The sequence below is a fragment of the Pseudomonas sp. A25(2017) genome (assembly GCF_002001065.1).
Classification (GTDB): Bacteria; Pseudomonadota; Gammaproteobacteria; order Pseudomonadales; family Pseudomonadaceae; genus Aquipseudomonas; species Aquipseudomonas kilonensis.
Genome location: NZ_MUOA01000132.1, coordinates 1 through 56,470, shown reverse-complemented (window position 1 = coordinate 56,470; position 56,470 = coordinate 1). Strand labels below are relative to the sequence as shown.

54 protein-coding genes and 2 pseudogenes (1 of these 56 cut by a window edge) are annotated in these 56,470 nt (G+C 57.3%); 33 read left to right on the top strand and 23 right to left on the bottom strand.

Features of this window, described 5'->3' with window-relative positions; all coding sequences use genetic code 11:
• Window positions 1-383 carry the end of a molybdenum ABC transporter ATP-binding protein gene (modC, locus tag B0E42_RS28980; RefSeq protein ID WP_077508763.1) on the top strand. The gene continues 697 nt to the left of window position 1, outside the view, so only the last 383 of its 1,080 coding nucleotides appear in the window; its start codon lies off the left edge, out of view; the stop codon is at window positions 381-383.
• 156 nt (window positions 384-539) lie between these two features.
• On the opposite strand, the gene B0E42_RS30990 is transcribed toward modC, so the two are convergent.
• Window positions 540-863 carry a hypothetical protein gene (locus B0E42_RS30990; protein WP_139353245.1) on the bottom strand — a complete coding sequence of 108 codons (324 nt, stop codon included), beginning with the start codon at window positions 861-863 and terminating at the stop codon, window positions 540-542.
• 11 nt (window positions 864-874) lie between these two features.
• On the opposite strand from B0E42_RS30990, the gene B0E42_RS28975 reads away from it, so the two are divergent.
• Window positions 875-1,930, top strand: coding sequence for a DNA topoisomerase IB (locus tag B0E42_RS28975; RefSeq protein WP_077508761.1), 1,056 nt, complete (start codon window positions 875-877; stop codon window positions 1,928-1,930).
• A gap of 117 nt (window positions 1,931-2,047) precedes the next feature.
• Complete coding sequence (locus B0E42_RS28970) at window positions 2,048-2,611, top strand: ATP-dependent Clp protease proteolytic subunit (RefSeq protein WP_053180358.1); 564 nt, start codon at window positions 2,048-2,050, stop codon at window positions 2,609-2,611.
• 15 nt (window positions 2,612-2,626) lie between these two features.
• On the opposite strand, the gene B0E42_RS28965 is transcribed toward B0E42_RS28970, so the two are convergent.
• Window positions 2,627-3,160 (bottom strand): DUF3087 family protein, encoded by a 534-nt coding sequence (locus B0E42_RS28965; RefSeq protein WP_018606008.1) that lies wholly within the window; start codon window positions 3,158-3,160, stop codon window positions 2,627-2,629.
• A gap of 218 nt (window positions 3,161-3,378) precedes the next feature.
• Here B0E42_RS28965 and ppnN point away from each other — a divergent pair, with 218 nt between their 5' ends.
• Complete coding sequence (ppnN, locus tag B0E42_RS28960; RefSeq protein WP_018606010.1) at window positions 3,379-4,752, top strand: nucleotide 5'-monophosphate nucleosidase PpnN; 1,374 nt, start codon at window positions 3,379-3,381, stop codon at window positions 4,750-4,752.
• A gap of 160 nt (window positions 4,753-4,912) precedes the next feature.
• Here ppnN and B0E42_RS28955 read toward each other — a convergent pair whose 3' ends face one another.
• Both B0E42_RS28955 and B0E42_RS28950 read right to left on the bottom strand, forming a co-directional pair.
• Window positions 4,913-5,572, bottom strand: coding sequence for an HAD family hydrolase (locus tag B0E42_RS28955; RefSeq protein WP_053189492.1), 660 nt, complete (start codon window positions 5,570-5,572; stop codon window positions 4,913-4,915).
• Window positions 5,573-5,739: 167 nt separating this feature from the next.
• A complete protein-coding gene (locus B0E42_RS28950) occupies window positions 5,740-7,086 on the bottom strand; it encodes an MATE family efflux transporter (RefSeq protein WP_077508759.1) in 1,347 nt (448 codons plus the stop codon).
• Between the two features lie 450 nt (window positions 7,087-7,536).
• On the opposite strand from B0E42_RS28950, the gene B0E42_RS28945 reads away from it, so the two are divergent.
• From B0E42_RS28945 to B0E42_RS28905, 9 genes are read left to right on the top strand one after another with little or no spacing between them, the layout of a single operon-like run.
• A complete protein-coding gene (locus tag B0E42_RS28945; RefSeq protein WP_077508757.1) occupies window positions 7,537-8,751 on the top strand; it encodes a methyl-accepting chemotaxis protein in 1,215 nt (404 codons plus the stop codon).
• Between the two features lie 11 nt (window positions 8,752-8,762).
• Window positions 8,763-9,131: a response regulator gene (locus tag B0E42_RS28940; protein ID WP_003203044.1), complete on the top strand. Its 369-nt coding sequence runs from the start codon at window positions 8,763-8,765 to the stop codon at window positions 9,129-9,131.
• A 15-nt stretch (window positions 9,132-9,146) separates the two neighbouring features.
• Complete coding sequence (locus B0E42_RS28935) at window positions 9,147-9,431, top strand: lipid asymmetry maintenance protein MlaB (RefSeq protein WP_018606018.1); 285 nt, start codon at window positions 9,147-9,149, stop codon at window positions 9,429-9,431.
• 39 nt (window positions 9,432-9,470) lie between these two features.
• Window positions 9,471-11,573 carry a chemotaxis protein CheA gene (locus B0E42_RS28930; protein ID WP_077508767.1) on the top strand — a complete coding sequence of 701 codons (2,103 nt, stop codon included), beginning with the start codon at window positions 9,471-9,473 and terminating at the stop codon, window positions 11,571-11,573.
• A gap of 33 nt (window positions 11,574-11,606) precedes the next feature.
• Window positions 11,607-13,265 (top strand): methyl-accepting chemotaxis protein, encoded by a 1,659-nt coding sequence (locus tag B0E42_RS28925; protein WP_077508755.1) that lies wholly within the window; start codon window positions 11,607-11,609, stop codon window positions 13,263-13,265.
• Window positions 13,266-13,304: 39 nt separating this feature from the next.
• Complete coding sequence (locus B0E42_RS28920) at window positions 13,305-13,841, top strand: chemotaxis protein CheW (RefSeq protein WP_077508753.1); 537 nt, start codon at window positions 13,305-13,307, stop codon at window positions 13,839-13,841.
• Window positions 13,838-14,674, top strand: coding sequence for a protein-glutamate O-methyltransferase CheR (locus B0E42_RS28915; protein ID WP_077508751.1), 837 nt, complete (start codon window positions 13,838-13,840; stop codon window positions 14,672-14,674). Before B0E42_RS28920 ends, B0E42_RS28915 begins: the two co-directional genes overlap by 4 nt.
• Complete coding sequence (gene cheD / locus B0E42_RS28910) at window positions 14,671-15,168, top strand: chemoreceptor glutamine deamidase CheD (protein WP_077508749.1); 498 nt, start codon at window positions 14,671-14,673, stop codon at window positions 15,166-15,168. Before B0E42_RS28915 ends, cheD begins: the two co-directional genes overlap by 4 nt.
• Window positions 15,169-15,170: 2 nt before the next feature.
• A complete protein-coding gene (locus tag B0E42_RS28905) occupies window positions 15,171-16,244 on the top strand; it encodes a chemotaxis response regulator protein-glutamate methylesterase (RefSeq protein ID WP_003203057.1) in 1,074 nt (357 codons plus the stop codon).
• Between the two features lie 1,185 nt (window positions 16,245-17,429).
• On the opposite strand, the gene B0E42_RS28890 is transcribed toward B0E42_RS28905, so the two are convergent.
• Complete coding sequence (locus B0E42_RS28890) at window positions 17,430-17,963, bottom strand: hypothetical protein (RefSeq protein WP_018601097.1); 534 nt, start codon at window positions 17,961-17,963, stop codon at window positions 17,430-17,432.
• Window positions 17,964-18,681: 718 nt separating this feature from the next.
• On the opposite strand from B0E42_RS28890, the gene B0E42_RS28885 reads away from it, so the two are divergent.
• From B0E42_RS28885 to B0E42_RS28865, 5 genes are all read left to right on the top strand, one after another.
• The gene (locus B0E42_RS28885) at window positions 18,682-20,430 is read left to right on the top strand and encodes an ABC transporter permease subunit (RefSeq protein WP_077508747.1); all 1,749 of its coding nucleotides are present in this window, start codon (window positions 18,682-18,684) and stop codon (window positions 20,428-20,430) included.
• A gap of 11 nt (window positions 20,431-20,441) precedes the next feature.
• Window positions 20,442-21,746 carry an AAA-associated domain-containing protein gene (locus B0E42_RS28880; protein ID WP_018601104.1) on the top strand — a complete coding sequence of 435 codons (1,305 nt, stop codon included), beginning with the start codon at window positions 20,442-20,444 and terminating at the stop codon, window positions 21,744-21,746.
• A 40-nt stretch (window positions 21,747-21,786) separates the two neighbouring features.
• Window positions 21,787-22,863, top strand: a complete 1,077-nt coding sequence (locus tag B0E42_RS28875) for a sensor histidine kinase (RefSeq protein WP_371915909.1) — start codon at window positions 21,787-21,789, stop codon at window positions 22,861-22,863.
• Window positions 22,850-23,488, top strand: a complete 639-nt coding sequence (locus B0E42_RS28870; protein ID WP_077508743.1) for a response regulator transcription factor — start codon at window positions 22,850-22,852, stop codon at window positions 23,486-23,488. Before B0E42_RS28875 ends, B0E42_RS28870 begins: the two co-directional genes overlap by 14 nt.
• A 77-nt stretch (window positions 23,489-23,565) precedes the next feature.
• Complete coding sequence (locus B0E42_RS28865) at window positions 23,566-24,108, top strand: hypothetical protein (protein ID WP_018601110.1); 543 nt, start codon at window positions 23,566-23,568, stop codon at window positions 24,106-24,108.
• Window positions 24,109-25,361: 1,253 nt separating this feature from the next.
• On the opposite strand, the gene B0E42_RS28855 is transcribed toward B0E42_RS28865, so the two are convergent.
• On the bottom strand, window positions 25,362-26,279 hold the full coding sequence (locus B0E42_RS28855) for a DMT family transporter (RefSeq protein ID WP_077508741.1): 918 nt from the start codon (window positions 26,277-26,279) through the stop codon (window positions 25,362-25,364).
• 102 nt (window positions 26,280-26,381) lie between these two features.
• Here B0E42_RS28855 and B0E42_RS28850 point away from each other — a divergent pair, with 102 nt between their 5' ends.
• The 3 genes from B0E42_RS28850 to B0E42_RS28840 all read left to right on the top strand — a co-directional run bounded on the left by B0E42_RS28850 (window position 26,382) and on the right by B0E42_RS28840 (window position 28,292).
• Window positions 26,382-27,248 (top strand): LysR family transcriptional regulator, encoded by an 867-nt coding sequence (locus B0E42_RS28850; protein ID WP_077508739.1) that lies wholly within the window; start codon window positions 26,382-26,384, stop codon window positions 27,246-27,248.
• A 435-nt stretch (window positions 27,249-27,683) separates the two neighbouring features.
• Window positions 27,684-27,956: a hypothetical protein gene (locus B0E42_RS28845; RefSeq protein ID WP_003203083.1), complete on the top strand. Its 273-nt coding sequence runs from the start codon at window positions 27,684-27,686 to the stop codon at window positions 27,954-27,956.
• Window positions 27,957-28,082: 126 nt separating this feature from the next.
• The gene (locus B0E42_RS28840) at window positions 28,083-28,292 is read left to right on the top strand and encodes a hypothetical protein (protein WP_367575853.1); all 210 of its coding nucleotides are present in this window, start codon (window positions 28,083-28,085) and stop codon (window positions 28,290-28,292) included.
• Window positions 28,293-28,604: 312 nt separating this feature from the next.
• On the opposite strand, the gene B0E42_RS28835 is transcribed toward B0E42_RS28840, so the two are convergent.
• Both B0E42_RS28835 and B0E42_RS28830 read right to left on the bottom strand, forming a co-directional pair.
• Window positions 28,605-29,429: a DUF2971 domain-containing protein gene (locus B0E42_RS28835; protein ID WP_139353243.1), complete on the bottom strand. Its 825-nt coding sequence runs from the start codon at window positions 29,427-29,429 to the stop codon at window positions 28,605-28,607.
• 497 nt (window positions 29,430-29,926) lie between these two features.
• Entirely contained in the window at window positions 29,927-31,333 is a 1,407-nt protein-coding gene (locus tag B0E42_RS28830; RefSeq protein ID WP_077508735.1) for a hypothetical protein, read from the bottom strand.
• A gap of 787 nt (window positions 31,334-32,120) precedes the next feature.
• On the opposite strand from B0E42_RS28830, the gene B0E42_RS30975 reads away from it, so the two are divergent.
• Entirely contained in the window at window positions 32,121-33,110 is a 990-nt protein-coding gene (locus B0E42_RS30975; RefSeq protein ID WP_139353242.1) for a HEPN domain-containing protein, read from the top strand.
• A 397-nt stretch (window positions 33,111-33,507) separates the two neighbouring features.
• Here B0E42_RS30975 and B0E42_RS30970 read toward each other — a convergent pair whose 3' ends face one another.
• The 3 genes and pseudogenes from B0E42_RS30970 to B0E42_RS28820 all read right to left on the bottom strand — a co-directional run bounded on the left by B0E42_RS30970 (window position 33,508) and on the right by B0E42_RS28820 (window position 35,076).
• Window positions 33,508-33,855, bottom strand: coding sequence for a hypothetical protein (locus tag B0E42_RS30970; protein WP_139353241.1), 348 nt, complete (start codon window positions 33,853-33,855; stop codon window positions 33,508-33,510).
• Between the two features lie 234 nt (window positions 33,856-34,089).
• Window positions 34,090-34,215, bottom strand: a pseudogene (locus B0E42_RS31910) (hypothetical protein); the annotation flags it as partial.
• Window positions 34,216-34,605: 390 nt separating this feature from the next.
• Window positions 34,606-35,076 (bottom strand): hypothetical protein, encoded by a 471-nt coding sequence (locus tag B0E42_RS28820; protein ID WP_077508731.1) that lies wholly within the window; start codon window positions 35,074-35,076, stop codon window positions 34,606-34,608.
• Between the two features lie 131 nt (window positions 35,077-35,207).
• On the opposite strand from B0E42_RS28820, the gene B0E42_RS28815 reads away from it, so the two are divergent.
• Complete coding sequence (locus B0E42_RS28815; protein ID WP_168188550.1) at window positions 35,208-35,594, top strand: Imm41 family immunity protein; 387 nt, start codon at window positions 35,208-35,210, stop codon at window positions 35,592-35,594.
• A 931-nt stretch (window positions 35,595-36,525) separates the two neighbouring features.
• On the opposite strand, the gene B0E42_RS28805 is transcribed toward B0E42_RS28815, so the two are convergent.
• The 5 genes and pseudogenes from B0E42_RS28805 to B0E42_RS28780 form a co-directional block, all read right to left on the bottom strand.
• Complete coding sequence (locus B0E42_RS28805; RefSeq protein ID WP_139353240.1) at window positions 36,526-37,968, bottom strand: hypothetical protein; 1,443 nt, start codon at window positions 37,966-37,968, stop codon at window positions 36,526-36,528.
• Window positions 37,956-39,572 carry a VPA1262 family N-terminal domain-containing protein gene (locus tag B0E42_RS28800; protein ID WP_139353239.1) on the bottom strand — a complete coding sequence of 539 codons (1,617 nt, stop codon included), beginning with the start codon at window positions 39,570-39,572 and terminating at the stop codon, window positions 37,956-37,958. The genes B0E42_RS28805 and B0E42_RS28800 overlap by 13 nt, the downstream gene beginning before the upstream one ends.
• 593 nt (window positions 39,573-40,165) lie before the next feature.
• Window positions 40,166-42,661, bottom strand: a complete 2,496-nt coding sequence (locus B0E42_RS28790) for a DEAD/DEAH box helicase (RefSeq protein ID WP_077508721.1) — start codon at window positions 42,659-42,661, stop codon at window positions 40,166-40,168.
• A gap of 495 nt (window positions 42,662-43,156) precedes the next feature.
• Window positions 43,157-43,588 (bottom strand): annotated as a pseudogene (locus tag B0E42_RS28785) (helix-turn-helix domain-containing protein); the annotation flags it as partial.
• Window positions 43,589-43,719: 131 nt separating this feature from the next.
• On the bottom strand, window positions 43,720-44,511 hold the full coding sequence (locus tag B0E42_RS28780; RefSeq protein WP_077508719.1) for an NAD(P)H-dependent oxidoreductase: 792 nt from the start codon (window positions 44,509-44,511) through the stop codon (window positions 43,720-43,722).
• Between the two features lie 84 nt (window positions 44,512-44,595).
• On the opposite strand from B0E42_RS28780, the gene B0E42_RS28775 reads away from it, so the two are divergent.
• The 3 genes from B0E42_RS28775 to B0E42_RS28765 all read left to right on the top strand — a co-directional run bounded on the left by B0E42_RS28775 (window position 44,596) and on the right by B0E42_RS28765 (window position 46,284).
• Entirely contained in the window at window positions 44,596-45,513 is a 918-nt protein-coding gene (locus tag B0E42_RS28775) for a LysR family transcriptional regulator (RefSeq protein WP_077508717.1), read from the top strand.
• Window positions 45,514-45,598: 85 nt separating this feature from the next.
• Entirely contained in the window at window positions 45,599-45,853 is a 255-nt protein-coding gene (locus tag B0E42_RS28770) for a hypothetical protein (protein WP_077508715.1), read from the top strand.
• 44 nt (window positions 45,854-45,897) lie between these two features.
• Window positions 45,898-46,284, top strand: coding sequence for a hypothetical protein (locus B0E42_RS28765; RefSeq protein ID WP_077508713.1), 387 nt, complete (start codon window positions 45,898-45,900; stop codon window positions 46,282-46,284).
• 71 nt (window positions 46,285-46,355) lie between these two features.
• Here B0E42_RS28765 and B0E42_RS31350 read toward each other — a convergent pair whose 3' ends face one another.
• The 4 genes from B0E42_RS31350 to B0E42_RS28745 are packed head-to-tail and all read right to left on the bottom strand — an operon-like array spanning window position 46,356 to window position 47,949.
• On the bottom strand, window positions 46,356-46,598 hold the full coding sequence (locus B0E42_RS31350) for a hypothetical protein (protein ID WP_077508711.1): 243 nt from the start codon (window positions 46,596-46,598) through the stop codon (window positions 46,356-46,358).
• Between the two features lie 24 nt (window positions 46,599-46,622).
• Entirely contained in the window at window positions 46,623-47,087 is a 465-nt protein-coding gene (locus B0E42_RS28755; protein WP_053180418.1) for a MarR family winged helix-turn-helix transcriptional regulator, read from the bottom strand.
• A complete protein-coding gene (locus B0E42_RS28750) occupies window positions 47,084-47,521 on the bottom strand; it encodes an EVE domain-containing protein (protein WP_053180420.1) in 438 nt (145 codons plus the stop codon). Before B0E42_RS28750 ends, B0E42_RS28755 begins: the two co-directional genes overlap by 4 nt.
• A complete protein-coding gene (locus tag B0E42_RS28745; protein ID WP_077508709.1) occupies window positions 47,518-47,949 on the bottom strand; it encodes an SRPBCC family protein in 432 nt (143 codons plus the stop codon). The genes B0E42_RS28750 and B0E42_RS28745 overlap by 4 nt, the downstream gene beginning before the upstream one ends.
• Window positions 47,950-48,154: 205 nt before the next feature.
• Here B0E42_RS28745 and B0E42_RS28740 point away from each other — a divergent pair, with 205 nt between their 5' ends.
• Both B0E42_RS28740 and B0E42_RS28735 read left to right on the top strand, forming a co-directional pair.
• Complete coding sequence (locus B0E42_RS28740; protein ID WP_077508707.1) at window positions 48,155-48,550, top strand: GFA family protein; 396 nt, start codon at window positions 48,155-48,157, stop codon at window positions 48,548-48,550.
• Window positions 48,551-48,782: 232 nt separating this feature from the next.
• Window positions 48,783-49,268 (top strand): GNAT family N-acetyltransferase, encoded by a 486-nt coding sequence (locus B0E42_RS28735; RefSeq protein WP_077508705.1) that lies wholly within the window; start codon window positions 48,783-48,785, stop codon window positions 49,266-49,268.
• A 259-nt stretch (window positions 49,269-49,527) separates the two neighbouring features.
• Here B0E42_RS28735 and B0E42_RS28730 read toward each other — a convergent pair whose 3' ends face one another.
• Complete coding sequence (locus B0E42_RS28730; RefSeq protein ID WP_077508702.1) at window positions 49,528-50,112, bottom strand: DUF805 domain-containing protein; 585 nt, start codon at window positions 50,110-50,112, stop codon at window positions 49,528-49,530.
• A 294-nt stretch (window positions 50,113-50,406) separates the two neighbouring features.
• On the opposite strand from B0E42_RS28730, the gene B0E42_RS28725 reads away from it, so the two are divergent.
• Together B0E42_RS28725 and B0E42_RS28720 are read left to right on the top strand one after the other, a co-directional pair.
• Window positions 50,407-51,168, top strand: coding sequence for an SDR family NAD(P)-dependent oxidoreductase (locus tag B0E42_RS28725; RefSeq protein WP_077508700.1), 762 nt, complete (start codon window positions 50,407-50,409; stop codon window positions 51,166-51,168).
• An 85-nt stretch (window positions 51,169-51,253) separates the two neighbouring features.
• A complete protein-coding gene (locus tag B0E42_RS28720; protein WP_077508698.1) occupies window positions 51,254-51,949 on the top strand; it encodes an HAD family hydrolase in 696 nt (231 codons plus the stop codon).
• A gap of 14 nt (window positions 51,950-51,963) precedes the next feature.
• Here the strand turns inward: B0E42_RS28720 and B0E42_RS28715 are convergent, their stop codons facing one another.
• Window positions 51,964-52,857 carry a LysR family transcriptional regulator gene (locus B0E42_RS28715; protein ID WP_018601169.1) on the bottom strand — a complete coding sequence of 298 codons (894 nt, stop codon included), beginning with the start codon at window positions 52,855-52,857 and terminating at the stop codon, window positions 51,964-51,966.
• A 94-nt stretch (window positions 52,858-52,951) separates the two neighbouring features.
• On the opposite strand from B0E42_RS28715, the gene B0E42_RS28710 reads away from it, so the two are divergent.
• Together B0E42_RS28710 and B0E42_RS28705 are read left to right on the top strand one after the other, a co-directional pair.
• Window positions 52,952-54,118, top strand: coding sequence for an MFS transporter (locus tag B0E42_RS28710; protein WP_077508696.1), 1,167 nt, complete (start codon window positions 52,952-52,954; stop codon window positions 54,116-54,118).
• Between the two features lie 150 nt (window positions 54,119-54,268).
• Entirely contained in the window at window positions 54,269-54,718 is a 450-nt protein-coding gene (locus B0E42_RS28705) for a GNAT family acetyltransferase (protein ID WP_077508694.1), read from the top strand.
• 103 nt (window positions 54,719-54,821) lie between these two features.
• Here B0E42_RS28705 and B0E42_RS28700 read toward each other — a convergent pair whose 3' ends face one another.
• On the bottom strand, window positions 54,822-55,709 hold the full coding sequence (locus B0E42_RS28700) for a LysR substrate-binding domain-containing protein (protein WP_077508692.1): 888 nt from the start codon (window positions 55,707-55,709) through the stop codon (window positions 54,822-54,824).
• Window positions 55,710-55,816: 107 nt separating this feature from the next.
• On the opposite strand from B0E42_RS28700, the gene B0E42_RS28695 reads away from it, so the two are divergent.
• Entirely contained in the window at window positions 55,817-56,191 is a 375-nt protein-coding gene (locus tag B0E42_RS28695; RefSeq protein WP_053189250.1) for a tautomerase family protein, read from the top strand.
• Window positions 56,192-56,470: the final 279 nt, after the last annotated feature.

Genomic DNA, 56,470 nt, shown 5'->3' with positions numbered 1-56,470 from the left:
ACGCTGGAGTGGTGATCGAGGGCAAGGTCAGTGGTTATGACCCGGCTTATCAATTGCTGACCCTGAATCTGCCCGACAGTCAACTGAACGTACGCGTGGCCCACACCTCCCTGGCCCTCGGCCAGCCGCTGCGTTTCAAGGTCCAGGCCCGGGACGTCAGCCTCAGCCTGGCGAACGATGCCCAGACCAGCATCCTCAATCGCCTGCCGGTCACCGTGGTCAGCGAACAGGCCGCCGACAACGCCGCCCATGTGCTGATCCGCCTGGAAGCCGCCGGCACCCCGCTGCTGGCGCGCATCACCCGCTATTCGCGCGATCAGCTCAAGCTGCATCCGGGGCAGGTGTTGTGGGCGCAGATCAAGGCGGTGGCGGTGTTGGCGTAGGGTCCATACCAGCGGATCACACTGTGGGAGCTTGGGAGCTTGGGAGCTGTGGGAGCTGTGGGAGCAAGGCTTGCCCGCGATGCAAGCACCTCGGTGTAGCTGATAGACTGAGGTGATGCTATCGCGGGCAAGCCTTGCTCCCACAGGTTTGTTCCCTCAGGTTTGTTCCCTCAGGTTTGCTCCTGCTGGTTTGCTCCTGCTGGTTTGCTCCTGCTGGTTTGCTCCTGCTGGTTTGCTCCTGCTGGTTTGCTCCTGCTGGTTTGCTCCTGCTGGTTTGCTCCCACAGGTTTGCTCCTGCTGGTTTGCTCTTGCTGGTTTGCTCCTGCTGGTTTGCTCCCACAGGTTTGCTCCTGCTGGTTTGCTCTTGCTGGTTTGCTCCTGCTGGTTTGCTCCCACGGGTTCGGCGGCAACATCAGAATCTTGGCACGACCCGAACAGCCTGCGGTCAATGAATTCACAGGCCACCGGATTCGTTGCCAAGGACTCTTTTCATGCCCGACACCCTGCCGCCGGATGCACTGCCGGCCGACCTGCATTATGTCGATGACACGGCTCCGGGCATCACCCGCAAAAAGCAGCGGGGCCAATTCTGTTATTTCGACCCGCAGGGCCAGCGCATCACCGACGCGGCCGAGATCCAGCGCATCAATGCCCTGGCGGTGCCACCGGCCTACACCGATGTCTGGATCTGCACCGACCCGCGCGGCCATCTCCAGGCCACCGGGCGCGATGCCCGTGGGCGCAAGCAGTACCGCTACCATACGCGCTGGCGTGAGGTGCGCGATGCGGACAAGTATTCGCGGATGCTGGAATTCGGACGGGCCCTGCCGCGCTTGCGCAAGCGCCTGGAAGCCATCCTCGCCACGCCCGGCTTCAGCCGCGACAAAGTCATGGCCACCGTCATCACCCTGCTGGACGTGACCCTGATCCGCGTCGGCAACAGTCAATACGCCCGGGACAATCGCTCCTACGGCCTGACGACCCTGCGCGACAAACATGTCGAGGTCAACGGCAGCGCCATCGCCTTCCAGTTCCGCGGCAAGAGCGGCATCGAGCACCAGATCACCGTGAAGGACCGGCGCCTGGCGCGGATCATCAAGCGCTGCCAGGAGATCCCCGGACAGAACCTGTTCCAGTACCTGGACGAAGACGGCGAGCGCCACGCCATCAGTTCTTCGGACATCAACGCCTACCTCAAGACCCTCACCGGCGCCGACTTCACCGCCAAGGACTACCGCACCTGGGCCGGCAGCGCAGCCGCTCTGGCCGGGTTGCGGACGCTGCGCTGGGAAACCGAGAGCGAGGCCAAAAGACACGTCGCCGAGATGGTCAGGCACGTCGCCCGCCAGCTGGGCAACACGCCCACCGTCTGTCGTAAATGCTACATCCACCCTGCGGTGGTGGAAGGTTTTCTGCTCGGCGCCCTGAAGGCATTGCCCAAACCCCGAGCCCGCAAAGGCCTCAGCGAAGAAGAAGCCGGGCTGACGCTCTTCTTGCAGCGCATGACGCAAGCCGCCGAGGCGTGCGAACAGGAGCAATCGGTTTAACGCGATTCACCCGCAGCGAGCCAGGAAGGCGGAACATCCGCAGAGCACCGGACTCCCAACTTTACGGCACGACCACTGCGCAGGTTTTCAAAAGGGTGAAATCGACAGGAGTTTCAGATGTCCGAACACATTGTCCATTTTCATTGCCAGATCGATCAGGGCACCACGGAACGCTTTCGCGACAACTGCCTGGAAGCCATTGAGAAAGGCGCCGACTCGCTGATGCTCAATCTCTCCACAGTCGGTGGCAGTACCAACTTCGGTTTCACGCTCTACACCTTCATCAAGTCCCTTGCGGTACCGGTGCGTGCGGTGAACGCCGGCAACATCGAGTCCATGGGCATCGTCATGTACCTGGCCGCCAGCGACCGCACCACCACCCCACATTCGCGTTTTCTGATCCACCCGATGAACTGGTACTTCGGCCAGAAATCCGTGGACCACTCACGCTTGCGCGAGTACCTGTCCAGCCTGGACAACGACGTGGCGCGCTACGTGGAAATCTACGTCAAGGAAACCGCTGGTGCGGCGACGCAGCTGGATATCTTCAAATGCCTGTGCGCCGAAGAGCGGGTGATTCCGGCGGAAAACTCCCTGGCTTTCGGCATTGCCCATCGGGTCGAGCAAGTGGTTTTCCCAGCGGATGCCAAGCATTGGAAAGTCAGCGGCGGCGAGGATTAGAAGTGCGGACCCCGATCAGCCCGCGCTGTAGGCCTGCTTCACCGTCTCGATCCAGCTCGGCTCCAGGCGCGACTGTTCGGTGTCCAGGCCCAGTGCCTGCATCTTCGCCAGGTGCGCGTCGGCCTCTCGCGCCAGGGAGCCCTGGGCGCTGGAGTTGGCGTCCAGCTGATGCATCTGGGCCAACCCCAGGTGATAGAAGCGCAGCAGCTTCATGGCGGTGGGGTCCTGGGCCTGCACACCGGCTGTCACCTGGTGCATCACGTTGGTGATTTTCATCAGGCTGCGCTTGAGCTGCCAGCCGTACACGGCGGCGGCCATCCACGGCTGCGACCAGAAATACTGGCGCATCAGCACAGCCATCGCCAACACCGCGACAATCACCCCGCCGAGATTGAAACGAAAGTTATCGCCTCCAGGCGTCCCCAGCAGCATCACGGCCAGGCTGGACAGCAACATCGCCAGGGCCAGGAACACCACCGCGATGATCAGGGTGCTGCGGCGGGTCTGCTTGCGGTAGGTGTCGCCATCCCACGGTTTGATCTCGAACATCGCGGCGCAATTTCCTTGTACGGCATTAAAAGAGTCACGCATTATCGCCTGCCCGGTCGAATTAGCTATGCTGGGGCTCATTTTGTAGCGCTACCGACTCGCCGGGTCCGGATCAAAGTCCATGGCGATAGCGCAAGGATCGTGCGATCTTTCTGCGTGGACGTTTTTTTTCAAGATGCCGTCGTTGTGTGCATGGCATCGTTTTCAAGGAAAGCTGAATGACTCAAAGACATGTAATCAATGCCTCGGTAAGCCCCAAGGGCAGCCTGGAGACCTTGTCCCAGCGCGAAGTCCAGCAACTGAGCGAAGCCGGTTCCGGCAGCATCTATACCCTCTTCCGCCAATGCGCCCTGGCCATCCTCAACACCGGCGCCCATGTTGATAACGCCAAGACCATCCTGGAAGCCTACAAGGACTTCGAGATCCGTATTCACCAGCAGGACCGGGGCGTGCGCCTGGAGCTGCTGAACGCGCCGGCCGATGCCTTCGTCGACGGCGAAATGATCGCCAGCACCCGGGAAATGCTCTTCAGTGCCCTGCGCGACATCGTCTACACCGAGAACGAGCTGGACAGCCAGCGCATCGACCTCAGCTCGTCCCAGGGCATCAGCGACTACGTGTTCCACCTGCTGCGCAACGCCCGCACCCTGCGCCCTGGCGTGGAGCCGAAAATCGTCGTGTGCTGGGGCGGTCACTCGATCAACACCGAAGAATACAAATACACCAAGAAGGTCGGCCACGAACTGGGCCTGCGCAGCCTGGACATCTGCACCGGTTGCGGCCCGGGCGTGATGAAAGGCCCGATGAAAGGCGCCACCATTGCCCACGCCAAGCAGCGCATCCATGGCGGTCGCTACCTGGGCCTGACGGAACCGGGCATCATCGCCGCCGAGGCGCCGAACCCGATCGTCAATGAGCTGGTGATCCTGCCGGACATCGAGAAACGCCTGGAAGCCTTCGTGCGTGTCGGTCACGGCATCATCATCTTCCCGGGCGGCGCTGGTACGGCGGAAGAGTTCCTCTACCTGCTCGGCATCCTGATGCACCCGGCCAACCAGGACCTGCCGTTCCCGGTGGTCCTCACCGGGCCGAAAAGCGCCGCGCCGTACCTTGACCAGTTGCATGCGTTTGTCGGCGCAACCCTGGGCCCGGCGGCGCAACAGCACTATCAGATCATCATCGACGACCCGGCCGAAGTGGCGCGGCAGATGACCCAGGGGCTCAAGGAGGTCAAGCAGTTCCGCCGCGAGCGCAACGACGCCTTCCACTTCAACTGGCTGCTGAAGATCGACGAGGGCTTCCAGCGCCCGTTCGACCCGACCCACGCCAACATGGCCAGCCTGGGCCTGAGCCGCGACCTGCCCGCCCACGAACTGGCCGCCAACCTGCGCCGGGCGTTCTCGGGGATCGTGGCCGGTAACGTCAAGGACAAGGGCATCCGCCTGATCGAAGAACACGGCCCATACGAGATCCACGGCGACGCCGCCATCATGGAACCCCTCGACCGCCTGCTCCAGGCCTTCGTCGCCCAGCACCGCATGAAACTGCCGGGCGGCGCGGCGTATGTGCCGTGCTATCGCGTGGTGACCTGACCGGTTCGAAGACCACCGTAGATCCAATGTGGGAGCAAAGCTTGCTCGCGATAGCGGTTTTAAAGCCAACAGAGGTGTTGTCTGTGACGACGCTATCGCGAGCAAGCTTTGCTCCCACAGGCGCGCTCCCACAGGGGATTGTGATTAGGGGATCGTGTGGTTACTGAATCCGCATCAGGCCGGCTTCATCCACCTCAATGCCTAGCCCAAGGTAATCCTTGATCTGCGGATGAAGGGTGACCACTGGGTGCGTATGCGTCGCCGTTACCACCAGCACATCCGCCTCGGCGGCCTCGCCTGCCCGGATGCCCGCCTCGGCATCTTCAAACACCAGGCACTCCTGCGGCGTCACTTGCAGGCGCTCGGCGGCCAGGCGATAGCAGGCGGGGTTGGGCTTGCCGTCGCTGACGTCTTCGGCGGTGACCATCACCCCGGGACGCGGGATCCCCGCCGCTTCCATACGACGCAAGGCCAATGCCATGGGCGCGGAGGTGACGATTGCCCAGCGCTCTGGCGGCAGGCTGTTCAGAAAGGCCTGCGCACCGGGCACCTGGACCACCCCTTCGACATCTTCGATTTCCTCGCGGGTAATCTGCTCGGCTTCGGCCTGGGCATCCACCCCTGGCAGGTGCTGGCGAGCGATGGTGTCGATGGCGCGCACGCCATGGATCGTCGGCAGGAACGTCGCCACGTCAACGCCGTGGCGCAGGGCCCAGCGCGTCCAGATCCGCTCGGCGGCGGCGATGGAATTGAGCAATGTGCCGTCCATGTCGAACAGGAAGGCGCGGTAGGCAATGGGGTTGGGGGGACTGGCAGGCATCGGATCCTCGGTGGTTGAGTCTGTGGGAGCAAAGCTTGCTCGCGATAGCGGTTTTAAAGCCAACAGGGGCGTTGTATGTGATGAGGTCATCGCGAGCAAGCTTTGCTCCCACAGGCTGACCCACTGCTGACCCAAAGGGGATTTGTGTTGTGTCAGAAAGCTCTGATCTACACCAACCGCTCAATCGGCTGATGCTGCCAGACCAATTTGTAATACAGCGTCTGCAACACCAACATGCTCAGGTAAGCCACCGGGAACGCCATCCACACCCCTTGCAGCCCGAAATGTGCGTCCAGCAGATACGCCGCCGGCACTTGCACGGCGACGATGCAGAAGATCGAGATGGCGACCGGCACCAGCACCGTGCCGCTGGCGCGCATGATGCCGCCGACGATCGCCTGGAAGCCGAACACCAGCAGGCTCCAGAGCATGATGTGCAGCAGGTGCTCGGCCTGGACCCGTGCCGCCGGGTCGGTGATGAACAGCCCCAGTAGCCAGTGGGACAACAGATAGCCCAGGACCACCAGCCCACCGGTAAGCCAGAGGTTGATCAACAGCCCCGTGCGCAGGATCGGCCCCAGGCGCTCCAGGCGTCCGGCACCGATGGCCTGGGCACCGAGGATCGAGGCGGTGATGGCAATCGACAGCGCCGGAAACTGCACGTAGTTGACGATCTGCGTCACCGCGCCATAGGCCGCCGTGGCCTGGGAACCGTGGCTATTGACCAGCGTCAGGATCACCAACTCGGACAACGAGATCACCACCATCTGCAACCCGGTGGGCAAGCCGATGCGCAGCACTTTGCCGAGGATGTCCTTGTCCAGGCGCATCGCCGCGAACAATGCACGGTCCGGCGCCAGGGCATGCTCGCGGCGGCTCAGGCGCCACGCCAGCATCAGCATCGCTGACGTCGTCCCCACCAGCCCCGCCCATGCCGCGCTCTGGATGCCCATCTGCGGCAACCCCAACCAGCCACGGATCAACGCGGGCGTGAGCAGCAGCCCGACACTGGTGGACACCAGCAGCGCCAACATCGGCGACACCGTATCGCTCACCCCGCGCAGCAGTTGGGTAAACAGCACAAATACCAGCAACATTGGCAGGATCCACATCATGACCCGGGCATAGGAAACGGCGTCCTCCAGCACATCGGCCGGCGTGCCAAGCCCCTGCAACGCCTGGCGCGCAAAGACACTGCCCAGCACCGCCGCCACCAGGCCAATGATTGCCCCCAACAACAACGTCGAACCGGCAATCGCCTTCACCGTGCCGGTTTCTCCGGCGCCGTAGGCCTGGCCAATCAATACCCCCGCCCCCGCGCCGAGGCCGATCACCAATGCGATAAAGAAAAACACGATGGGAAACATGCCCGACACCGCCGCCAAGGCCTGGGTGCCGAGCATCTGGCCGATGTAGATGCTGTTGAGCGTGCCAGACATGGACTGCAGGAAGTTGGACAGGACCATGGGGGCCAGGAACAGGAGATAGGTTTTCCAGAGGGGCTGGGTGGGCATGAGGGCTCTGATGGCAGGTTCGAAAATCCGGGTGCCGGTAATTTAGCGCAATCCAATCATCTGTTTCAGAAGAATCAGCGCGGACCGCTCTTGTGGCGAGGGGATTTATCCCCGCTGGGCTGCGAAGCGGCCCTAAAAGCCCACACCTCGCTCCATAGGCCGATTATATGCACCGATCTTGGGGCCGCTTCGCAGCCCAGCGGGGCGGTGCGACGTTTCGCTAAATCCCCTCGCCACAGGGGTTCTAGATCGTGGCTTATACCTTCGTCGGGTGCATTCGACATTTCACAGACTGCGTCTAGTCTGAAGTAGCACAGTGCCACGCACCGTGTAGGCCAATGCCTACAGTAATACCGGCATCGGACAGCCGGTCTTAAAGTCCGAGTAGAGGTCGCAGATAACCAGTTATTCGCAAATAACCTGTTAGAAACTCTGTTCAAGGACCGAACCATGACGTCGTACCCACACGGTCATTCCTTCGCCCAACCACCGCGCATCCTCTGGAACACAGTGCTCGTCGCTTTTGTTGCAGCCGTTGGCGTCGTGCTGCTCAACGGTCCAAGTGTACAGAACATCATTCTGGGCATTGCCCTTTTGGCCATTGGCGTCGGCGCTGGCGTATGGGGGGCGCGTTCGCAACGCCAGCAGTTCGACAGCGCCCTCGCCGCCGCCATGGCCCGCCACGACCAGCAAGCCACCGAGCACCCGGCCCATAACACCCGCAAGCAACTCAACGAAGTCATCCTCGGTGCCATGCCGATCTGGGCCAAGCAAGTCGAAAGCTCCCGGCAGCAGACCGAAACCGCAATCGTCTCGCTGACCAACCGCTTCACCGGCATTTCCTCGCGCCTGGAAGACACCGTGCAAGCCTCGCAACTGGCCGCCGGTGAACTGGCCGGCAAAAGCAGCGGCGGTGCCCTGCAGGTGTTGGCCCAGAGCGAAGGTGAACTGGTCAAGGTCATCGATTCGCTGAAGGCCACCCAGGCCAGCCGCGACGAAACCCTGGCCCAGGTGCGTAACCTGACGGCCTATACCGGCGAGCTGCGGACCATGGCCGCCGACGTCGCGGCGATTGCCGCGCAGACCAACCTGCTGGCCCTCAACGCCGCCATCGAAGCCGCCCGTGCCGGCGAAGCCGGGCGTGGGTTTGCCGTGGTGGCCGACGCCGTGCGCAGTCTCTCGAGCAAGTCCAGCGAGACCGGCCAGCAGATGTCGGCCAAGGTCGACATCATCAACAGCGCCATCACCCAACTGGTGCATGCCGCGTCCAGCGGCGCGGACCAGGACAGCCATTCGGTCACTGCCTCCGAGCAAAGCATCCAGCAGGTGCTGGAGCGCTTCAAGAGTGTCACCGGCCGCTTGGCCGACTCGGCCGACATGCTGCAGCGGGAAAGCTTCGGCATCCGCGATGAACTCACCGAGGTGCTGGTCAGCCTGCAATTCCAGGATCGGGTCAGCCAGATCCTCAGCCACGTGCGCGACAACATCGAGGACCTGCATGTGCACCTGCAGCAGGCCGGTCAGTCGCCCGAACAGGCCGTTTCCATCGACGCCCGCCAATGGCTGGCGCGCATGGAAACCACTTACGCCACCGACGAGCAACGCCGCAATCACCACGGCGACTCGAGCGCGCAACAGACTTCACAGGAAATTACCTTCTTTTAGGAGCGCCGTTCATGGCTAAAAGTGTATTGGTTGTCGACGACTCCGCGAGCGTTCGGCAGGTGGTCGGCATCGCGCTGAAAAGTGCCGGCTATGACGTGATCGAAGCCAGCGATGGCAAGGATGCACTGGGCAAGCTCAATGGCCAGAAAGTGCACCTGATCATCAGTGACGTGAACATGCCCAACATGGACGGCATCACCTTCGTCAAGGAGGTCAAGAAGCTGGCCAGCTACAAGTTCACGCCGATCATCATGCTCACCACCGAATCCCAGGAATCGAAGAAACAGGAAGGCCAGGCCGCCGGAGCCAAGGCCTGGGTGGTCAAGCCATTCCAGCCTGCACAGATGCTGGCGGCGGTATCCAAGCTGATTCTTCCTTGATCGCCGGAGGCTCCCATGCCGTTGCAATACGAGACACACGATGACACCGCCCAGGTGCACATCGACGGCGAGCTGACGATCTACACCGCCGCCGACCTGGCCGCGCAATGGTTGCCGCACCTGGGCGCAACACCGCGGATGGCCCTTGATCTGTCGCAGATCACCGAAATGGACGGCGCCGGCCTGCAACTGCTGCTGATGGTACAGCGCGAGGCCGCCAGGGCCGGCACCCAACTGACATTGACCGGCCAAAGCAAAGCCGTTACGGAAACACTTGCCCTGTGCAACCTGGTTGCCTAGGGCCGTTGCAATACGTCGGACACGACAAAGGATATGAGCGTGAGCATCAATCTCGATCAGGCACAACAGACCTTCATCGTCGAGGCACGGGAACAGTTGGAGGCGATGGAAGAGTCGCTGCTGCAACTGGAAACCGACCCCGGTGACGATGACGCCATTGGCGCGATCTTCCGGGCGGCGCACACGATCAAGGGCTCGGCCGGGCTGTTCGGCCTGGAACCGATCGTCAGCTTCACCCACATCGTCGAAGACGTGCTCGATCGCCTGCGCAACGGCAGCGTCGAAGTGGACGCCGGCCTGATCGCGGTGCTGCTCAAGTCCAGCGATCACATGCTGGAACTGATCAACGTGGCCGCCAACCAGGGCGGAGCGCTGACGCCACCGGCCCTGCAACGGGAAGTGGAACTGTGCCAGATCCTGCAGGAGTACCAAGCGCCCTCGCCCGCTGCGACCCCGACGCCAGCCCCTGAAACCAACACCCGCGAACCCGGCGAAACGCGCCTCTGGCACATCTCCCTGCGCTTCAGCCAGGACGTGTTCCGCAACGGCATGGACCCGCTGTCGTTCCTGCGCTATCTGCAAACCCTGGGTGACATCGTCGACCTCACCACCCTGACCGACGCCCTGCCCGCCGCCGATACCTGGGACGCCGAATCCTGCTACCTGGGCTTCGACATCGAGTTTCGCTCGACCGCCAGCCACGGGGCGATCAACGAAGTGTTCGATTTCGTCCGCGAAGACTGCGTGATCGAGATCGTGGCCCTGGATGACGACATCGCGCCCCCGGCCAACACCGGCCTGGTGACCACGTCGCCGGAACCGGCCGAGGAAAGCACCGCGTTGGTCGCCACCGGCGAGTTGTTGTCCGACCAGCGCAAGACGCCGCGCATGCCCGCCCAGATCGCCAGCGACAAACAGGCGGTGACCAGCGACAGCAAGGCCAAGGACGGCACCTATGTGCGGGTCAATGCCGACAAGCTCGACGAACTGATCAACCTGGTGGGCGAACTGGTCATCGCCAGCGCCGGCACCAGCCTGCTGGCCCGCACCTGCAACAACGATCCGTTGCAGGAATCCACCTCGACGGTGTCGTCACTGGTGGAGGAAATCCTCGACGGTGCCCTGCGCCTGCGCATGATCCCCATCGGCGAAACCTTCAACCGCTTCCGTCGGGTGGTGCGCGATGTCAGCCAGGAACTGGGCAAGGACATCGACCTGATCATCAGCGGCGCAGAGACCGAGCTGGACAAGACCGTGGTGGAAAAAATCGGCGACCCGCTCATGCACTTGCTGCGCAACGCCATGGACCACGGCATTGAAACCGCCGAGGCCCGGTTGGCGGCCGGCAAACCGGCCAAGGGGCACCTGCACCTCAACGCCTATCACGACTCGGGCAGCATTGTGCTGGAGATCGCCGACGACGGCGCCGGCCTGAACCGCGACCGGATCCTGGAAAAAGCCCAGGAACGTGGCCTGGTGACACCCGGCGCGAACCCGACCGACCAGGAAATCTACAACCTGATCTTCGAACCCGGTTTCTCCACCGCCCAGGCCGTGACCAACCTTTCCGGGCGTGGCGTGGGCATGGACGTGGTCAAGCGCAACATCACCCTGCTGCGCGGCACCGTCGACCTGGACAGCCAGCCCGGCAAGGGCACCGTGGTGCGCATCCGCCTGCCGCTGACCCTGGCGATCATCAATGGTTTTCTGGTGGGCATCGGTCAGTCGACCTATGTCATTCCGCTGGACATGGTCCAGGAATGCATCGAGCTGAGCGAAGACGACGGGTTCGCCAGCCGCGAACAAGGCTACCTCGACCTGCGCGGCGAGGTGCTGCCGCTGGTCTACCTGCGCGATCACTTCAGCCACGAAGGCCCGGCCGCGCGCCGGCAGAACGTGGTGGTGGTGCGCTACGCCGAACTCAAGGCTGGGTTGGTGGTGGATGACTTGCTGGGTGAATTCCAGACCGTGATCAAGCCGCTGGGCAAGCTGTTCGGTGCCCTTCGCGGCATCAGCGGCTCGACCATCCTGGGCAGTGGCGCCGTGGCGTTGATTCTCGACGTACCGGCGCTGCTCACCCAGATCGCCCAAGTGGAAAACCGTTACACACCGACTCAATTACAACAAGCCAACGCTCGCTGACGCTTTAGCAATTCCATGGAGAGGTACTTCCCAATGAAATGGTTCTACGATCTTAGAATCGCCACCAAACTGATCACTTCATTTCTTGTGGTGCTGGCGCTGACCGCCGTCATGGGGGTGTTCTCGATCATTCAACTGGGCCAGGTGAACCACACCGCCCTCGACATCCGTGAAAACTGGATGCCGTCCATGCGCGCAGCCTCGGGTATGCGCTTCTATGCGGCGAGCTATCGCCTCAAGGAAAACCGCCATATTGTCGCCGACTCCGAGCAAGAGCGCGTCACCCTCGAGCAGGAAGCCGAGGAAGCCAAGAAGGCCTTCGAAACACGCCTGGCCACTTACGAAAAACTGCTCTCCAGCGCTGAAGATCGTCAGCTATTCGACACCACCCGCAACGACTGGGCCGCCTATCTGGCGATCAGCAAAGATCTGCTCGCATTGTCCCGGCAGAACCTGACCGAGCAGGCCAATGCAATGCTCAAGGGCGAGTCCAAGCATCGGTTCGACCTGGTAACCGGCGACCTGCAAAAACTGGTCGAACTCAACGCGGCTGGCGCTGATGTCGCCAGTGCACACGGCACCCAGCTGTATGAAAACGCACGCCTGTCGATCATCGTCGTGCTGGTTGCCGCCCTGCTGGTGGGCCTGGGCCTGGCGCTGTTCATCTCGCGCATCATCTCCCGCCCCTTGAAACAGGCCGCCGCCGTCGCCGAACAATTGGCCGAAGGCAACCTGAACGCGAAAATCGAAGGTGGCTCCAAGGATGAAACCGGCATGGTGCTCAACGCCATGCAGAACATGGTCGGCAAGCTCTCGCACATCATCGGTGAAGTGCGCAACGCCGCCGACAACCTGGCCAGCGCCTCCGAAGAAGTCAGCGCCACCGCGCAATCGATGAGCCAGGCCACCAGCGAGCAGGCGGCCAGCGTCGAGGAAACCAGTGCCTCCATCGAGCAGATGAGCGCCAGCATCAACCAGAACACCGAGAACGCCAAGGTCACCGACGGCATGGCCAGCAAGGCTGCCAAGGAAGCCACCGACGGCGGCGAATCGGTGCAGCAGACCGTGGTGGCGATGAAGAAAATCGCCCAGCGCATCAGCATCATCGACGACATCGCCTACCAGACCAACCTGCTGGCGCTCAACGCCGCCATCGAAGCCGCCCGCGCCGGTGAACACGGCAAAGGCTTCGCGGTGGTCGCCGCCGAAGTGCGCAAGCTGGCCGAACGCAGCCAGGTGGCCGCCCAGGAAATCGGCGAGCTGTCGTCCAGCAGCGTCGACATGGCGGAAAAGGCCGGGAGCCTGCTCAACGAGATGGTCCCGTCGATCAACAAGACTTCGGACCTGGTGCAGGAAATCAGCGCCGCCTCCGAAGAACAGGCCGCCGGTGTGGCGCAGATCAACACCGCCATGACCCAGCTCAACCAGGTGACCCAGCAAAACGCCTCCAGCAGCGAAGAACTGGCCGCCACCGCCGAGGAAATGAGCAGCCAGGCCGAACAGCTGCAACAGGCCATGAGTTTCTTCACCCTGGACACGCCGCCCAAGTCTGCCGTGCAAGTTGCCAGGGTCGATAACACCCCAGGTCCGTCCAGCCGCAAACCGGCCCGGGCACCGGCACCGGTCATGCCTAAAGCGTTTGCCTACACCATGGCCAGCGCCCCGGATGAATCGGAATTCACCCGGTTCTGATGGCCCGGTTCCACTGGCTTGCTTAAAGGAGAAAAAGCAATGGGCGCCATCGCGACCACCCGTCAAACCGCCCTCGCGGTCGAGGAAGAAGCGCAATACCTGACGTTCATGCTCGGCACGGAGATGTTTGCCATCGGCATCCTGTGCATCAAGGAAATCATCGAATACGGCAACCTGACCGTGGTGCCGATGATGCCGACCTTCGTGCGCGGGGTGATCAACCTGCGTGGCGCGGTGGTGCCGGTGGTGGACCTGTCGGCCCGTTTCGGCCGGCCGAATTCAGCGATCAGCCGCCGCAGCTGCGTGGTGATCATCGAGGCGGCCAGCGCCGACGGCCAGGCCCAGGACATTGGCCTGCTGGTGGACACGGTGTCGGCGGTGCTGGAAATCCCGGCCTCGCAGATCGAACCACCACCGAGCTTCGGTGCGAAGATCCGCGCAGATTTCATCAGTGGCATGGCCAAGGTCGATGGCAAGTTCGTCATCGTGCTGGAGGTGGACCGCGTGCTGTCCATCGATGAAATGTCCCAACTCGCCGAAGCCAGCCCGAACGCGCTGGAAGTGGATGCCCCGTGAACGCCGATACCTGCAAGGAACGCACGCTGAACAGCCAGGCGCTCACTGACCGAGAGTTCGGCCAGTTCCAGTCCTGGCTGTACCAGGCCGCCGGCATCAGCCTGTCCGAGGCCAAGAAAGCCCTGGTGGCCGGGCGTTTATTCAAGCGCCTCAAGCACTATGGGCTGGACAGCTATGGCGAGTATTTCAAGCTGATCATGAACGGCCAGCGCAGCGATGAGTTGCAGGTAGCGCTGGACCTGCTCACCACCAACGAGACCTACTTTTTCCGCGAGCCCAAGCATTTCGATTTCCTGCGCCAGCACGTGCTGCCCCACGCGACACCGGGCAAGACCTTTCGCTTGTGGAGCGCGGCCAGCTCATCGGGGGAAGAACCCTACAGCCTGGCCATGACCCTGGCCGAAGGGCTGGGCACCACGCCCTGGGAAGTCATCGGTTCGGACATCAGCAGCCAGGTGCTGGCCAAGGCGCGCGCCGGGCATTATCCGATGGAGCGCGCCCGCACCCTGCCCCAGCCGCTGCTGGTGAAATATTGCCTCAAGGGCACCGGCAGCCAGCAAGGCACGTTCCTCATCGACCGGGCATTGCGCAACCGGGTCAACTTTATCCAGGTCAACCTCAACGACACTTTGCCGGAGTTGGGGGAGTTCGATGTGATCTTCCTGCGCAACGTCATGATCTATTTCGACCAGCCCACCAAAAGCAAGGTGGTTGCCCGCTTGCTCCCCCGGCTCAAGCCCGGCGGCTATTTCATCATCAGCCACTCGGAAAGCCTCAACGGCGTGTCCGATGCATTGAAACTGGTGGCGCCCTCGATTTACCGCAAACCATGAACGCCGCCATCAGGGAAGTGGCCGAGGTGTACCTGGCGCCCGGGGAGTTTCGTTTCGCCACCTGCCCGACGCGCCTGCGCACGATCCTCGGTTCTTGCGTGGCGATCACCCTGTGGCATCCGGAACGCAGGATCGGCGGCATGTGCCACTTCATGTTGCCCAGTCGGGTGCGCTGCTCCACCGCACTGAACGGCCTCTACGCCGACGAAGCCATCGAACTGTTCATCCGCCAGGCGCGGGCCCACCACACCGAACCCGAGGATTACCAACTCAAGCTGTTCGGCGGTGGCGAGATGTTCCCCGAGCTGCAACGCCATGTGCCCTACGGCGATGTGGCGCGGCTGAACGTCAACGCCGCGCTGGAAATAGCCGCCCTCTATCGCCTCGACCTGATCGCCCAGGACATGGGCAGCACTGGCCACCGCAGCATCATCTTCGACCTTTGCAGCGGCGATGTGTGGGTCAGGCACCAACCTATAAGGACCCGGCACTGACTATGTCAAAAAAGATCAATGTACTGCTGGTGGATGACTCTGCCGTGGTTCGCCAGGTGTTGCTGGCGATCCTCAGCGACACACCGGACATCCACGTCATGGGCGCGGCGTCCGACCCGATTTTCGCCATGGACAAACTGGCCAAGGAATGGCCCGACGTGATCGTGCTGGACGTGGAAATGCCGCGCATGGACGGCATCACTTTCCTGAAAAAAATCATGAGCGAGCGCCCCACGCCGGTGGTGATCTGCTCGTCCCTGACACCCCGGGGCGCGGAAACCACCTTGCAGGCAATGGCCGCTGGCGCGGTGGAAATCATCACCAAGCCCACCACCGGCCTGAAGAACTTTCTGTTGGAGTCGGCGCCGGAACTGGTGTCGGCGATCCGCGCCGCCGCCCAGGTCAACGTACGCAACCTGGGCAAGCGCCCCGCCCCGATCGCGCTGACGCCCGCGACCAAACTCACCGCCGACGCCATGCTGCCCGCCGCCAACGGCCACGCCATGGCGCAGACCACCGAACGCATCGTCGCCCTGGGCACCTCCACTGGCGGCACCCAGGCCCTGGAAGCGGTGCTCACCGCCCTGCCGCGGGTGTGCCCGGGCATCGTCATCGTCCAGCACATGCCGGAAAAATTCACCGCCTCGTTTGCCGCCCGGCTCAACAGCCTGTGCCAGATCGAAGTGCGCGAGGCCCGCAACAACGACCGCATCCACCCGGGCCTGGCGCTTATCGCACCGGGCGGCAAACACATGATGGTGACCCGTAGCGGCGCGTTCTATCACGTGCAGGTGGTGGACGGCCCACTGGTCAACCGCCACCGCCCTTCGGTGGATGTATTGTTCCGCTCAGTCGCCAAATTCGCCGGCCGCAACGCCACCGGCATCATCATGACCGGCATGGGCGACGACGGCGCCCGCGGCCTGAAGGAAATGCTCGACGCCGGCAGCACCACCGTGGCCCAGGACGAAGCCAGCTGCGTGGTCTTCGGCATGCCCAAGGAAGCGATCAAGCTCAATGCTGCGCAACGGGTGATGGGGTTGCAGGAGATTGCGCAGGTGATTTTGCATCGGTAACAGGAACCGACCCCACAGTGGCGCTCGATCAGGGCGGTGAAGATCGTTCCTCACGCTCCGCGTGGGAATGCCGCCTGGGACGCTCCGCGTTCCGCTTCTGGACGGTGACGCAGAGCGTCACGGGATGCATGCCCACGCAGAGCGTGGGAACGATCAGGTTGCGGGGGCTGGAAGATCGTTCCTCACGCTCCGCGTGGGAACGCCGCCAGGGACGCTCCGCGTTCCGCTCTGGAAGGTGACGCAGAGCGTCACGGGATGCATGCCCACGCAGAGCGTGGGAACGATCTGCGTGTGGAGGCTGGAAGATCGTTCCTCACGCTCCGCGTGGGAATGCCGCCAGGGACGCTCCGCATTCCGCTTCTGGAGGATGACGCAGAGCGTCACGGGATGCATGCCCACGCGGAGCGTGGGAACGATCAACGTGTGGAGGCCGGAAGATCGTTCCTCACGCTCCGCGTGGGAACGCCGCCAGGGACGCTCCGTGTTCCGCTCTGGAAGGTGACGCAGAGCGTCACGGGATGCATGCCCACGCAGAGCGTGGGAACGATCAGGTTGCGGGGGCTGGAAGATCGTTCCTCACGCTCCGCGTGGGAATGCCGCCAGGGACGCTCCGCGTTCCGCTCTGGAAGGTGACGCAGAGCGTCACGGGATGCATGCCCACGCAGAGCGTGGGAACGATCAGGTTGCGGGGGCTGTGGAAGATCGTTCCTCACGCTCCGCGTGGGAACGCCGCCAGGGACGCTCCGCGTTCCGCTTCTGGACGGTGACGCAGAGCGTCACGGGATGCATGCCCACGCGGAGCGTGGAAACGATCAGGTTGCGGGGGCGGTGAAGATCGTTCCTCACGCTCCGCGTGGGAATGCCGCCAGGGACGCTCCGCATTCCGCTTCTGGAGGGTGACGCAGAGCGTCACGGGATGCATGCCCACGCGGAGCGTGGGAACGATCTGCGTGTGGAGGCCGGAAGATCGTTCCTCACCCTCCGCGTGGGAATGCCGCCCGGGACGCTCCGCGTTCCGCTTCTGGAGGGTGACACAGAGCGTCACGGGATGCATGCCCACGCGGAGCGTGGGAACGATCTGCGTGTGGAGGCCGGAAGATCGTTCCTCACGCTCCGCGTGGGAATGCCGCCCGGGACGCTCCGCGTTCCGCTTCTGGAGGGTCGCGGGGGCGGTGAACGCCGTGGTCAATACCATCGCTGGATCTCAATCAACCCTTCCATCCCTGCATAATTGCGCGCGCTGGAATAGCGCCAATGCTCCGGTAACTCCACATACCCGCGCTTCACTGGGTTGAAATGGATGTAGTCCAATTTCTGGCGCATGACCGCTTCGCTATAGATTTGCTCCGCATGTGAGCCTTCTTGCCATAACTGATAGACCCGGTCCTGCTTATGCGCTCGCTTGCTGAACCGCAGGCGTTGCAATGCCCGCTCAGCACCCTTGCTCTGTAGGTCGTTGATGATCTGGCGCGCCGTAAAGGATTTGAACTGACGCAAGCATTTGCTCAGATTCGGCGCTTGGGCAACGAAATGCAGATGGTTTTCCAGAACGACATAACCGAACAACTGCAAGTTCTGATGGGTTTGCTGATAACGCCAGCACCCAAGCAGGTGATCAACGAGATAGGGCCGTATGAACAGCGGCAACCACTCCATCAATGTGCAGGTGAGAAAGTGGGGTTTTTCGGGTTCGGTGATGACGTAGCGGCTCCGGCCCATGGGATGCCTTCCTTTGCGGCGTGGGGAATGACCATGTTGCCGGTTTCGAGGCGTTTGGGGATAGACGAACAGGGCTCGGAGCATGTGGGAATGGTCGGAAAAAACTCGATGATCGTTCCCACGCTCTGCGTGGGAATGCAGCCTGGGACGCTCTGCGTCCCCTTCAAGAGCCGAACGCGGAGCGTCCGTGGAGGCATTCCCACGCGGAGCGTGGGAACGATCAACAGTGGCCTTGTCGCTATAGAGGCTTTAGCAGCGTGTGCCTACACGGGCGAAATCGTCGCCAGCACGCCGATCAAAAGGGTCAGTGCCAAAAAACCACCCAAAAAAATCGCCATCTTCGCCATGAGCACTCCTGGGCCAAAAAATTGCAGTACACGGGCCGTCCGATAGGCAAACCGCGTGGTTATTCTGGGGTGGGGCCCGGGTTCATGACAGAGGCACCTGACGCAGGAAAATACGGATCAGATAAACGCCCTCCCGCCCCCGGCGCGCAACTTTCAATAGGCGACAAATACGGCGAAGTTCTTTCATCGAAGGGAAACGGATATACCAAAGTATATTTTCATGTCCCAAGTCAGCGTGGTCTTCAGCCCAGGCAGCCCTTAATCTTGCCGGGCATTTAACGCCCCCGTTCAAGTGCGCTTCAACTTCATGACATCCAATGATCGCAAGTGTGGTCGCGGCCCTGGTTTTCAAAGAGTAATAGAGGTGACCCATGCGCCCTTCTTTCCTTGCACCTGTATTGACGCCCTTCAAAAACCGGGAGCAACTTCCTGCTAATTCCTGGCGGGCCGATATCGCGTTGTTGGGCCTCCTCGTACTCTTGGCCGCCTTTGTATTCCATGGCCTGGATCAAATGAACCAGCCCCTCGGCGTGCTTGACGCTTCACCGCTGTCCCTTGAGCTGGTGCACCTGCCGGAATACACCTTGCGCACGACGTTGCGCATGTTCATCGCCTTGTTCGCTTCGTTTGTATTTTCCTTGGTCGTCGCCACGTTGGCCGCCAAAAGCCGCAAGGCTGCAATCGTTATCCTGCCAGCGTTGGATATTCTCCAATCGGTGCCAGTCCTTGGCTTTCTTACGTTTACCGTTGTGTTCTTCATGGGACTGTTCCCGGGCAAGGAAACCGGCGTGGAGTGCGCGGCCATCTTCGCAATCTTCACCAGCCAAGTCTGGAACATGACCTTCAGCTTCTATCAATCGCTGAGAACCGTGCCCAACGATCTTTACGAGGTCAGCCGACAGTTCGCCTTTTCGCCATGGCAACGTTTCATCAGGCTGGAGTTGCCCTTCGCCACGCCGGGCCTGGTGTGGAACATGATGATGTCGATGTCGGGCGGCTGGTTTTTCGTGGTTGCTTCCGAGGCCATCACCGTCGGCGACACCACCGTCAGCCTGCCGGGGATCGGTTCATGGCTGGCGCTGGCGATCGAGCAGCAAAACATCGCCGCGATTGCTTGGGCGGTGCTGGCCATGGTCGGGGTGATCATTGCCTATGACCTGCTGTTTTTCCGGCCAATCGTCGCCTGGGCGGACAAATTCCGCTTTGAGCAGACCGCCTCCCAGAAACGCCCACGGTCGAGGGTCTACGACCTGCTGCGCTCGACGCGCCTGGTGCCTTTGGTGCTGCTGACGCTGGGCAGCGTCAAGGCCTCGTTGTTCCTGGAGAAGCTCCCCCGGCTGCCGTCCATCCGCTTCACGACCAGTGCCCGCGTCAGCCGCGCAGCCGACCGGGTCTGGCTCGCCCTGGTCGCCGCTGCCTGCATCGCCGGCATCCTGCAGGTGTCGCGGTTCATCGGCAGCACCTTAGGTTGGGAGGACGTGGCCAGTACCTTTGGCCTGGGCCTGATCACCCTGGTGCGAGTCAGCGTGCTCATCGTGCTGGCCAGCGTGGTGTGGGTGCCCATCGGCGTCTGGATCGGCTTGAACCCGCGCTGGGCCGAGCGCCTGCAACCCATCGCGCAGTTACTGGCAGCCTTCCCGGCCAACGTGCTGTTTCCGTTCGCGGTGATCGCCATCGTCGCCCTGAAACTCAACCCCGATGTCTGGCTTTCGCCGCTGATGATCCTGGGCACCCAGTGGTACATCCTGTTCAACGTGATTGCCGGTGCCAGCGCCCTGCCGACTGATTTGCGCGAGGCGGCGCGCAGCTTCCACATACACGGCTGGCAGTGGTGGCGCCAAGTCGCGCTGCCGGGCGTCTTCCCTTACTACGTCACCGGCGCCCTCACGGCAGCGGGTGGCTCATGGAACGCCAGCATCGTCGCCGAGGCGGTGTCTTGGGGCGACCACCATTTGTACGCGTCCGGCTTGGGCGCCTTCATCGCCCAGGCGACCACGGCCGGGGATCTGCATCGGGTGGCGCTGGGCATCGTGGTCATGTCGATTTTCGTGGTGGGCTTCAACCGGTTGCTGTGGCGCCCGCTGTACGGTTTCGCCGAACGTCGGCTTCGAATTGATTGAGGGGTGATCCAATGCAAGTAATGGACAAACGCTGCCTCGTGGATGTGCAGCAAGTCGGCCACGTCTACGGCACGGCTGGCGGCGCCGAACGCCGGGTTCTGGACAACGTCTGCATGCGCCTGGACGAGGGCGAAATCGTCGGCCTGCTCGGGCGTTCAGGCTCCGGCAAATCGACCTTGCTGCGCTCCATCGCCGGCCTGATTTCGCCCACCACCGGCGTGGTGGATTTTCCAAGCAATGCCCAAGGGCTGGCGAGCTCGGTGCGCATGGTGTTCCAGAGCTTCGCCCTGTTCCCCTGGCTGACGGTGCTGCAAAACGTCGAGGTCGGCCTCGAGGCCCTCGGCGTGGCAGCACCTGAGCGACGTCGGCGGGCGCTGGCCGCCATCGACATGATCGGCCTCGACGGCTTCGAAAGCGCCTTCCCCAAAGAGCTGTCAGGCGGCATGCGCCAGCGCGTCGGCCTGGCCCGCGCGTTGGTTGTCAACCCGGATGTGTTGTTGATGGACGAGCCGTTTTCCGCGCTGGACGTGCTGACCGCCGAAACGCTGCGCACCGACCTGCTGGAGCTGTGGCGTGAGGGGCGCATGCCGATCCGGTCGATCCTGATGGTCACCCATAACATCGAAGAAGCCGTGCTGATGTGTGACCGGATACTGATTTTCTCCTCCAACCCGGGGCGGGTCATGAGCGAGATCAGCGTGGACCTCAGCCAGCCGCGCAATCGCGCCGACCCGGCATTCCAAGCCCTGGTCGAGCACATCTACGTGCAGATGGCCGGCGGCGCGAATGTCGGCTCCGCACGCCAGGAAACCTTTGCCGGCAGCGGCGTGGGCATGGTCCTGCCGTCGATTTCCAGCAATGCCCTGGCCGGGCTGATCGAAGCGGTGCAGGACCAGCCGTTTGCCGGCCAAGCGGACTTGCGTGAGCTCGCCAGTGCATTGCGCTACACCGCCAGTGACCTGTTGCCGGTCGCCGAGGTGCTGCAACTCCTGCGCCTGGCCGACCTGCAGGACGGCCACATCACCCTCCTGCCGGCCGGGCAGCGCTACGCCGATTCAGCGGTGGATGAGCGCAAGCAACTGTTTGCCCGGCACCTGCTTAAATACGTGCCGTTGGTGGGGCATGTGCGCCGGGTGCTGGACGACCGCCCTACCCGCACCGCACCAGCCAGGCGTTTCCGTGACCAACTGGAAGATTTCATGTCCGAGCACGACGCCGCCATTACGCTGGACTGTGTCACGCAATGGGGCCGCTACGCCGAGTTGTTCGCCTACGACGAAGTGGCCGATCAGTTCAGCCTGGACAATCCATCCTGAGACGCTGCGGTATAAACTGCGTGGATCGGTCGTTGGAGCAATGCGCGATGGACATTCAATGAGAAGAACCCAGTTGACCCTGCGCCTGGTGCTCCTGCTGGGGCTGGCCCTCGGCATCGCGGCAATCGATACCGTCACCGACCTGGAAATCGCGGTCGGGGTCTTTCAGATCGTGGTGGTGCTGATCGCGGTGAGAGTCCTGCCGGCGCGCGCGGTCGCGGGGGTAGCGGCTACCTGCATGGTCCTGACGATCCTCAGCTATCGCTTCACACGTTTCGGCGACACAGAGGCCGGGCTGATCAACGTGCTGATCAGCCTCGCGGCCATCGCCGGCACCACGTACCTGGCGCTGCGTCTCTCGACCGCCGTGCGCACGGTGCATCAGACCCGCGCCCACCTGGCGCACATCGCCCGCATCAACATGCTCGGCGAACTCGCCGCCTCGATTGCCCACGAAGTCAACCAACCGCTGGCCGCCGTGGCCGCCAGCGGCAGTGCCAGCCTGCGCTGGATGGCCACCGAGCCGCCCAACCTGCCCAAGGCCCGGCAGGCGGTGGAGCGGATCATCGCCGACACCCATCGGGCCAGCGACATCATTGCCCGGTTGCGCGGCATGGCCCGGCATCAAGCGCCGACGAAGCAGTGGCTGAACGTCGCCGACACGGTCCATACCGCGCTGCGATTGTTGGCCGGAGAGCTGAACGAGCAGAACATCACCTTGCGCGTACAGGTCCAGGACGGGCTACCGCCGATGCTGGCGGATGAAGTGCAAATCCAACAAGTGATCCTGAACCTGGCGATGAACGCGCTCGACGCCATGCGCCAGGTTGACGTCGACCAGCGGATTCTGCAGTTTCAGGTGACGCTCGAATCGCCCCAGCAACTGCTCTTTTCGGTGTCCGACCAAGGCAATGGTCTGTTGGCGAGCGACCGGGAAAGGGTATTCGACGCCTTCTACAGCACCAAGCAGGACGGCATGGGGATGGGGTTGGCCATCAGCCGCTCGATCATCGAGGCCCATGACGGGCGGATCTGGGCCGCCAGCAATCCACCGTCCGGCTCGACGTTTCACTTCACCCTGCCAGCCGTTACAAGGGAATCCGATGAGCCAAACTGACGTGCATGACCGGGCCGATTCGATGATCTACATCGTCGACGACGACCACTCGGTGCGTGCCTCACTGCAAGACCTGCTGGCCTCCGTGGGCCTGGCAAGCATGGCATTCGGCTCGGCCCGTGAGTTCATCGACGCCCAACGGCCGGACGTGCCGGCGTGCCTGATTCTGGATGTGCGCATGCCGGGCTTGAATGGGCTGGACTTCCAGCAGGAAATGGCCCGCTTGAACATCCTGGTCCCGGTGGTGTTCATCACCGCCCATGGCGACATTCCGATGTCCGTCAAAGCCATGAAGGCCGGCGCGCTGGAGTTCCTGACCAAGCCGTTCCGCGAACAGGACCTGCTCGATGCCATCACCCAGGGCCTGAACCGCGACCAGGAACGGCGCAAGGCCGCAGCGAGTATGGACGCGTTAAAACGCCGGCATGACACCCTGACTGACGGCGAGCGCGAGGTGATGGAGCTGGTCGTGTCCGGGCTGTTGAACAAGCAGGTGGCCGCCCGACTGGGCTTGAGCGAAGTGACCGTGAAAGTGCGCCGCGGGTCGTTGATGCGCAAGATGAATGCGGACTCGTTGGCAACGCTGGTGAAGATGTCGGAAAAACTCAAAGAGGTAAATCGCTAACAGTCCTCGATCACGGCTATCATTGCCGCTCGCCCTTTTGACAGGCGATGTCGCAGGCCACCCTCAAGGATCCAGGTATGACTTTTCTGCCGTCACGCTCCACCCTCTTCGTTTCCAGCCTCCTGCTCAGCTCCCTGTGCTTTGCCGAAGGCGAGCCAACCGACGGCAGCCTCATCAAGGACTCGACCAAGGCAGCCGTTTCAACCTTCATTACCGCCGGCAAGAACCTGCTGGGCGGTGTCAGTGAAGGCGTGCTCGATGGCCGCGAGTCGGCCCAAGGCACCGATGGCGCCGCGATCATCTCCTCCGGCGAGCAAATGAAAGACCGCATCGCCGTTGAAGTGCTGAAGCTCGAACCCGGCGACGACAACGTCAGCATCACCCTCGGCTTCAAGAACAGCACCGACACCCAACTGCGCGTGGTCAACCTCGGCCAGACCGGCGTACTGCTGGCCATCGACCAGGCGGGTTACTCCAACCGCCTCACCGGCCTGGACAACCCGGATGAAGTCACCATTCCGGCGAAGACCGCCGTGCGCCAGAAGTTCGTGTTTGAAGGCATGAGCGAGGCGGTCAGCACGGTACGGGTGTGGGGGCAGGATTACTCGGTCAAGAAATAATGCACCCGCTCGTTCGGACGATCGTTCCCACGCTCCCGCGTGGGCATGCATCCCGTGACGCTCTGCGTCACCTTCCAGAAGCGGAACGCGGAGCGTCCCTGGCGGCATTCCCACGCGGAGCGTGAGGAACGATCTTCCACAGCCCCCGCAACCCGATCGTTCCCACGCTCTGCGTGGGCATGCATCCCGTGACGCTCTGCGTCACCGTCCAGAAGCGGAACGCGGAGCGTCCCTGGCGGCGTTCCCACGCGGAGCGTGAGGAACGATCTTCCACAGCCCCCCCAACCTGATCGTTCCCACGCTCTGCGTGGGCATGCATCCCGTGACGCTCTGCGTCACCTTCCAGAAGCGGAACGCGGAGCGTCCCTGGCGGCGTTCCCACGCGGAGCGTGAGGAACGATCTCCACAGCCCCCGCAACCTGATCGTTCCCACGCTCTGCGTGGGCATGCATCCCGTGACGCTCTGCGTCACCCTCTCAGAAGCGGAACGCGGAGCGTCCCTGGCGGCGTTCCCACGCGGAGCGTGAGGAACGATCCTCACAGCCCCCCGCAACCCGATCGTTCCCACGCTCCGCGTGGGAATGCATCCCGTGACGCTCTGCGTCACCTTACAGAAGCGGAACGCGGAGCGTCCCTGGCGGCATTCCCACGCGGAGCGTGAGGAACGATCCTCACAGCCCCCGCAACCTGATCGTTCCCACGCTCTGCGTGGGCATGCATCCCGTGACGCTCTGCGTCACTTTCAGAAGCGGAACGCGGAGCGTCCCTGGCGACATTCCCATGCGGAGCGTGAGGAACGACCTTCCACAGCCCCCCGCAACCTGATCGTTCCCACGCTCTGCGTGGGCATGCATCCCGTGACGCTCTGCGTCACCCTCCAGAAGCGGAACGCGGAGCGTCCCCGGCGACATTCCCACGCGGAGCGTGAGGAACGATCCTCACAGCCCCCCCAACCTGATCGTTCCCACGCTCTGCGTGGGCATGCATCCCGTGACGCTCTGCGTCACCCTCCAGAAGCGGAACGCGGAGCGTCCCTGGCGGCGTTCCCACGCGGAGCGTGAGGAACGATCCTCACAGCCCCCGCAACCTGATCGTTCCCACGCTCTGCGTGGGGATGCATCCCGTGACGCTCTGCGTCACCTTCCAGAGCGGAACGCGGAGCGTCCCTGGCGGCATTCCCACGCGGAGCGTGAGGAACGATCGTTCACAGCTCCCGCAATCCGTGTGTGGGATTGCCGACACCCACAACAGAATCAACCGACTTTTGCCCCACTCCCCGGCTCAAGCCTCAACGCCAGCACGCTCATCAACACAATCACCGCCCCAACAATAACCATCGCTGACGGGCGCTCGGCCAGCACCAAAGAAGCCATCAACATCGCCGTGGGCGGTATCAGGTAAAGCGCCATGGAAGCGCGGCTCACGTTGCTGTGCGCCAGCACGTAAGCCCAAGCAAGGTACGCCAACGCGCTGGGAAAAATACCCAGAACCAATACCGCCAGATTCACCGAAGCCGAAGCCTGTCGCGCCGCGCTCAACATCCCCGGCGCAAAAATGAACAACAGAATCGTGCCCGACCAAACGGTGTAGCAAACCACGGTCAAACCGTCATAACGATGGGCATGGCGCTTCTGCAAAGCGAAATACAAACTCCAGGACAGCGCCGCCAACAGGATCAACAGCCCATGGGCGTCCATGTCACCCAAGCCACGATCCCCCGCGACCACCACGCCAGCGCCAAGCAAGCCGCATAGCACGCAACCCCACTGCCAACCACTGACCCTGTCCTTGAAAACAAAATGCGCCAGTAACGTGCTGAACAACGGCGTGGACTGGGCCAGCACACTGGCCGCCCCGGCGCTGACGCCCCGCTGACCGTAATTGAGGGCGATGTGGTGCAAGCTGACAGCAAAGAAACCCAACACCACCAGCAACGGCAAATCCCTGAGACGCGGCCAGGAAATACCCCTCACCATCGCCACAATGGCCATGAACACCGAGGCGATGAGAAACCGCATCAACGCCAATTGACCCGGCTCATAAGCCTGCAAGCCAATACGAATACCAATCGGCGAATAGGCCCAGCAAACGATCACCAACAGCGTCGCCAGGATAACCTTCACACCGGTTTTGCCGGAGGAACCTTCAACCCGCGCAAAACGCGTTTCCATCTAAAGTGCCTGCTCACTGACCGATTTGCCTCGAAGTATCGAAACCACCCCACCTCAGCACAAGTGACTTAAACTCAACCAATCATTCACTTCTGGTGAGCTATGGAACTGTCCCAACTGCGCATGCTCAAGACAGTCTGCGAAACAGGCAGCATCGCCCGCGCCGCCGAAGTGCTGCACTGCGTGCCGTCCAACATCACCGCGCGCCTCAAATCCCTGGAACGGGAACTCGGCACGCCGCTGTTTTTCCGCGAAGGCCGCGGGCTGCGGGTCAGCCCGGCGGGCGAAGTGTTTCTGGAGTACGCGACAAAAATACTGAGCCTGACAGAAGAGGCCCGCCGCGCAGTCGCCCCCACCCGAGCACCGAGTGGCCCGCTGCGCATAGGCGCCATCGAGTCCAGCGCCACCGGGCGCCTGCCGCAGTTGCTCGCCAAATACCATGCACAGTATCCGCAAGTATCGCTGGAACTGAGCACGGGCACCTGGGCGCAGTTGCTGGACGATATTCAGCATCACCGGCTCGATGGCGTGATCGTAGCGGTGGACATCGAACGACCTGGACTCAAGCGAGCCGTGATGTACCGCGAAGACCTGGTGCTCATCGCCTCCGAGTCCGACGGCCCGCTGCGCAGCGCCGCCGATCTGCAAGGCAAGGCGATCTTCATGTGGCCCACGGGCTGTCCGTACCGCTTGGCGCTGGAGCAGTGGCTGCTGCGTCATGGCCAGGTGCAACCGATCACCAGCATCGCCAGTTATGGCGCCATTGTTGGCTGTGTCAGTGCGGGTGCAGGCGTCTCGCTGGTGCCCCGGGGGATCTATGAGCAATACCGCCAGGGGGCGGGTTGGACGGGGTATGAATTTCCTGAGTTGACGGGGATCGATAACCTTTTTTACTGGCATGAAAACGCTGGGAAACATCCTGCCAGAGAGGCGTTTTTGACGATGCTGCAAACGGAGTTCGAAGGCTAGTTGCGCCCCTCTCCCCTGTGGCGAGGGAGCTTGCTCCCGCTGGGCTGCGAAGCAGACCTAAAGCTGACACCTCGGTTTGTTGATGGTTTTGAATCAGTCGAGCCGCCATGTCAGATCCCTCCCGCAAAAAACGATCGCAACTCCTACGAAGCTTTAGGAACCCATCACCTTCCCCACCCAATCCGACAAAACCTATAGTGATGCCCATCGCTCAATGGCGATCAGGTTTGGCGACCTGAGGATCGAGTGCGAAAGTACTGCGTTTTTTGCGGAGGCTTTGGCACACTTGCACGGCTGCCCGTTACGGCAGTTGTGCGTGGGAGGCCTTCGGGTCTGCCGGTTTTCGATCCCGGTTCGCCAACCTGCGTACAACTGCCACCCAATTGTTTGGCGACGATTGAGTGGCTAAAACCTCATTAGATCGGAGTTTTGAACATGGAAAGATATGTCCCCATCACCGGCATCGACTGCACCCCCGCCTCCCTACTCATCGATACCGAAGCCCCGCTGGATGTCCTACACGCGACAGCCGATTACCGCATCCGTGTGGTAACCCAGGTGCTGGAGAACATTGCGTTTCGCTCTGAAATAACCAGCGATACGGTTGTGCTTTCGGATTTCGCTCAGCTTTTGGTGATTCCGTTACGCGATGGCTGTGATTTGCTGGAGGTAATTGGTCGGCGGCTTCAGGCACAGGTTGAAAGCTGATGGAGCTTAGGGCGTATAAAAGCGCCCTTTTCCGTTGTCGACTCGGTCAGCAGAAGCGATAAAAACGATTAAAGCCAGGTATTAAGAGAGCCGCAACGATCCTAGACACCTGGAGAGGTGAATGACATGAACGATAAATTCAGCCCTGACGGTATGCCTATCCTCAATCTCAATACTACGAGTACCACTCGTTATGATGCTTCGCGCTTTCTCGATAGCCCGGACGCTATAGCAGCTTATTTGGCTGAAAGTATAAAAGCCGATGATACGGAAAGTCTTATTCATGCATTGGCCGAAGTTGAAAAAGCTTCAAATCGCCAAAGATGTCGGGGTTAATCGCGAAAGCCTCTATAAGGGACTGAAATTCTGACCGATAAGGGGATGGACTATTTTCAAGCAAATAAATCCGCCCTTTTTCCCCCTTGGTAGATGAGATCTGCACGAACAGATCCCACGGCATCATTCGGTCTTACCTGTCATTTGTATCAGACTTGACCACGTATGACCGAACAAGAATGGCTATATAAAGACGTTCGACAAGGTCAGCTTTCGGCCATAAGCGGACGCTCGGAGCGGTCACTAACGGCCAGAAGCGGACCTTCTGCATAGCCTGTTTTCACTTATTGTTAAGAACTTATGAGTCCTTGTTTACGGAATCGTGAGTTCATCTGGGACGACTTTATATGTTTTGTATGCAAGACGACTTTTATACGTAATAGCAGTAGGATAGCGTGAAGTTACGAGTTCTCTGACCGACTTAAGAGAGTGGGTGCACAGCGGACCCAGCACTACCTCTGTCAACTCCAAGCCCGGTCCAAACGGTAAAAAGTAAAGTCTCTCCTCCTTGAAAGCATCAGTCAAATGGACGAACCGACGATATTCATCCTCATATTTCCAGCCGCTGGATTTCGTTCGTAGCAATGCATCTTGGAGAGCGGGATCAATATTTGCGAGCTCTGGATTGTTTCCTAATTCCGCAAGGATTCGCTCATCCTCATATTGTATTTTTTGAAGGTACTCTGATGGGACATCGAATCCCAAGCAAATTCCCCTGTGCTTCGCAGCGTAGTGACTCCACAAAACAGGCTCAGCCCAGTCACCGCTAAAGCATAAAAGGCCTGTATGTGCGTCGTAGGCATCTTTGAAGTCACGAACAATATTTCGAGCCATCTTTTCTCGAAAATTTAGGCCTATAAGTTCAAACGGATCATTGAGGTCTGAAAATCGTGAAACCTTCAGACGACCGAGTGCGATATTACTGACTGCGTATTCAGCAGAAGTCAGATGATAGACTCGACGCAGGCTTCTTTCTTTCGGAGGGCGAGATGCGATTGCGCTTCCCATATCCGATTTGTACCCCGCCGCAACCCACTCGCTTCTATATTCATGATGTGCTGGCACAGAACTTTCCCTTAGACATAACTTCTTAAGCGAGGCAATTTCAGTTACTTCGCCAAAATCAATAGCAGCCAACTAAATCCAGCAGTTTTTCGACTAATTAATAAAAAGCCAAGGCTGCACCAGGCTATAGCTATGCTGTTTTTTGAACCCATTGGGCCACCAGCCTATCCAGTAGAACCGGGGGAGTTGCCAATAAATAACTTAAGCCAATGTGTACGTTCATCACTAGGTAATACTCTGGATGAGTTCAGTACGGCTCGACGCGCTCTACCACCAAGGTTGTAAACGGTAGTTTTATGACTTCGCACCCAGGCTACGTTCTTTGTGGTAATCACCGCCAGCGCTTGGTTTTCAATGTTGAGACCATTAAATACAAATGCATGGAGCTTAGGAGACCTCATGAGTATGGGGCTTTGCGAAATATACCATTCCATCCAGAAACGGCATATCTGGCTATCAAGTGCCGGAGCTTTAATGACCTCCTCCATTAGAGATACATTTTTTCACGGGGCCAAATCCTGTTGCACGAAAAGGAAAGCTGGGCCTGCGCCAAGATACTCAGCCAAGCTCTATTGAGTCCATAAGCCCGCGAGTCGAGTCTTCTGCATTTCAGCGTTTAAGCAGCGACTCACGCCATCCTTCTCTCCGTAAAGACTATCTTGATCCTTCGACACAGTTATACTTTCTATTCTCGAACTTTTATCCGCAACAGCCTCTCCCACCTTATAAAGACGATCAACCGCCACATAAACGTAGTAGGGCTTAGACTTTATGATCTGGACAAAAGCCGCCTCATCATATGTCATGAATGTATGACAAAGAGGCATGGAATCACTCAGATTAATATATTCAGACACAGTAGACGCATCAAGCTCACGACTCCTATCAGAAAATTTCGTATTAGCCGTTAGAACCTTCTCGGAACGACCATTAAATAAATTCCTCAGAAACGACGTATCGTACTCGCTTAATGGCTCAACAATCTCATCCGCTAGGATTTTGAATGCCAATTGCTTAGTAGGCATCGGCAGAGGCTGCCCCAAGCAGTCTTCGACCATACCTATGGTCAAATACTTCCTATGATTGGTTAATAGATAGGACTCAAGAAGCCTCTGCAAATCAGCCTGGTTAAGACTATCCCTATATGCAGCCTCCAGAAGATCGCACTCTCTTGTAACTGTTGCCAACCCTCCCGCCTTAAACGCCCCTCCCTCAGTAGCTCTACGCGCGGTTAGCACCTCATTAGGTGACTTTTCACCGCTAATAGTCTTACTCAGTATTTGGCCATACGCAGAGGTCTCTAGGACAGAATCCTTGGTGATACGCTTAAAGGTGATTAGTGTTCTGGGGGTGGAGTCGCCAATGATTCCTTTAAGCGTCGCCTTGCTTTCGTGGTTTTGAACCCCAGGAATATCAAAGTCAACCACATAATCAACACCTGACCTAGCTGCTTGCTCGTATGCATTGACTAGAAAGGGCAGCACAGTATCAGTAACAGGAGCACTGATAAGGTTAGACTGAGCACCAAGGATTGTTTTCGCCACATTAATCAAGTTATTTACTCCATCAATTTTCTCCTCTGACACATATATGAGACCAAGCTGGTGATCTGGCTTAGTTGAGCCAATTAGTAATTGCCCATTTAAGCTTTTTTCGCGATACTCATGTATGGCGCACTTACCAGTTTTGTCGTCATAGCTCATATTGAGCACGGGAATCTTATCCAAAGTAACCAAGAGTGACGCCTTGTTGCTCTTGCCGATCAAACTGCGTACTACCGAACCCTTGAAGCTATCAGCACAGAACGCAGGCATCGCATATGTGTTTATGGCTATAATTTGATACTGGTCATCTCTAGCCTGCACAGGTTCCGATAACTCAAAATATATAGAAACATCCTTCTTTCCCCACGCATGCGCGGGCACAATTACAATTAGAAGAATCAGACTAAAGCATGCTACTTTATAATTTTTCATAATGCCTCCTTGTTTCTTCCTTATCGCAGATCATGGCAAATGGCTATAAAGCTATAGACCATTCCTTTCCCTCATGCAAACCCAGGTTGAGGGATAGTCAGTCCGTATAGTTTTTCGCGATAAGTAAGCGTCAAATTAGCTATGTCAGCGAGGCTCTGGCCTAGCTAAATGAGGCGCGATGACTTAGTGTCCAATCGTTGGCCTGGATGGCCGCTCATCAGGGTGAGTCCTGAGTGGCTGCCATTGGCCGATGGCTGCCGCTCACGACGACCGCTTTCGGCCCAGAGTGTGAAAAAACGCTTCGCCAAAATTGAAGTGTCTGCGTCTACGTTAAATTTGAAATTTATCGGCACGTCTGCAGATGTGGATTTCGCGTAGAAACACGATTTCCAGTCCGGTTTTGAGCACCTGACGCGCTCAAAAACGTTTTTACACAGCCTCGGCCAACAGCGGACGTGCGCAGCACCTGCTTCCGGCCAAAAACAGGCGTTCATGAGAAGCATTCTGTTCCATAGCGGACTGTTACAGCGTCTAAATGTAAAAGAAAGATTCCTTGCGTATTACGCAATTGACCTTGTTACCTTAGCTAGGCTTGGCGCGCACGGCGCCGCATCATCGCTACGCTGGACAAGGTATGGATCGAAGGATAGCGTTACGGCACGAATGGCCATGTGCCACTCTGTCGCGTTCCTTTGGCTTTGTAGTAATTTTGATAGGCTGTATCTGGATGTCAGCGGCTCAATGAAATTCAAGATTGTGATTATATTAGATGTTTTTGAGGGGTGATATGGCTGCGCATATTAATTACTTTAAGAGTGAAGATGGGTATATATTTGTTTCAACTTTACGAAATCTGAAGGTAGATGCGCCTGACGGCATTTACAGCCTTATGCCTGGCATTGATGTGATTGTAGGCGAGGAGTTAAAAGGGAAATACTTAACACCTGAGCTGCGGGATATTTCTGGAAGAATTGAGTTCGAGCATTTGCTCGGTGCGAGTCATTTGATAATTGGCGATGTACCTAGCTCTTTTTTTGATGCGCTCCCATTGACGCTAGTAATAACCATGTGGCTTGGGTGGGTTGATTGGCTTATGCAAGACTCATGGCTAGTCAAAGACAATTCGATAATATGTGAGATTGCTTACTGCAAGCATACAAAGGATGGCGGCGAGCAGTGGGCTAATAACGGACTTTATTCTAAAATGTTCACAGCACGTGGATTGGCGGATACTGAGGTCGTTTTTAATGCTGAAGAAATTCAGCAATGGAATACAATATGTGACAACAATCGCTCATTGGTTTTTTCTAATAAATCTGTGATGACAGGTCGTGTAAGTGATAAAAGCTATTCTAGATATGCTAGATTTTATCATTTTCTAGATACATCCCGCCGCACGCCTTATGAAGCTATAAAAATAGCACACTGCTGTTCGGCCTTGGAAAGTTTGTTTTCAACGGATACAGTGGAGCTTAGTCATAGGTTGTCTGAGCGAGTTGCATTTTTATTTGCTAAAAATGGATATGATGCTGAAACAGTTTATCAATTTATCAAAGATTGCTATGCGGTTAGATCATCTGTTACACATGGTTCGCCCGTACCTTCAAAGTTTTCTAAAGGCCTCGAGGCTCAGTCGGAGAAAATGCAGGAGCACATGAGGGCGTTAGTTTTCATGATTAACAAGGATAATCACTTGCTTGATGTATTAAATGGCAGCAACGAAGGGATCGAATTGTATTTTCGGAAACTGATTTTTCCTCCCGTCAAAGCAGTCTAGATATTATGGTGTCGTGAGTGGCTTGCGCCGCGCACTAGTACTGCAGCTTAGTTTTGGTATGGTTGTTTTTATTTTTGAATTGGTTTATAGAAACTAATTGATTGACCCAATAGATAGAGGTGCGCGTTAGCAAGTTGAGCCAACTCTTATTCAAAGTCAGACTTTTCGTATGTCCGCATTCGCTGGAAAACGCCCCTATCAAGCGTCCGCTTCTGGCCGACAGCAGCCCTTCGCAACAGTCAGCTTTCGGCTAACTGCGGTCATCAAGTATCTAGATAAGACGGTGCAGTTCAATCGGTGGCAATTCAGACACCTAGATTAGACATTGTTGATTGAGAGTGGGCACATCAACGAGGGTCGCCTCAGTAGGCGACCCTTTTCTTTGGTTTAATCGGCGTCAGCCAGCACGAGCCTGCGGCGAAGACAAGTCGCTGGTCAGCGCAAGTTGAAGACGCAGCGCGATATGTTTGGCGCAGCAGCCATCGACCAGCTCATTAGGGGCGTACACCGGAGTCATTTCACAAGATGCAGAGCCTGCATGTACTAGCAGCGCCTCATCGACGCAGGCGCAGCACAGCACAAGTCCCGCAAGGCGAGCGCATTCGGCGCAGACTACGATATGCTCGATCGGATCGTGATCGTGCGTATGCGAAACCTCAATGTGTGTAGCGTGATGATCCCAAGAGTGGGCACAGCGTATGGTGGCGGCTGATTCGTACTCAGCCGAAGTAATGCGGGTAGTCATGATTGACCCCTCCTCTAAAAAAAGATGTTGGAAGTCTTTTTGAAGCGGCGGGTGTTACCGGAGCCTATGTCGGAACTCACTGAGCTCTGGACCGTAGGCGAAGAGAGGGATTCGGTTGCGAGCGATCTCAGCAGCTTTACTGAGACTCATGAAGGTGAGGGCAGCTTTTTGTAGGCGACAGATGGCAATGGCTGCTGAAAGGCGGTGCGCAAAGCTTGTGAAAAGCGATATCCCTCTACGCGATAAATCACGGAGAGTGTTCACTGCTTTGCCGTCAGGCAGCGCTCTACCTACGATCACGGACATCGCGTAATCCAGGTAGCTTTGCTTAAGCTCTTCCTCGATATTGACTGGGAGGATTTCGTAGTGGAGGCCTTTGAGTCCTTCTGGGTTGTTGGCCTCTACTGCAACATGCGCTTCATCGATCAGTCGACTGATCCTGTCTTCATGAACATGCGCTTCTAGCAGCGCAATCTCGCGAGCTAACTCCCTTTCGCCCCAGGACTCAGCCGGAGAAGCATGAGCACTCTCCTCTATGGCTGTGGTGTTGGGTTTAGGGCGGTTCATGGTTACGTCTACCTATGGTGGGTGGTGTCGCAGCTCATACTGCTGCCTCCAATATATGCTCCAGAGAGAGGCCAATTCAACCTATTTAAATGGCTGCTTCTGGCCGAAAGCTGTCGTTCCCAACGGGTCGCGTTTTGCTCGAAGATGGCCCTGTAAACCATCTCTCATTCAATCGGGATCCATTCACATGCCTGTCTTGATGGCGCGAATGGCCGCCATGTAAGCGCTGGTTCCGATGCCGACTTGACCCCAGACTTCACGGCTTTCTCCTCCTTGGCGGTCATATTGTTCATCCGCATCCCATAGCGTCAGGATTTGGTTTGGAAACAGGTATTCATAGGATGAGAATTCGTGCTGGCCGGAATTGTCCGAAGCAGCCATCACTGAAAACACATGTGTGGCAGAGTGCGCAAAGACATCGACTCCCTTGAACATGAACGTGACGTTCGGGTTTCCGCAGACACCAATGAAGCTGACTTCATCGTTCGGCCCGTGGGAAACCTGCACGCAGGACTCGCAAAAATAATCGACGCGGTCATGGGAATGCTCGAGCGGGAATCCGATGGCAGCCATCTTTTGCCTCGCTGTAGCGCGTGCTGCGCCAAGACGAACAGGACCAATAGCCTCAAGCGGTAAAATTTCAAAAACCTGCATTTCCTGGGCTCCATGGGTGACAGGCTAGCCAACCGCTCCGCTATGTAGGGCGCGGAAGTTGTGCTGTAGATTGTCCGAGAGCGGGCACCTCGGTACGCTGTCGACCTTATCCGATATGGAAAATGCTTAACATGGATCCGCATGCTGTGATCGCAAGAAATTTCGTTGGGGGCGAAGCATACGAAGACGCCTCGTTCATCGGACGATTACACGAAGCGGGACTCTGGGATCGTGAAGAATACTGGCTGCTGGAGTGGGCACTCTATCTAATCGCAACAGAGACAAGCTTCAGTCAGGCACTCTCACATAGGGTGTTCGAGATATTCAGCTACAGTTCTCTGCTATTCGGATGCCACTTTGATCGGAAGGATCGCTTCAAGATCCGAAACCTGAAAAGAAAGCAGATCTACGATTTCCGCGAGAGATTCCACATGGTGTTTGAGGGTTTCTTCGCTGGAAAAATGCCGACACCGGCTCGCTTTGACGAACCCAATCCGTGGCTCGTAGGTGGCACGTAATCTGACCGAACGGGGTTAATGATCCCTGATGTCAATCCACCGTTCCTCGGCCAGCCTTGCGCGTGCCGAGAATAAACATCTAGAGCCTTTCATAGACTACTTCAAACTCGACACCTAGTTCCTCTTGGATAACCGCAAGCAGAGCCTCGGCAGCGTCGTCAAATTCCGTATATTCGGCCGCATTCCAAGGACCTGGATCTGGTGGATACTCCCAGTTCAAGGCGGTGTCGTGCCAGCGTGTCATTACACTCAGCCTCTCGAGAGTAGTGGCGCTCAATGGCAGTTTCTCTTCGATTGATCCCACCGAGAATCTTGCTAAAGCGACCTGATTCCCGCACCACAATGCACCGCCGCCCCACTCTAACTCAACCGTATGCGAAACCGTTCAGCCATGTGCACTCCTGACATCCAGCGAGAAAAATCAGACCCTGGGTCATTATGGCTTTTTCGGCTCTTCGTTTGGGCTGAAAAGCAGCTTCGGGTCGAAAGCTGCCGGTCGTGGGTTACCGCTTTCGACCCATTGCAGCCGCTTGAGGCGTCTACGAACCAGAGGCGATCCATACGGCGTCGCGCACTGATCTGTCAGATCAGGGGCCGCGCTTGGTACTCTGTCTTTTCTCAACGCAGGTATATTCCGCATCGGCACAGACCCCTTTCTATGTTTCACATCGTTTAAAGAGGTAAGGCTAGCGGCAACCACCGGCCTTGGATAGTGCGGCTCGATTAACGCGACCGATCCGGTCTAATACACGACGGACTACATGTATTTCAGGAACCGCTCACGGAGGACCAAAGATAGACATCTTGCCATATCAAAATCATAGGCTGTCCCTTCCGCGAGGGGCGGCACGCTAAAATCTTAAACGTGCCAGTCATAAACATGCGTCATTATCATTCCCCTGTTCAAGAGCGCCTATTCTATAGTGCAGGACTAGCGCCACTTTAGAGCAAGGTAACTTTTATCCCCCCACAGTAAAGCCTTATTTTCATCACCGGTCCAGTCCGATACAGAGCCAACATCACGGGCGCCCTGATAGACAATTAACTTGGAATGCAACATAAACCACGTAGTCTTACAGCTGAGCACCGACTCAAACCATTTTAAATGCAAGCTCCAGATCTCTTTTTCAAGTTTATCAATTACCTCTAAGAGTCGAGATATTTCAAAACACTCCTTTGCGTAGACAATCAAAGCAAAATCAATATTTGAAAAATTTACCTGGAACAGATATTTACCCTCTTGCTTGGTTTCGAAGCACCACTCCAACCATTTTTCGTGCAATATTGAAAAAGCTAGTTCACGAGACTCGCTTGAAGCTTGCTCGTAAAACGCTTTTAGAAACGCAGTGAGCTGTTTCCTTTCATCAGCAGCTTTTCTTGCGTTGCATGATTTTATGACCACACTCGAAAAGAACACTTTTAATGCAGCCGTATCACTGCTTGCGAGAAAGCTCGAAATTGCTCCTGATAATTCGCTCCATCTATCCGTAGTTGCATTCATCATTTTTACAGCCATAAGCCATTCATGAGGATTTTGGCTTACCACATTTAAAAAACCAACTAAGTCGGAAGACTCGACTTTGTCAGAGTCAGAACATCCTCTCGTAAGCAAAGAGCTTAGCGTTGCAAATCGAAAAAGCGTATTATCTGTCTCAGAAGCCGTACGAAGCGCCCGAGCTTTAGACATCAACATTTGCTGATGAAGGACGACTAGAATTTGTTTATGACTCGAAGCTGCCTTCTGAAGACCCAAGGGTGAAAACTTTTCTAAAAACTCTGTCGCAGACTTTTGAAAAAGGGTAGGAGCGGGAAAATCCAAACTATGTAGAGCTTCATCCATACCTAGCCAATCCCCAGCGTCCTCGGCTAATTTTAATTCCGGGCATTGCATCATCGTGGTTTCATAATCAGAAATCTGTACGCCTGCAAGCAGGCTGACAAGATTGCTGACAATTTCCTCACTAGCCGAGAAATCATCTGAAAGTAACTTCCATAGACTTTTTCGAGGTGTATAAGCTTGGAAGAAAACACTTATTAAAAGCAGCGCCGTAAAAGAGATATCTTTATCATCATTTTTCTTTGCCCATTCAGCCAATTGCCGCTTGAACCAGGCAAATAGAGAAACCCACTCCACGAACTCGTTCTCTGTAGGCTTCACGCCGCGTCTTAAATAGTTGTAAATAGATGGGAACTCATTAAAAAAAGAATTGCTGGCACGATTTAGCGCGACCTCATCACCAAATAAACTTTTAAATGCGCCCTCTCCTAGTTCATTCAGGGTGTGCAGCAGACGGACCGGAGGTTTCTCAATACTACCTTCCCCCACCAAAGATGCGGCCCTAGAAACTTCTTCACTAGATATCAAATCTTGCATATCAATTGCTCCGCCCTGTCCAAGCTGGCCCACAACTCTAAAAAAGCATCCATGATTAGCTGGCCGTCATCCACCCGCTGCAATATATGATGCTGCTTGCCGACACTGTTTATAGATGTGCCTAACGACCAGGCCAATGCACCACGGCCAGTTCGTGGAAATATTAAAAACCGATCATGAAACTTCCATCCAGAGGAATTAACTCTTGCTCTAAACTCAAACTTCAATCCGAAATTATTACAATTTGCACTTGCTAAAATTTTTTTCTGTTTCTCTACAAAAGGATCCGGCACATGCGGTGTGCATGCGCAAGCCGGCTTCTCTTTTGCCGATGAAATAGCCCTTAAATCTGCATAAGAATATTTACTGTAAAATAGTGTCTCAAAAACATCATACATATCCAGAAATGGATCCCAAAGCCACACCGCCTCTTGGCCGTGTTTGTTGATCAACCAGCGGATATCTTCGAGAGCTTTCTGTCGTTCAGACTCCTCCCGCCCTGGTATCGGCTTGTACTGTAGAAATCGGCGTTGTTCTTTAAGCCTCTGGATTTCCTCAGTATACATCCGATTTGAAGTCCACTCATCATTAGGGTCAACACCGTTGCCAACCCTACTTGAATGAAGTGCTACTATGGGTATGTCACAAGCGAAGCTATCAGCACCAACCGTGTACTGGTAAGATCGTCTATTATGCTCATTCAATTGTATTTGAAGGTCTATATTCTCTACTTGACTGAAGGCTCCAGTACTAGCCATCAAAACGTTGTTTAACTCATCCCATATATATCCATAGTATTCTCCAGGCCCATCAGTTGTTGGAGTCACTACAGGCTCAGAGCTAATAATCTGAGAATGATATGCAGCTTCCAGGTTGTCATGCTTTCGATTCAGGACTAATCGAAGCGGCCTTGCCTCAACATCCTGAGCCCAAGCCAAATCAAGCTTCATAACTTCTCTATTTGCCGATCCGCGAAACTCCGCGACCATAGCCGTGATTGGAAGCTGAACTAGAATATTCCCTATACGATCCGACACCTTCGCTAAGTTAATTGGCCACACCAACGACAATGCAGCTGAAAGCTCTTGAATGCTGCGGGGGTGAGTGAAGAGTTCCGCCAAATGATCTTTAGTAGCGTCGGCCCACTCAAAAAAGTAGGAGCCATTCCAAAAATTATTCTTTAGAAGGTTATTTATTACGACCTTATGCATTGAGTCCGAAGGCGCAAGCTCTGCGGGTTTTTCTTTGAGATTTCCAATTGCAAGACTCTGTCCAGATGCCTTCCAGCGACCTTCAGACTGCATACTTAATAGATCTGCAAGAAGGCCCGGAACTGTCTTTCTGTATCTCTTAACTCCAAATGACCAACCCTTTAAGCTTGATACCTTGATAAGGTTTTCTGTCAAATATGATGAAGTTTCATCACAACCAACCTCATCATCTTCTGCCACTATTATGGTAAGGATATTTGTTGGCGCAACGGTCTTGCTGAATCCAAACACTTCCGTAACCTCAAAAGACCTATAGACTCCCAGCACTCCAGGCTCAAGCATTTTGGTCAAGTTTGGTACTGTAAGATTAGACAATGCTCGTAAGTGATCCATCAAAAAACTCTCCTTCACAGAAAATCCGAACCCGCACTGCATTGCAAGCCAGCCCCTGACTCAATATAAAAACTTAGCTCTCCAGGCGCCCCATTGAGTTCCTCTCCCCATTGCTTCTCTACAAGACCGGGGTAAACAATTAATTTTTCTAACCTATTCAATTTCTTAATAAGCCGGTCACCAAATACAAGAACTGGAACCTCGATCGGCAGCTATCGACCGATTCTGTTGAAAAAGTCGGCTTGTCCAAAGCGCTCGAATATTGATGGATGAAAACACCTCTTTTGCACGCTGCTACGTGAAACCCGACTCATCAACCTTCTGCGCAAAACTCAGATTTCAATCTTAGGCGCGTACTTTTCTGCCGTGGAATTCGAGGCCGACTTTTTCAACAGAATCGACCCAAAGCAGCCGCTCGCGTCGGGCACTCGAAAAGAGGTTGGGATGAGCTCGCTTGGCCGCGAGAGGCCACTCGTAAGAAACGTCCTTAGACACCATGAACGCCCGTGCCGAGCGAGCCGCCAACAGAACATGAACGGCACCATAAGAGCAGCACACGCTTCCATCGCTACCGATGGATACGCGGAATGAAGTCACCCTATCGGTATGGTGTGCTGAGACAAGAATTGATCAGGAGAGATTTTGAACTCCGACATAATTGCCGCGACGTTTAGCGGGGTAACAAAAAGACTGCCCTGCTCTGAAAGCCTCATACATGCGTGCTGAAGACCTTGGGCAAGGGCCTTACAGCCAGACTCAAGCAATACTCGAGTGTTGGCCGGATAGTGAGCGTCTCGGTCCGCTTGTGAAACTTTCGCCACGGTGATCGGCGTTATTCGATCAGCGAAAACCGGATAGCATTCTTTCGCCCACTGAACGCTGTCGTGTAGCTGGCCGCTATCCCCCTTGTGCAGCGTTTTCTGATTTTCGTTTTTCACCTCAATTACGAACAGATGATTCCCCCAAAACCAGATCACATCCGGACCGATCGAAAAATCGATCTCGGGGCGTGTAGCGTCTGCGCCCAAGGCAAACCCAAGTTCCATTACCGACTTTTCAACCGCACGAAACTTTTGGCTGAAATCAAGGGAACCGCTAATCTTCGATGCCTCAATCACCGCGGCATTTAGCGTTGAGAAAGCTTTGATCCAATAGCAGAACCGTTCAGCAGCAGAAACTGCTTCAACAGAAACTGGCTTTCTCGGTGCGGAGGGCGGTAATGCGGTTGACTTACAATACTGCCGAGCAGCCTGTTGAATCTTCATAGATTCTGCAGGGTCTATGGCATAAGCAATTCGGGCCACCCGCTGGAGGTACAAGCCAAGCTCTTCTCCCTCCACTCCCGAGTTATTCAGTGCCGTTCTGAGGTTAGGAATCGCCTCCATTGCCCTGTTTGAGGAAGCGAGTCGGTATGCCTCCCGCTCTGCACTGGCTAGCTGAATCCGTTTTTCCGATGGTTCAGGCACTACCTTAGTTCCTGTGCGAATTCGCGAGTTATAGAAGCTCTTCCATCCTGGATCGCGTCCGAGACATTGTTGGATTACTTGGGTAAACGCCGATTTTGCATCCCCACCAGCGCTTTTCATCAGTTCCGCCAACTCGACAGAGAGATCGATCTGGGCTCGGGTTTCCTGGGTTACTGCGGCTAAGACCTCTGACCGACCGATGTAGGTCGCCATATCTTGACCCACCAATAAAACCAGCGCGTAATCAGCGTGAGATCGCACTGCGCGGCCCATACCCTGCTCAATGCGATATACGGTTTTGTTGCGTACGCCGCCCGGACTGAAGATGAGCTGCGCATCATTCTTGTCGATAAGGCTTTCGCCGTACGGAACGCTATCGATCACCAAAATCCGGCAGGCATCATCTGCCAAATCGACACCGTCATAGCGTTGAGCGAACACCGCAAATTTGAGGCTTGAGCTGGGATCCTTAAGTCTTTTGACCGCAGTGGTTACTTGATCACCAGCAAAGAACTGGGCGCCGGACTTTTCCCACTCTCTACCGCTGACCTCACTTGAAGTGAGCACAACGACGTTGTGCTTGGAGGACAGCGATTGGCATAGCGTCATCAGGTAATCCCTGTCCATCTCGGGACTGATCAAGGCGGGCGCTAAGATCATCCGCTCCCCTAAACCCTGATCTGAAGGGGGGCAAATCGCTGTAAGAGCTGCCGAGGGCATTGCGCCGAGCTCTCTTACCAGCAGAGAGTCGTCTGCTAATGTCGCAGACATGAAGAGACGATGTGATGCGTTGGCAAAAGCGCGCATTTGATCGACGGGAAGAATTTCAGGTGAAATCTCCGCATGGGAACCTGAAAGTACGCATCGGCAAAACGGGAGCAAGTTTTCGAGAAACGGCCAAACAAATCGAAACCTGTCTTCTGAGGCATAGCTATGTAGCGCTGGCCGGATTTCATCGCACAGTTCCGACCATATCCAATGAGGAACCTCGAACAAGGCTTGTGGGTCTGCAGCCTCAATATCTGACCATTTGGTGGAATGGTATGACTTGCACTGGGACTTAAGTATTTCTTTCAGAACAACGAAGGGCTCGCCATGAAGTTGGAGGGTGAGCTGCTTTCTGACGATCTCGGATCCCGCATGGGCGTCATCTAAAACAATGGCTTCGGGTACAAGGTTAACGTCTTGACGTTGAAAAGTACTTTTGGCGTTGAACAGTTTTTCATAGGTACAGACGAGTACCGCATCCCCCCTCACACATGCGGGGTGAGGAAAGGGCTCTCCGGAGGGATAATGATGAGCATCGATGCCAAGCTTTGAGGCCTCACTAAGCACTTGTTCAACGAGCTGAAGTGTCGGACACAAGTAAACCCCAGGGCGGCGGGTCTTTCGCATGTGCCCGAGCAGATAAAGCAGCCCCACACCAGTTTTACCTGCACCCGTACTGATTTTAAGGACAAGATCTTTTTCTGAGTGCCTGGCGTTGAGCGACAGCATTGCCTCTTTCTGAGTAGTGCGTGGCTCGGTGTGAGTGCTTTTGACGTCTAGAGAAGCATACAGCTTCAGGAGATCAAAATCGGGAGACTCTTTTGCTTTCCCAGCCAAACTAGCGAAGTCGATCATTGTCAGTCCTTTGAACCATTATCTATGGCAGGCAGCGTTCACCGACGGTGGACGTCATAGAGTTCTAACCTAGTCATATGTTGGAGACTTTTCAAGGACCGCGTATTGTCTAAGGCTTTCTGTTACGAGAGCATTGGGCGGGCGCTTTTGGGATTTCGGTCTCTGACATCATCGTTTACATGAATCCCGGTGGCGCCCACTACGGCCTCAGAGTGAGCAGGTGTTCGCTTGGTCAGCTTGCGCATCACTGGGGCATCTGATGGCTGGGCCTGATCATCCAATAGGCCGATGGCATAGATACCCGGAGATGATCCTTCGAACGCGGCGGGTTGCGGCGGTCATCGAAAAGATCACGACGCGCTAATGGATGCGGCATTAATAACGCGGTGCCGCACACTCGAGTGACTGCTTTTGGCCGATTGCTGCCTCTCACGAAGGGCTGTAATCGGCCAAAGCCACCGACCAAGGAAATCGCCTATCCCCCCCATCAACCCACTAGCCTCTAACCACCGTCATATTGCCAAGTATTCTCCCGGCATCCTGCCCGGGCGGAAGTCCAAACACCCGCGCATAATCCCGGCTGAATTGCGTCGCGCTCTCGTAGCCCACTTCAAAGGCAGCCGCCATGACGCTTTTGGCATTCGCCATCAGGGTTCTGGCCTGAAGCAGGCGACCCCCCTTCTGGTACTGCCAGGGGCTCAGATTGGTGACAGCCTTGAAGCGACGATGGAATCCCGAGACGCTCATTGAAGCGCATAGCGCCAATCCCTCAACACCAATGGGCTCGGCGAAGTCGCGGCGTATTCATTGGATTGCCAGGTTGATTCGCGCCATCGCGGTATCCGGCGCGGCGATGTCTCGCAACATCCAGCCATGGAGGCCTCGGAGTACGCGGAAGATAATCTCTCGCTCATAGACGGGGCCCAGGGTCTTCGGAGAAGGGTTCGCCCTGAGCATAACCGGGACCATCATTACTGACCTCCAAGAATGATCAATCCTGAGGCGCACAACCCGACCACCAGCCCCCTTGGGCTCAAGCCTCCACTGCACGTTTCACCTCAAACGCCCTCACCGTCACTGATATGAATACCAAGATCGTAACGACCAGATGCAAGATGCGATTTAAGCGTCAACGCCGGGATTTCGTAATCGCCGTGGTTCTGGCGACGAAATGGCAAGGGTTGATCACTGAAGAGCGTATTCAAGCGAGCGGCATAAGCCGTGCAAATGGATTGGAACCGGGCGGCGTCCATCTTGCTGGTCTTGTAGATTGGGAAGGCCGGCATGACCGTGAAGCCAGGATAGAAAAGCACCCCATGCTGGATAGGAAATAGCAGGTCATCCAACGCGCCGTTCACCCCTCGGCCACTGTAGTGGGATTCCCAACCGCCCATCGTGACCACCAACATGGCGCGCTTGCCTGTCATGCTGCCTTCGCCGTAGCGATCGCCCCAGTGGCTTTCGCTATGTTCGCCGACCCCATAGGCAAACCCGTAAGCGTAGACGCGTTCGATCCAGCCCTTGAGAATCGCGGGCATCGAGAACCACCACAGCGGAAATTGAAAGATGACGGCATCGGCCCAGCGCAATTTGGCCTGCTCTGCCTGGATGTCCGCCGGTTGGCTGTCAGCGGCAAATACACGCTGGGATTCAAGCGCCGGGTTGAAAGGCGTTTCTGCGTCATAACCTGGAGCGTCGTCCGGATCGAGGGATGCTTTCCAGCGCATGCCGTAGAGATCTGAGACTTCGACCTCGTGGCCTGCTGTTTCCAGGTGAGTGATCGCAAAATCCTTGAGCGCGCCATTGAGCGAACGCGGTTCGGGGTGGGCGTAGATCAGTAGTATTTTCATGAGGGCTCCGCGTTGAATGTGTCCCTCAGCGTAAGCATGTATCCGCTATGATAGAAATGAATTCCCGAAACACATGGTATTTGCATGCACAATAGCTTGCGCCGTCTGGATCTTAATTTGCTGGTCACATTGGATGCCTTACTGGCCGAGCAGAATGTGACGCGGGCAGCGCGCTTGCTCAATCTCGCGCAACCGACCGTCAGCCTGCAACTGGGCAGGCTGAGAGAGCTTCTTGATGATCCGCTTTTGCTGCCTGGCCCCCGAGGGATGTCGCCCACCGAGCGAGCTCGCGAATTACAGGGGCCCCTGCGTGACGCGTTGGCCGCGCTGGAAAGCGCACTGAGTCCTGTTGCCGCTTTTGAACCCGGAAGGTCCCATCAAACGTGGAAGATCGCTGCCAGTGATTATGCGACGACTGCCTTGATCTGGCCGTCGCTCTCGCGGCTCAGGCACCTGGCCCCGTACACGCGGTTGGCGCTTATGAATAAACCGACTGTCGACTTTGCCAAGGATCTGGAAAACGGCCTTATCGATCTGGCGCTGCACACCCGCGATGAAGCGCCGCCCAAGTTGCGTCAACGCTCCTTGATTCACGAACGCTATGTGCTGGCGGCGCGGTGCGGCCATCCCGCGCTGGCAACCAAGCTGTCGCTCAAAGCGTTCTGCGCGCTTGAACATGCCGTCATGTCACCTGATGGCGCCGGCTTCGTTGGCAGTACCGACCACGCGCTGGCAGCTGAAGGTCTGGAACGGCGAGTGGTATTGTCCGTGTCCAATTTCAACTCGCTGGTCTCAGCATTGGTGCACAGCGATTTGGTTGCGGTGGTGCCGCAAAGGCTGGTGAAACATGAGCCTGCGCTTCACGTCCAGGCACCTCCGCTCGCCATTCCCGGGTTTGAAATGCTGATGTTATGGCCCGAGCGACTGCATCGCGATCCTGCCCATATGTGGCTGCGCGAACTTATTGCTTCGACGTTGGAAACAACCGGCACGCAGAAATAAATGGACCGGACCATGAAACGATGACGACGAACCCCCTGCCCCGTGTCCCATTAATAATGTCCAATTCACTCCAAGGAAGAAGCTAATGTCCTCCGATCCCCTATGCCTGGTTTTCGTACCCGCCCTTGCAGCTGTACTCACAGCAGCCGAGTCCAAAAAAGGCGCCCCACTCACCGAACTCGAAGTCTGCAACATCCGAGACCAAGCCACCTGCATTGCAGTAACCTTTGCCACCGCGCTGGCGATGGAACAAGAACGGGGCTATGCGGATATCGTTGCCGAGGATTGCTGGAATGAGTGGCAACGGTTATGCCTCTCGATTCAACCAAGCCCACGTTGAGGGGCTGACACCTCAGCCATTGAACACCCCGCCTGGAGCCTTTTATGCCTTCCACCTCACGTGACAACGTCCGTATTGAGCGTCGGCTCATCGCCACCTTGACCGAAGCCTGTGAAACCGCCAAAACTGAAATCCCGGGCTTCGCCTGGCTGACCCACACGGTCGACTATCGCGCCTTTCCCCAAAGCCTGCGCGTGATCTGGATTTTCGACAGCCGCGCCAGCCAGGAACACGCCCTATCAACGGGGGCCGACAACCGCATGCGTGAGCTGACCGCCGCCGCCCTGAACGACGCCGGCGTACACGTCCCCCATATGGCCCGCTGCGTCAGTTTCGACTCCGAAGAAGAATGCCGCCTCCGGCATGGTGGCGACTGGCGCCTGCGCCTGGCCAAGGTACACACGACCAACGCGCCGGGGAGCCATCGATGACTCACTGCTGCGGGCTCATTCTCGACGGCACTCGAGAAGACATCCGGCCAGGTCATCTTGCGAACTGGAAGTCAGCTACGCCCGGAGTAACGGGTTGCTTTCGGCCAAAAACGGCCTGTCATTACAGCGAAGACTGTGTTTCCAATTTTGCCAAGCGCACCCGCAGCCTCGCTGAGAGTGTGCCGTCGCATTGCGTCGGCCAACTGCGCGCCATCCAAAGAATGATCCAGATGAGCATCGATGTAGTTGAGCATGCGGTTCATGCGCCGCGTGTACTCGGCGCGCGATGCCTGGGCGCAAGGTTTGGTGGTCATAGTGCCTGGAATCCAAAGCCGTCTTTATTCTGTCAATGATTTCTTATCGAGCAGTTTTTGGAAAAGAAAGACGAGGCTGGATTGCTGCTCACCCAGAGCTGCAAAGAATTTGCGATCGACTTCCTCCACTACGACGATTGCCTTGTGTGCGATATCACGCCCCGCTTCGGAGACTGAAATAATCTTGGCCCGCGTGTCGGTAGGATGGACATCTCTTACAAACAGCCCGTTTGCAAGAAGCGCCCTGACCACCTGAGAGGTGGTCATCGGGTCGCTGCCAGTCAGTTGCGAAAGGCGCGCCTGGGTAAGCGGCTCTTGTGAACCGAACCAGGTGGTGACTGCAAGCATGACAAACTGAGTATGGGTCAGGCCCAACGGCTGCAAAGCGGCGCGCTGCTCGCGCTGCCAGGTGTTGGAGATGCGCCAGAGCAAAAAGCCTGGACTATCTGACGGTCCGCTATGGCTGGTTGGCAGCGGTTTCGACTTCATCGGTTACGCCTCAGTTCAGCCAGATCGACATCCATTGCGCTGGCAATCAAGCGAATATCTTTTTCGGTCAGTGGAATCAAACCGCGTCTAAGCACTATGCCCCAGTTTGGCGGGGAACACAGGTCCAGATCTCCACGCAATTTTTCCAGGGGTACTTCTTGTGCCACGGCATATCGAACCCGACGACGAAACGGCACGAACCCCTCGCCCATATCGAATTCGAACACCTCATCGTCCTGGATTTCCCCCAAGGCTGTGAAGGCTTTCAGCGGCGCACCGTGCATCTCTACAGTCGGGGAGTAATAAACGAAAATATCGCCCTTCTTCATCTTGCGTAGAGGCTGGGCCTTGCCGTGACAGACCTGCGCAAAGCCGCCCTCCACACCTCGCCAGACATGTGAGCGCGACACAACACCCAGCCACGCCTGGCTCATACGCTCACCGTACTTTCTGCGCGGGCCACCAGTGCACGCAGGACTTCAGGAAAGTCGGAAGACACTTGCGCGCAGATATCCTCGGCACCCTCTCCCGCGACATCAATCGAATAGGCGATTGAGTGGTTGCCATTCGGGAGCGCAATGATTTCGTGCCTGACGCGAACGGTTACATCGCCAAACACGGTTTCATCCGTAAACCCAATCGGCGCATTGACCTCGACCAGTTGCGACTTGATAACCTGCTGGTCAGGCAACACCATCGTCATCCACACACCCTCGATGAACGGGCCGTCAAGCACGCATGAATAGACACCTGAGTTCCAGTCCTTCCATAGGTGAACGGCTTCAAAAAAAGCCCAGACTGTTGCCGCAGGTGCGCTGGTTTCGTGGCTGCATGAAGCACTGGCGTGTATGTGATTGGACATGTCGATTCCTTTTCGTAAGTGGACTTATCATAAGTGCACATACAAAAATCGTCAACCGGATAACACGCATGAAGAAGCGCGCTCGCGGGCGCTATCCGCCCCAAAGCTGCCCTTCGTCCATCTGAGATACCTGAAGTTTTGGTAAGGCACTCTTCCAAGAGGAACTGTATTTATGTACAGTCCTTATTTCGCTTGAGAGAAAACCATGCTTAAAGGTAGTTGCTGCTGCGGAGCAGTGAAGTTCTTGGTGTCGAGTCCTCCAACAATGATGGGAACATGTCACTGCTCTCGTTGCAGAAAAGTCGGAGCAAGTACCTTCGTCTTCGTAAAGCGCTCATCGTTCGAGCTGATTTCCGGCTCGGATTCCATCACCACCTACAAGCCTGAAGCACCTTATAAGTACAACCGTTGCTTCTGTTCGCACTGCGGAACAGCATTGGGCGAGGTGACGTCAACCGCCGAGTCGTTTCCCGTCGCTGCGAATTGCATCGATGACGCATTGACCATCACCAATCTCTTCCATGAGTTCGTCAAGGAAAAGCCAAGCTGGTACGACATCTGCGACAGCGCCAAGCAGTTTCCGGAACATCCACACCAATAAGACGGTGCGCGCACCCGACCAAGGCTTGAACGTGCTTGCCAGCTTCAGTGGCTGCGCTTATGTGCCGCGCGACTTGTTAGATGAAGGACTCTGATTGTTGTCCTTGGGAGTGCCACGGGCAGCTTTTGGCCGGTTTCTGCCGTTTGGTGACAGGCAGAAACCGGCCAAAAGCGGACGATGTCTCCCCCCTTTTTTCTGATCACATAAGGCAGGCTTACAGCCAACACGACCGATGATTGTTTCCATTAGAAATTTCTTTCCAGAAGACAAGCCGCTGGTCGATCAGGTAGTGCGTGATGCCTGGATAGAGCTGGCCACCGCCATGCCGGGGTGGAATGAGCTCGCTCCGCGACTCGGGGCGCTTACCGCCAATGCTGCTCTCAGCGAAGTACTTGTCGCAGAACTGGACGGCGAAATAGTCGGCGCGGCCGGCTACGTCGGTCCAAACCAGCCCAAGCCCGACTTTTTTGCGCCCGAATGGCCGATAGTACGGTTGATGTCAGTTGTGCCGAAAGCACGGGGCCATGGCGTTGGCCAGGCTCTACTCGACGAATGCATCAACCGCGCGAAGCGCGATAGCACGACGTTAATCGCGTTACATACAACCCCGATAATGGAAGCTGCGCAGCACTTATACCAGCGAGCCGGCTTCGGGGTGGTACGTAATCTGCCAGACATGTTTGGCGTGCCTTATGTGCTGATGACCCGACTGTTTTAACCTGTTGGAATAGTCACGAAGTAGGTAAAAACGGCACGCTGCAAGGTCCGCAAGAGTCGATTGCAGCCCTTCGCGACAGGCAGAAATCGGCCAGGAGCGGACGTTTAGAGCAGAGAAATAAATCTGTTCTCTTTTCCCAATGGACATCACCGCAGCGTACGCAGGGCTATCGCGTGGTGCGCGCAGCGCTCTCTACAAAGGCACCTGAGCACTTGGCGCCGCGCAATGAGGCGAAGCATGGACTTCGCGTACGCTAACGTTATGCCTGAGCCAATGCATTAAAGAACCACTCGTAGAGTGCCTGTGGGTGGTATTGGGGAAAATACGCAACTAGCACGGTTAAAGTTACAAGCGTCAGCACCACCAACAGCGCGGTAAGTAGCTTTACCAACGTCGAGAGAGGTGGATTGGGCGGGCCGTATTTATTAATCGCTTTACGCCCCGGAAGCATCATGAGCGGAAGCGTTATCACAAAGCCGATAACAGGGAATACGGAGAGCATTCCCCATATCGGACTCCAGCCTAGATCACGTGCCCTGCGTACCAGTAGAGACACGTTGAGCAGGATGGCAGGAACGACAACGGTGACACCGACTATCAGCAAAACCACCAGTTGATGGCGCAACCCCACCATAAAGAACAACAGCAAAATGCACGGAAGAACCAGCACCAAGGGCACATGAATCAGCCAGAAGCGCGCCAGAGAAATACGCCCGGAAAAATCAAGAATCTTGGGTTTTGAAAACGTGACAACCTCGTCGTCAATCAGTTGGGCGTCGCCCGGTTGGTATGGGTTTTCGATTTCGCTGCTGATGCTGCCGAAAACGGGTTCTATCCTTGCCATTTAGTGCTATTCCCTTGTGTTTGATGGTGCTATTCACGTCACAACGTTTACGCCTCATATCTAATCGAAGGCCGGCATCAAACTCAAGAGAAGACGCTATCGTGTAAGGAGGCTGTGTGCACCACAGCATGTGTGGGTCTGTCGCATGGTGCGCGCAGTACACCTTATGAAGTGTTTTGCCGCTAGTAAGAAGGCGGGTCATGTCCCTACTCTGAACGACGGCTTCTGGCCCAAAGCCACCAGTCACGAACGGCACCGTGATGGCTTTCCTAGCAACCCATTCGAGATATCCATATGAAACCCGATCCAACGATCAATAACGTATTACGCGTCGCGTTGGTGACAGGATCCACTTCCGGTATCGGCGCAGCCATTGCACGTGTACTAAGCCGGGCAGGCTATGCCGTGGTGCTCCATTCGCGAAATTCTGCAGATACAGGACGCGCTATGGCTGCCGAAATGAAGCAGGCTATTTACGTGCAAGCTGATCTTGCTTTCGAAGCTGACAGGGTCAGGCTTATTAACGAGGCGATCGCCGCGTGGGGGCAGCTCGACGTATTGGTCAATAACGCCGGCATTAGCAGAGTCATTCCGCACAGCGACCTTGCCTCGGCCAACTCGACGGTGTGGCACGAACTTAACGAGGTTAATGTCGTTGCGCCGTTCCACCTGGTCGCATTGGCCGAGTCGGCATTGCGCGATGCCGCCCGTTACCGTCGAGCAGGTTGCGTCGTAAACATCAGTTCGCATGCCGGCATCCGTCCTAAGGGCGCATCGATTCCCTATGCGGTAAGCAAAGCTGCGCTTAATCACATGACCCGCTTGCTCGCGGTATCGCTGGGGCCAGAAATTCGCGTAAACGCTGTGGCGCCTGGCTTGGTCGACACGCCTCTGACCGCAGAGTGGACAGGTGCCCAAGAGTTGTGGCGAACTCGCGCACCTATGCGCAGGGCCGCAAGCCCAGACGACATCGCAAAAGCTGTTGTCATGCTGGTCGAGTCGGACTACTTGACCGGCGAGATACTCCTCTCAGACGGCGGGTTGAATCTGACCTAGGCTAGCGTGCTCCGGTGTAGCAGGTGAGAAGACGGGGCACTCTGTAATCAAGTTAGCCAATGCATCATGGTCGCTGGGAGGGAACTTGGCACCGAAAGCTATTCTGTTCGATCTGGACAACACACTCACCCATCGCGCGCTCAGCATTGACCGCTACGCTGAGCGGTTTCTGCATGAGTTCAAGATTGAAATCGCTGAGGCAGACACCCGTCAGATCTCTCATCTGATCGCGCGCATCGACAACGGTGGATATCTGCGACCGGAATCGGAATATTCTTCCATCCGTGAGGCGGTTGGGTACACGTTAGCCCAGGAGCTGAAGTGGACTGGGCCAATCGATCCCAAGCGATTAATTGCACACTGGATGGATCACTTCCCGAGCGCCGCGGTTGAAATGCCAGGCGCTAGCGCGATGGTTCAAGCGCTGCATCGCAAGGGTATTGCCATGGGCGTCATCTCCAACGGCGCCGAGCATTCGCGACAGCAGACTTTGGCGGCACTACCTTTCGGCGAAACCATTGAAACGATGATTTGCTCTGAGGCGTGCGGCATTGCGAAACCGACGCCCGGGATATTCCATCTGGGAGCGCAGGCGCTGGGCGTTCGTCCTGAGCATTGCTGGTTTGTCGGTGATCACCCACAGAACGATTACCTGGGTGCTACAGCCGCCGGAATGATTGCCGTCTGGTTGAGTGGATTCCATCCGTGGCCAGCGAGCATAACGCCAGCGGAGCGGTCCATTAAAACATTGGAAGGACTCCTGGACATGCTTGCAACCTAGCAGCGGTCCACCGCTTACATCCGGTGATGCTCCAGCAAAAAATCCACGAACAACCGCACCCGCGCCGGCATTGCCGAGCCCCCTACGAACACCGCATGGATTGGCTCCCGATCACCAGGGTTCCACTCTTCCAGCAGCCGTACCAGATCGCCGCGCTTTAGGTCCTCGCTCACGGTGAACTCGCCGATACGCGCAATACCGGCACCGACTCGCGCAAATTGTGCCAGCGCTTCACCGCTGCTGCATTCGATGTTGCCGCTGACCTTCAGGGAAAACTCTCGTCCGTCGCGGATGAACGGCCAGTTGGGTTCGGCACGTCGGAAGTTGAAGCGTAGGCAGTTGTGCCGGAGCAGGTCTTCCGGTTCCTGGGGGGTGCCGTGGCGCTGCAGATAGTTGGGCGATGCCACCACTACCTGGCCGGTGTCGCCGATCCTGCGCGCGGTCAGCGGGCTGTCGGGCAGATGGCCAAAGCGTACCGCCACGTCGGCCTGGCCGCCGAGAATGTCGACCACTTCGTCGCCGAGGGTGAGGTCGACGACGATGTTCGGGTAGCGGGCGCTGAAGGCTGCCACCAAGGGAACGATGGCCAGCCGCCCATGGCCAAGGGCGGCGCTGACCCGCAAGCGGCCCCTGGGTACGCCCTGGTCGGCGATGGCTTCTTCGACTTCGGCCATGTCGGCCAGGATACGCCGGGCGCCGCGCAGGAACGCCTCGCCCTCGGCGGTGAAGGTGATCGCTCGGGTGGTGCGCAGCAGCAGGCGGGTGCCAAGGCGTTGTTCGGTACGCGCGATGATCCGACTGACCGCCGAGGGTGTCAGCCCCAATGCACGTGCGGCGGCTGAAAGGCTGCCTTCCTGCGCCACGGTGGCGAACACGCTCATTTCACCTGATCTGCCGTTGAAGTCCATTTGTGCCTCTTACGCAAAGGTGATTGCCAAAAATGCTATCTACCGCCTGAAAAAGTTGGATCGTAGCATTTGCGGCATAGATAAGGAGCCTTCCATGCGTATCAATCCACCACTTGTTGCACTCGCCATTGGTGCCTTTGGCATCGGCGTTACCGAGTTCGCCCCCATGGGCATGTTGCCGGGCATCGCTGCGGATCTCGGCGTTTCCATTCCCGCTGCGGGTCTGTTGGTCAGCGCTTACGCCCTGGGCGTGCTGCTTGGCGCGCCGCTGATGACCCTGACCACCGGCAGGATTCCCCGGCGCTATCTGCTGATCGGGCTCATGGCGATTTTCACCCTGGGTAATCTGATGTCAGCCTTGGCGACCGATTACTACAGCCTCATGGTCGCCAGGGTGGTGACCTCACTGAACCACGGTGCGTTCTTTGGCGTTGGCTCGATCGTCGCCGCCAGCGTGGTCGCCCCAGAGAAGCGTGCCGGGGCGGTCGCGGCCATGTTCATGGGCCTGACCCTGGCGACCATCGGCGGCGTGCCACTGGCCGCCTGGTTTGGCGAACTGTTCGGCTGGCGCACCGCTTTCTGGGGCATTACCGGCCTCGGCGTGGTGGCCATGGCCGCGTTGTGGTTCGCCCTGCCCAACCTGCCGGCGCCGAAAAGCGCCGGTGTGCTGGCTGAAATTCGGGTACTGGGCCGTGGTCCGGTGCTAGGGGCGTTGGCCCTGACCGTCGTCGGCTCGGGTGCCATGTTTACCGTCTTCACCTACATCGCGCCGATCCTCAGCAGCGAGACCCACGCGTCCACCGCCTACATCACGGCCATGCTGGTGCTGTTCGGTGTGGGGTTGACGCTGGGCAACATGTGGGGCGGCAAGGCCGCCGACCGCTCGATAGATCGCACCCTGATCGTTTCGCTGAGCGTGCTGATTCTTGTCTTGCTGGCGTTCACCGTACTGATGCGTTGGCCACTGCCGGCCGCCGTTACCATCCTGATATGGGGTATCGCCAGCTTCGCCCTGGTGCCGCCGCTGCAGATGCGCGTCATGGAAGCGGCCAAGGACGCGCCCAACCTGGCCTCGGCGGTGAACATCGGCGCCTTCAACCTCGGCAACGCGATTGGTGCGGCGCTCGGGGGTGCGGTGATCAATGCGGGGTTGGGGTATCCGGCAATTTCCCTGGCCGGGGCGGCAATGGCGGGGTTGGGGCTGCTGATGGTGTTGGCTTTTGCCTGGCGTTCCAGAGCGATTGCGGCTGCGGTGGTGTGAGGATGATGTGAAGGGGGCTGTTAGTCGCCATTGAGGCGCTCAAGCCCTGCTTTGAAGTCCGCGTCGTTACGAGAATCCGCCAAAAAAAGACAATGGACACCCCCCCCGACGGGGAGATAGCGTCAGCCCTTTCAATTCGGGAACTGCGCCATGGATGCCATCGCCAACTATTCAAACGAACACCATCGGCTTTCCGTCATGCAACTATGGGCAACCGTATTCGGTTACGAAACCGCCCATAACACCCCCAACCTGGCTATCGACAAGAAGCTGGCCGTATCCGATGGCCTCTTTTTTGTTGCTCTGGCTGGAGAGGAAGTTGTCGGCACCGTTCTAGCCGGGTACGACGGCCATCGGGGATGGCTGTACTCGGTGGCGGTGCATCCTGCACATCGTAGAAAAGGCTTAGGGGCAAACCTGGTCCGTCATGCTGAGGGCGCGTTGACTGCCCGAGGGTGCATGAAAATCAACCTGCAAATTGTCAGCGCAAATGAGAACGTCAAAACGTTCTATGAATCGCTGGGCTACTCGGTCGAGCCACGCATCAGCATGGGGAAGAAAATCGAATCGAATATCATGATGCCTGGCGGACAGTCCTGAGGGAGTCTCCGCCAGGGGTTCAGAGTGCATTCCCGCTATACCCCACTTCGCGTCGAACACTACCTTTGACCTGTGTATCAGGCCCTCAATCTGACACCTCCAACTACTGCGCAACCGCAAAATCGAACGTGTGCTCTTGCAGGCTCGTTTTGATCAACGCGGCCAGTTGCTGGATGGCGGGCGTCGGGTCTTCTCCACTGCGGTGAAGCACATAGCCAAGGCTTGGTACGGCCGGCAAGCCGGAAACGACGGCGAGATGACTCGGCAGCCCAATGCGAGTTCGCAGCGTCAAGCCCAAGCCGGCGGCGACGGCCGCCCAGATACTCGCGACGCTGGGGCTGGTCAGGGCGATTCGCCAGGGAATTTGCGCGGCATCCAGTGCCTGTGTGGCAGCGCTACGCAATACGCAAGGCGCGTCGAACATGATCAATGGCAGCGGTGAGTCAGCAAGGCGGGTCAGTGACGGCATGTCACGGGCCCCGATCCAGTGCATCTGTGTTTCGCCCAGCCGCGTGGCATAGGGCGACGTATGCCCTGTGTCCCATGTCAGGGCCAAGTCCAGACCAGCACTTTCGACCAACGCAAGCAGTTCGGCGTTGCGCGCGATCCTGACCTCGAGAATCACCATCGGGTAAGTCTGGACGAAGCGTCGAAGGATCTCGCTCAGTAAATGTTCCCCAAAGTCTTCTTGAAGCCCGAGGCGAATTGTCCCCGCGGCTTGGCTTTCATGCAGGGCCTGGAAAATGCCGTCGTTCAGTTCCAGTAACCGACGGGCATGACTGAGCAGTGATTCACCTACGGGCGTCAAGACTAACCCCCGACCGGATTTGGCCAGTACCGGAGTACCGATCTGCTCCTCAAGTTTCTTCAATTGAGCGCTCACGGCAGAAGTCGATCGACCGAGACGATCCGCCGCTTTGGCAAAGCTGTTGAACTCCACGCCGGTGACGAAAGTACGCAATACATCAAGATCGAAGGTCGGACGGCGCATTGAATAGTCCACTAATCTGGGATGATCCCCCCTATTAAATCTGATATTCGGAACCATCGCGACTTGATAGTTTTCCCCCTGTCGCTTTAGCCATGGGGGTAACTGTTATGCCGTTTTCACGTATCTCACTGCACCGGGGGAAGTCGGCCGAGTATCTACAAGCATTGTCCCAAGGGCTGCACGATGCCTTGGTTGATAGCTTCGAGGTGCCGAAGACCGATCGCTTCCAGGTCATCCACCAACATGAAGTGGGCGAGTTGATATTTGATCCCGACTACCTGGGTGGACCGCGTAGCCATGACTTTGTGCTGATCACGATTACCGCTGGCCGCCCTCGAAGCGTCGAGACGAAACAGCGTTTCTACCGCGACCTGGTCGAGAAATTGGGGCGGGCGCCAGGTCTCAACGCGGAGGATGTCATGGTGGTGATCACCACTACGGCCAGCGATGAATGGTCGTTCGGTGGTGGCCGGGGCAACTAGCCTTCAGGTTTGTGCTGGGTACGACGGCCATCGTGGACGGCTGTACGGTGGCGGTGCACCCTGCGCATCGCCTCCTCCAACCGCAACAAACTTTATCACTCAGATGAATCCCGTGATACTTAATGCGAATCACTCTCACAAGCATTAGTATCTAAGGACTGTTCATGTCGACTTGTGCCACCCCACCGCGTCACTTCAACCCTGCCAGCAATCTTCTGGCCATGGCTATCTGCATGATCTCCATGGCCCCCGCCTACGCCGACGACAACAGCCCCACCC

Bases quoted from the DNA above. Each gene is read 5' to 3' on its own strand.
- B0E42_RS28780 (WP_077508719.1), bottom strand. From the start codon at position 44,511: ATGAAAATACTACTGATCTACGCCCACCCCGAACCGCGTTCGCTCAAT.
- B0E42_RS28820 (WP_077508731.1), bottom strand. From the start codon at position 35,076: ATGCAGGTTTTTGAAATTTTACCGCTTGAGGCTATTGGTCCTGTTCGT.
- B0E42_RS28925 (WP_077508755.1), top strand. From the start codon at position 11,607: ATGAAATGGTTCTACGATCTTAGAATCGCCACCAAACTGATCACTTCA.
- B0E42_RS28975 (WP_077508761.1), top strand. From the start codon at position 875: ATGCCCGACACCCTGCCGCCGGATGCACTGCCGGCCGACCTGCATTAT.
- B0E42_RS28880 (WP_018601104.1), top strand. From the start codon at position 20,442: ATGCAAGTAATGGACAAACGCTGCCTCGTGGATGTGCAGCAAGTCGGC.
- B0E42_RS28700 (WP_077508692.1), bottom strand. From the start codon at position 55,709: ATGCGCCGTCCGACCTTCGATCTTGATGTATTGCGTACTTTCGTCACC.
- B0E42_RS28850 (WP_077508739.1), top strand. From the start codon at position 26,382: ATGGAACTGTCCCAACTGCGCATGCTCAAGACAGTCTGCGAAACAGGC.
- B0E42_RS28965 (WP_018606008.1), bottom strand. From the start codon at position 3,160: ATGTTCGAGATCAAACCGTGGGATGGCGACACCTACCGCAAGCAGACC.
- B0E42_RS28845 (WP_003203083.1), top strand. From the start codon at position 27,684: ATGGAAAGATATGTCCCCATCACCGGCATCGACTGCACCCCCGCCTCC.
- B0E42_RS28920 (WP_077508753.1), top strand. From the start codon at position 13,305: ATGGGCGCCATCGCGACCACCCGTCAAACCGCCCTCGCGGTCGAGGAA.
- B0E42_RS28710 (WP_077508696.1), top strand. From the start codon at position 52,952: ATGCGTATCAATCCACCACTTGTTGCACTCGCCATTGGTGCCTTTGGC.
- B0E42_RS28755 (WP_053180418.1), bottom strand. From the start codon at position 47,087: ATGAAGTCGAAACCGCTGCCAACCAGCCATAGCGGACCGTCAGATAGT.
- B0E42_RS28890 (WP_018601097.1), bottom strand. From the start codon at position 17,963: ATGGGCCGGAGCCGCTACGTCATCACCGAACCCGAAAAACCCCACTTT.
- B0E42_RS28800 (WP_139353239.1), bottom strand. From the start codon at position 39,572: ATGGATCACTTACGAGCATTGTCTAATCTTACAGTACCAAACTTGACC.
- B0E42_RS28970 (WP_053180358.1), top strand. From the start codon at position 2,048: ATGTCCGAACACATTGTCCATTTTCATTGCCAGATCGATCAGGGCACC.
- B0E42_RS28705 (WP_077508694.1), top strand. From the start codon at position 54,269: ATGGATGCCATCGCCAACTATTCAAACGAACACCATCGGCTTTCCGTC.
- B0E42_RS28735 (WP_077508705.1), top strand. From the start codon at position 48,783: ATGATTGTTTCCATTAGAAATTTCTTTCCAGAAGACAAGCCGCTGGTC.
- B0E42_RS28945 (WP_077508757.1), top strand. From the start codon at position 7,537: ATGACGTCGTACCCACACGGTCATTCCTTCGCCCAACCACCGCGCATC.
- B0E42_RS28830 (WP_077508735.1), bottom strand. From the start codon at position 31,333: ATGAAAAATTATAAAGTAGCATGCTTTAGTCTGATTCTTCTAATTGTA.
- B0E42_RS28770 (WP_077508715.1), top strand. From the start codon at position 45,599: ATGTCCTCCGATCCCCTATGCCTGGTTTTCGTACCCGCCCTTGCAGCT.
- B0E42_RS28715 (WP_018601169.1), bottom strand. From the start codon at position 52,857: ATGGACTTCAACGGCAGATCAGGTGAAATGAGCGTGTTCGCCACCGTG.
- B0E42_RS28740 (WP_077508707.1), top strand. From the start codon at position 48,155: ATGCTTAAAGGTAGTTGCTGCTGCGGAGCAGTGAAGTTCTTGGTGTCG.
- B0E42_RS28840 (WP_367575853.1), top strand. From the start codon at position 28,083: ATGAACGATAAATTCAGCCCTGACGGTATGCCTATCCTCAATCTCAAT.
- B0E42_RS28935 (WP_018606018.1), top strand. From the start codon at position 9,147: ATGCCGTTGCAATACGAGACACACGATGACACCGCCCAGGTGCACATC.
- B0E42_RS28865 (WP_018601110.1), top strand. From the start codon at position 23,566: ATGACTTTTCTGCCGTCACGCTCCACCCTCTTCGTTTCCAGCCTCCTG.
- B0E42_RS28790 (WP_077508721.1), bottom strand. From the start codon at position 42,661: ATGATCGACTTCGCTAGTTTGGCTGGGAAAGCAAAAGAGTCTCCCGAT.
- B0E42_RS28875 (WP_371915909.1), top strand. From the start codon at position 21,787: ATGCGCGATGGACATTCAATGAGAAGAACCCAGTTGACCCTGCGCCTG.
- B0E42_RS28730 (WP_077508702.1), bottom strand. From the start codon at position 50,112: ATGGCAAGGATAGAACCCGTTTTCGGCAGCATCAGCAGCGAAATCGAA.
- B0E42_RS30970 (WP_139353241.1), bottom strand. From the start codon at position 33,855: ATGACTACCCGCATTACTTCGGCTGAGTACGAATCAGCCGCCACCATA.
- ppnN (WP_018606010.1), top strand. From the start codon at position 3,379: ATGACTCAAAGACATGTAATCAATGCCTCGGTAAGCCCCAAGGGCAGC.
- B0E42_RS28885 (WP_077508747.1), top strand. From the start codon at position 18,682: ATGCGCCCTTCTTTCCTTGCACCTGTATTGACGCCCTTCAAAAACCGG.
- B0E42_RS28940 (WP_003203044.1), top strand. From the start codon at position 8,763: ATGGCTAAAAGTGTATTGGTTGTCGACGACTCCGCGAGCGTTCGGCAG.
- B0E42_RS28955 (WP_053189492.1), bottom strand. From the start codon at position 5,572: ATGCCTGCCAGTCCCCCCAACCCCATTGCCTACCGCGCCTTCCTGTTC.
- B0E42_RS28950 (WP_077508759.1), bottom strand. From the start codon at position 7,086: ATGCCCACCCAGCCCCTCTGGAAAACCTATCTCCTGTTCCTGGCCCCC.
- cheD (WP_077508749.1), top strand. From the start codon at position 14,671: ATGAACGCCGCCATCAGGGAAGTGGCCGAGGTGTACCTGGCGCCCGGG.
- B0E42_RS28870 (WP_077508743.1), top strand. From the start codon at position 22,850: ATGAGCCAAACTGACGTGCATGACCGGGCCGATTCGATGATCTACATC.
- B0E42_RS31350 (WP_077508711.1), bottom strand. From the start codon at position 46,598: ATGACCACCAAACCTTGCGCCCAGGCATCGCGCGCCGAGTACACGCGG.
- B0E42_RS28695 (WP_053189250.1), top strand. From the start codon at position 55,817: ATGCCGTTTTCACGTATCTCACTGCACCGGGGGAAGTCGGCCGAGTAT.
- B0E42_RS28905 (WP_003203057.1), top strand. From the start codon at position 15,171: ATGTCAAAAAAGATCAATGTACTGCTGGTGGATGACTCTGCCGTGGTT.
- B0E42_RS30975 (WP_139353242.1), top strand. From the start codon at position 32,121: ATGGCTGCGCATATTAATTACTTTAAGAGTGAAGATGGGTATATATTT.
- B0E42_RS28750 (WP_053180420.1), bottom strand. From the start codon at position 47,521: ATGAGCCAGGCGTGGCTGGGTGTTGTGTCGCGCTCACATGTCTGGCGA.
- B0E42_RS28775 (WP_077508717.1), top strand. From the start codon at position 44,596: ATGCACAATAGCTTGCGCCGTCTGGATCTTAATTTGCTGGTCACATTG.
- B0E42_RS28725 (WP_077508700.1), top strand. From the start codon at position 50,407: ATGAAACCCGATCCAACGATCAATAACGTATTACGCGTCGCGTTGGTG.
- B0E42_RS28765 (WP_077508713.1), top strand. From the start codon at position 45,898: ATGCCTTCCACCTCACGTGACAACGTCCGTATTGAGCGTCGGCTCATC.
- B0E42_RS28745 (WP_077508709.1), bottom strand. From the start codon at position 47,949: ATGTCCAATCACATACACGCCAGTGCTTCATGCAGCCACGAAACCAGC.
- B0E42_RS28815 (WP_168188550.1), top strand. From the start codon at position 35,208: ATGGATCCGCATGCTGTGATCGCAAGAAATTTCGTTGGGGGCGAAGCA.
- B0E42_RS28855 (WP_077508741.1), bottom strand. From the start codon at position 26,279: ATGGAAACGCGTTTTGCGCGGGTTGAAGGTTCCTCCGGCAAAACCGGT.
- B0E42_RS28805 (WP_139353240.1), bottom strand. From the start codon at position 37,968: ATGCAAGATTTGATATCTAGTGAAGAAGTTTCTAGGGCCGCATCTTTG.